58 protein-coding genes and 1 riboswitch (2 of these 59 only partly in view) are annotated in these 57,408 nt (G+C 45.8%); of the genes, 39 read left to right on the top strand and 19 right to left on the bottom strand.

Annotation, left to right across the window (positions count from 1 at the left end):
• The 6 genes from EEX84_RS12425 to EEX84_RS12400 form a co-directional block, all read left to right on the top strand.
• A protein-coding gene (locus EEX84_RS12425) for an enoyl-CoA hydratase/isomerase family protein (protein WP_123165974.1) crosses the window boundary here: on the top strand, positions 1–749 show its 3' portion. Its footprint begins 46 nt before the window's first position; only the last 749 of its 795 coding nucleotides appear in the window; its start codon lies beyond the left edge, outside the window; its stop codon occupies positions 747–749.
• Positions 750–779: 30 nt separating this feature from the next.
• Positions 780–1,946, top strand: a complete 1,167-nt coding sequence (locus EEX84_RS12420; RefSeq protein WP_123165973.1) for an acyl-CoA dehydrogenase family protein — start codon at positions 780–782, stop codon at positions 1,944–1,946.
• A 64-nt stretch (positions 1,947–2,010) separates the two neighbouring features.
• The gene (locus tag EEX84_RS12415) at positions 2,011–3,381 is read left to right on the top strand and encodes an MmgE/PrpD family protein (RefSeq protein WP_123165972.1); all 1,371 of its coding nucleotides are present in this window, start codon (positions 2,011–2,013) and stop codon (positions 3,379–3,381) included.
• A gap of 399 nt (positions 3,382–3,780) precedes the next feature.
• On the top strand, positions 3,781–4,767 hold the full coding sequence (locus EEX84_RS12410; RefSeq protein ID WP_123165971.1) for a TAXI family TRAP transporter solute-binding subunit: 987 nt from the start codon (positions 3,781–3,783) through the stop codon (positions 4,765–4,767).
• Between the two features lie 28 nt (positions 4,768–4,795).
• Positions 4,796–5,221: a DUF1850 domain-containing protein gene (locus tag EEX84_RS12405; protein ID WP_338048388.1), complete on the top strand. Its 426-nt coding sequence runs from the start codon at positions 4,796–4,798 to the stop codon at positions 5,219–5,221.
• Complete coding sequence (locus EEX84_RS12400; RefSeq protein ID WP_123165970.1) at positions 5,218–7,239, top strand: TRAP transporter permease; 2,022 nt, start codon at positions 5,218–5,220, stop codon at positions 7,237–7,239. Before EEX84_RS12405 ends, EEX84_RS12400 begins: the two co-directional genes overlap by 4 nt.
• Before the next feature lie 55 nt (positions 7,240–7,294).
• Here EEX84_RS12400 and EEX84_RS12395 read toward each other — a convergent pair whose 3' ends face one another.
• The 4 genes from EEX84_RS12395 to EEX84_RS12380 all read right to left on the bottom strand — a co-directional run bounded on the left by EEX84_RS12395 (position 7,295) and on the right by EEX84_RS12380 (position 11,679).
• Complete coding sequence (locus tag EEX84_RS12395; RefSeq protein WP_123165969.1) at positions 7,295–8,617, bottom strand: CitMHS family transporter; 1,323 nt, start codon at positions 8,615–8,617, stop codon at positions 7,295–7,297.
• Between the two features lie 187 nt (positions 8,618–8,804).
• Positions 8,805–9,536, bottom strand: a complete 732-nt coding sequence (locus tag EEX84_RS12390; protein WP_123165968.1) for a response regulator — start codon at positions 9,534–9,536, stop codon at positions 8,805–8,807.
• The gene (locus EEX84_RS12385) at positions 9,533–11,182 is read right to left on the bottom strand and encodes an ATP-binding protein (protein WP_123165967.1); all 1,650 of its coding nucleotides are present in this window, start codon (positions 11,180–11,182) and stop codon (positions 9,533–9,535) included. Before EEX84_RS12385 ends, EEX84_RS12390 begins: the two co-directional genes overlap by 4 nt.
• Before the next feature lie 170 nt (positions 11,183–11,352).
• Positions 11,353–11,679 (bottom strand): four-helix bundle copper-binding protein, encoded by a 327-nt coding sequence (locus EEX84_RS12380; RefSeq protein WP_123165966.1) that lies wholly within the window; start codon positions 11,677–11,679, stop codon positions 11,353–11,355.
• Between the two features lie 138 nt (positions 11,680–11,817).
• On the opposite strand from EEX84_RS12380, the gene EEX84_RS12375 reads away from it, so the two are divergent.
• Positions 11,818–12,360: a GNAT family N-acetyltransferase gene (locus tag EEX84_RS12375; protein ID WP_123165965.1), complete on the top strand. Its 543-nt coding sequence runs from the start codon at positions 11,818–11,820 to the stop codon at positions 12,358–12,360.
• Positions 12,361–12,384: 24 nt separating this feature from the next.
• Here EEX84_RS12375 and solA read toward each other — a convergent pair whose 3' ends face one another.
• Positions 12,385–13,524 carry an N-methyl-L-tryptophan oxidase gene (gene solA / locus EEX84_RS12370; protein WP_123165964.1) on the bottom strand — a complete coding sequence of 380 codons (1,140 nt, stop codon included), beginning with the start codon at positions 13,522–13,524 and terminating at the stop codon, positions 12,385–12,387.
• Between the two features lie 144 nt (positions 13,525–13,668).
• Between solA and EEX84_RS12365 the strand changes: the two genes are divergently transcribed.
• Together EEX84_RS12365 and EEX84_RS12360 are read left to right on the top strand one after the other, a co-directional pair.
• Entirely contained in the window at positions 13,669–13,959 is a 291-nt protein-coding gene (locus EEX84_RS12365) for a DUF5316 family protein (RefSeq protein WP_123165963.1), read from the top strand.
• Between the two features lie 104 nt (positions 13,960–14,063).
• Entirely contained in the window at positions 14,064–14,258 is a 195-nt protein-coding gene (locus EEX84_RS12360) for a hypothetical protein (RefSeq protein WP_123165962.1), read from the top strand.
• Positions 14,259–14,301: 43 nt separating this feature from the next.
• On the opposite strand, the gene EEX84_RS12355 is transcribed toward EEX84_RS12360, so the two are convergent.
• A complete protein-coding gene (locus EEX84_RS12355) occupies positions 14,302–14,715 on the bottom strand; it encodes a VOC family protein (protein WP_123165961.1) in 414 nt (137 codons plus the stop codon).
• A gap of 322 nt (positions 14,716–15,037) precedes the next feature.
• Between EEX84_RS12355 and EEX84_RS12350 the strand changes: the two genes are divergently transcribed.
• From EEX84_RS12350 to EEX84_RS12290, 13 genes are all read left to right on the top strand, one after another.
• Entirely contained in the window at positions 15,038–15,484 is a 447-nt protein-coding gene (locus EEX84_RS12350; protein ID WP_123165960.1) for a DUF4385 domain-containing protein, read from the top strand.
• Between the two features lie 199 nt (positions 15,485–15,683).
• The gene (gene mnmH, locus EEX84_RS12345) at positions 15,684–16,748 is read left to right on the top strand and encodes a tRNA 2-selenouridine(34) synthase MnmH (protein WP_123165959.1); all 1,065 of its coding nucleotides are present in this window, start codon (positions 15,684–15,686) and stop codon (positions 16,746–16,748) included.
• A 247-nt stretch (positions 16,749–16,995) separates the two neighbouring features.
• Positions 16,996–17,886 carry a TIGR01777 family oxidoreductase gene (locus EEX84_RS12340; protein WP_123165958.1) on the top strand — a complete coding sequence of 297 codons (891 nt, stop codon included), beginning with the start codon at positions 16,996–16,998 and terminating at the stop codon, positions 17,884–17,886.
• 278 nt (positions 17,887–18,164) lie between these two features.
• On the top strand, positions 18,165–20,177 hold the full coding sequence (locus EEX84_RS12335) for a penicillin-binding transpeptidase domain-containing protein (RefSeq protein WP_123165957.1): 2,013 nt from the start codon (positions 18,165–18,167) through the stop codon (positions 20,175–20,177).
• 132 nt (positions 20,178–20,309) lie between these two features.
• The gene (locus EEX84_RS12330; RefSeq protein ID WP_123165956.1) at positions 20,310–21,800 is read left to right on the top strand and encodes a BCCT family transporter; all 1,491 of its coding nucleotides are present in this window, start codon (positions 20,310–20,312) and stop codon (positions 21,798–21,800) included.
• A gap of 142 nt (positions 21,801–21,942) precedes the next feature.
• Positions 21,943–22,269 (top strand): YnfA family protein, encoded by a 327-nt coding sequence (locus EEX84_RS12325; protein ID WP_123165955.1) that lies wholly within the window; start codon positions 21,943–21,945, stop codon positions 22,267–22,269.
• Between the two features lie 155 nt (positions 22,270–22,424).
• Positions 22,425–24,455: a penicillin-binding transpeptidase domain-containing protein gene (locus tag EEX84_RS12320; RefSeq protein WP_123165954.1), complete on the top strand. Its 2,031-nt coding sequence runs from the start codon at positions 22,425–22,427 to the stop codon at positions 24,453–24,455.
• A gap of 297 nt (positions 24,456–24,752) precedes the next feature.
• Positions 24,753–24,856, top strand: a riboswitch (SAM riboswitch).
• 148 nt (positions 24,857–25,004) lie between these two features.
• A complete protein-coding gene (locus EEX84_RS12315) occupies positions 25,005–25,178 on the top strand; it encodes a YezD family protein (protein WP_123165953.1) in 174 nt (57 codons plus the stop codon).
• Between the two features lie 110 nt (positions 25,179–25,288).
• A complete protein-coding gene (locus EEX84_RS12310) occupies positions 25,289–26,314 on the top strand; it encodes a methionine ABC transporter ATP-binding protein (RefSeq protein WP_123165952.1) in 1,026 nt (341 codons plus the stop codon).
• On the top strand, positions 26,304–26,966 hold the full coding sequence (locus EEX84_RS12305) for a methionine ABC transporter permease (RefSeq protein ID WP_123165951.1): 663 nt from the start codon (positions 26,304–26,306) through the stop codon (positions 26,964–26,966). Before EEX84_RS12310 ends, EEX84_RS12305 begins: the two co-directional genes overlap by 11 nt.
• 30 nt (positions 26,967–26,996) lie before the next feature.
• Entirely contained in the window at positions 26,997–27,875 is an 879-nt protein-coding gene (locus EEX84_RS12300) for a MetQ/NlpA family ABC transporter substrate-binding protein (RefSeq protein WP_123165950.1), read from the top strand.
• 275 nt (positions 27,876–28,150) lie between these two features.
• Positions 28,151–29,542, top strand: coding sequence for an LLM class flavin-dependent oxidoreductase (locus EEX84_RS12295; RefSeq protein WP_123165949.1), 1,392 nt, complete (start codon positions 28,151–28,153; stop codon positions 29,540–29,542).
• Between the two features lie 18 nt (positions 29,543–29,560).
• A complete protein-coding gene (locus EEX84_RS12290; protein ID WP_123165948.1) occupies positions 29,561–30,544 on the top strand; it encodes an aldo/keto reductase in 984 nt (327 codons plus the stop codon).
• Between the two features lie 233 nt (positions 30,545–30,777).
• Here the strand turns inward: EEX84_RS12290 and EEX84_RS12285 are convergent, their stop codons facing one another.
• On the bottom strand, positions 30,778–31,599 hold the full coding sequence (locus EEX84_RS12285) for a CPBP family intramembrane glutamic endopeptidase (RefSeq protein WP_123165947.1): 822 nt from the start codon (positions 31,597–31,599) through the stop codon (positions 30,778–30,780).
• Between the two features lie 167 nt (positions 31,600–31,766).
• Here EEX84_RS12285 and EEX84_RS12280 point away from each other — a divergent pair, with 167 nt between their 5' ends.
• Positions 31,767–32,195, top strand: a complete 429-nt coding sequence (locus EEX84_RS12280; protein ID WP_123165946.1) for a hypothetical protein — start codon at positions 31,767–31,769, stop codon at positions 32,193–32,195.
• A 154-nt stretch (positions 32,196–32,349) separates the two neighbouring features.
• Here EEX84_RS12280 and EEX84_RS12275 read toward each other — a convergent pair whose 3' ends face one another.
• Together EEX84_RS12275 and EEX84_RS12265 are read right to left on the bottom strand one after the other, a co-directional pair.
• Positions 32,350–32,691, bottom strand: coding sequence for a hypothetical protein (locus tag EEX84_RS12275; protein ID WP_123165945.1), 342 nt, complete (start codon positions 32,689–32,691; stop codon positions 32,350–32,352).
• Positions 32,692–33,006: 315 nt separating this feature from the next.
• Entirely contained in the window at positions 33,007–33,393 is a 387-nt protein-coding gene (locus EEX84_RS12265; RefSeq protein ID WP_123165943.1) for a VOC family protein, read from the bottom strand.
• Positions 33,394–33,623: 230 nt separating this feature from the next.
• Here EEX84_RS12265 and EEX84_RS12260 point away from each other — a divergent pair, with 230 nt between their 5' ends.
• A complete protein-coding gene (locus EEX84_RS12260; protein ID WP_123165942.1) occupies positions 33,624–34,262 on the top strand; it encodes a hypothetical protein in 639 nt (212 codons plus the stop codon).
• 309 nt (positions 34,263–34,571) lie between these two features.
• The gene (locus tag EEX84_RS12255; RefSeq protein WP_123165941.1) at positions 34,572–34,973 is read left to right on the top strand and encodes a hypothetical protein; all 402 of its coding nucleotides are present in this window, start codon (positions 34,572–34,574) and stop codon (positions 34,971–34,973) included.
• Between the two features lie 127 nt (positions 34,974–35,100).
• Here EEX84_RS12255 and EEX84_RS16525 read toward each other — a convergent pair whose 3' ends face one another.
• Complete coding sequence (locus tag EEX84_RS16525; protein WP_158599123.1) at positions 35,101–35,259, bottom strand: hypothetical protein; 159 nt, start codon at positions 35,257–35,259, stop codon at positions 35,101–35,103.
• Positions 35,260–35,808: 549 nt separating this feature from the next.
• On the opposite strand from EEX84_RS16525, the gene EEX84_RS12250 reads away from it, so the two are divergent.
• Positions 35,809–36,084, top strand: a complete 276-nt coding sequence (locus tag EEX84_RS12250) for a type II toxin-antitoxin system Phd/YefM family antitoxin (RefSeq protein ID WP_123165940.1) — start codon at positions 35,809–35,811, stop codon at positions 36,082–36,084.
• The gene (locus EEX84_RS12245; RefSeq protein ID WP_123165939.1) at positions 36,077–36,331 is read left to right on the top strand and encodes a Txe/YoeB family addiction module toxin; all 255 of its coding nucleotides are present in this window, start codon (positions 36,077–36,079) and stop codon (positions 36,329–36,331) included. Before EEX84_RS12250 ends, EEX84_RS12245 begins: the two co-directional genes overlap by 8 nt.
• A 223-nt stretch (positions 36,332–36,554) precedes the next feature.
• On the opposite strand, the gene EEX84_RS12240 is transcribed toward EEX84_RS12245, so the two are convergent.
• The 4 genes from EEX84_RS12240 to EEX84_RS12225 form a co-directional block, all read right to left on the bottom strand.
• Positions 36,555–36,827, bottom strand: coding sequence for a hypothetical protein (locus EEX84_RS12240; RefSeq protein WP_123165938.1), 273 nt, complete (start codon positions 36,825–36,827; stop codon positions 36,555–36,557).
• A gap of 154 nt (positions 36,828–36,981) precedes the next feature.
• On the bottom strand, positions 36,982–37,347 hold the full coding sequence (locus tag EEX84_RS12235; protein WP_123165937.1) for a PH domain-containing protein: 366 nt from the start codon (positions 37,345–37,347) through the stop codon (positions 36,982–36,984).
• A 195-nt stretch (positions 37,348–37,542) separates the two neighbouring features.
• A complete protein-coding gene (locus EEX84_RS12230; RefSeq protein ID WP_123165936.1) occupies positions 37,543–38,151 on the bottom strand; it encodes a PIN domain-containing protein in 609 nt (202 codons plus the stop codon).
• 7 nt (positions 38,152–38,158) lie between these two features.
• Positions 38,159–38,602, bottom strand: coding sequence for a helix-turn-helix domain-containing protein (locus EEX84_RS12225; protein WP_123165935.1), 444 nt, complete (start codon positions 38,600–38,602; stop codon positions 38,159–38,161).
• 227 nt (positions 38,603–38,829) lie between these two features.
• On the opposite strand from EEX84_RS12225, the gene EEX84_RS12220 reads away from it, so the two are divergent.
• The 4 genes from EEX84_RS12220 (at position 38,830) to EEX84_RS12205 (ending at position 45,980) form a co-directional block, all read left to right on the top strand.
• A complete protein-coding gene (locus EEX84_RS12220; protein ID WP_123165934.1) occupies positions 38,830–41,589 on the top strand; it encodes a type I restriction endonuclease subunit R in 2,760 nt (919 codons plus the stop codon).
• A 245-nt stretch (positions 41,590–41,834) separates the two neighbouring features.
• Entirely contained in the window at positions 41,835–43,418 is a 1,584-nt protein-coding gene (locus EEX84_RS12215; protein ID WP_123165933.1) for a type I restriction-modification system subunit M, read from the top strand.
• Positions 43,393–44,625, top strand: a complete 1,233-nt coding sequence (locus EEX84_RS12210) for a restriction endonuclease subunit S (RefSeq protein WP_123165932.1) — start codon at positions 43,393–43,395, stop codon at positions 44,623–44,625. Before EEX84_RS12215 ends, EEX84_RS12210 begins: the two co-directional genes overlap by 26 nt.
• Positions 44,626–44,690: 65 nt before the next feature.
• Positions 44,691–45,980: a nucleotide-binding domain-containing protein gene (locus EEX84_RS12205; RefSeq protein ID WP_123165931.1), complete on the top strand. Its 1,290-nt coding sequence runs from the start codon at positions 44,691–44,693 to the stop codon at positions 45,978–45,980.
• A gap of 39 nt (positions 45,981–46,019) precedes the next feature.
• On the opposite strand, the gene EEX84_RS12200 is transcribed toward EEX84_RS12205, so the two are convergent.
• From EEX84_RS12200 to EEX84_RS16520, 4 genes are all read right to left on the bottom strand, one after another.
• On the bottom strand, positions 46,020–46,520 hold the full coding sequence (locus EEX84_RS12200; RefSeq protein ID WP_123165930.1) for a Pycsar system effector family protein: 501 nt from the start codon (positions 46,518–46,520) through the stop codon (positions 46,020–46,022).
• Positions 46,521–47,225: a hypothetical protein gene (locus tag EEX84_RS12195; RefSeq protein ID WP_123165929.1), complete on the bottom strand. Its 705-nt coding sequence runs from the start codon at positions 47,223–47,225 to the stop codon at positions 46,521–46,523. It lies immediately after the preceding gene.
• Between the two features lie 709 nt (positions 47,226–47,934).
• Positions 47,935–48,807: an Abi family protein gene (locus tag EEX84_RS12190; RefSeq protein WP_158599122.1), complete on the bottom strand. Its 873-nt coding sequence runs from the start codon at positions 48,805–48,807 to the stop codon at positions 47,935–47,937.
• A 252-nt stretch (positions 48,808–49,059) separates the two neighbouring features.
• Complete coding sequence (locus EEX84_RS16520; protein WP_158599121.1) at positions 49,060–49,203, bottom strand: hypothetical protein; 144 nt, start codon at positions 49,201–49,203, stop codon at positions 49,060–49,062.
• Positions 49,204–49,518: 315 nt separating this feature from the next.
• Here EEX84_RS16520 and EEX84_RS12185 point away from each other — a divergent pair, with 315 nt between their 5' ends.
• Together EEX84_RS12185 and EEX84_RS12180 are read left to right on the top strand one after the other, a co-directional pair.
• On the top strand, positions 49,519–49,974 hold the full coding sequence (locus EEX84_RS12185; protein ID WP_123165927.1) for a hypothetical protein: 456 nt from the start codon (positions 49,519–49,521) through the stop codon (positions 49,972–49,974).
• Between the two features lie 147 nt (positions 49,975–50,121).
• A complete protein-coding gene (locus EEX84_RS12180; protein ID WP_123165926.1) occupies positions 50,122–50,424 on the top strand; it encodes a hypothetical protein in 303 nt (100 codons plus the stop codon).
• Positions 50,425–50,469: 45 nt separating this feature from the next.
• On the opposite strand, the gene EEX84_RS12175 is transcribed toward EEX84_RS12180, so the two are convergent.
• The gene (locus EEX84_RS12175; protein ID WP_123165925.1) at positions 50,470–51,579 is read right to left on the bottom strand and encodes an RNA-guided endonuclease TnpB family protein; all 1,110 of its coding nucleotides are present in this window, start codon (positions 51,577–51,579) and stop codon (positions 50,470–50,472) included.
• Positions 51,580–52,081: 502 nt separating this feature from the next.
• Between EEX84_RS12175 and EEX84_RS12170 the strand changes: the two genes are divergently transcribed.
• The 6 genes from EEX84_RS12170 to EEX84_RS12145 form a co-directional block, all read left to right on the top strand.
• Positions 52,082–52,720 carry a YczE/YyaS/YitT family protein gene (locus EEX84_RS12170; protein ID WP_123165924.1) on the top strand — a complete coding sequence of 213 codons (639 nt, stop codon included), beginning with the start codon at positions 52,082–52,084 and terminating at the stop codon, positions 52,718–52,720.
• 468 nt (positions 52,721–53,188) lie between these two features.
• Positions 53,189–53,377, top strand: coding sequence for a hypothetical protein (locus EEX84_RS12165; RefSeq protein WP_123165923.1), 189 nt, complete (start codon positions 53,189–53,191; stop codon positions 53,375–53,377).
• A gap of 260 nt (positions 53,378–53,637) precedes the next feature.
• Positions 53,638–54,519, top strand: a complete 882-nt coding sequence (locus tag EEX84_RS12160) for a hypothetical protein (RefSeq protein ID WP_123165922.1) — start codon at positions 53,638–53,640, stop codon at positions 54,517–54,519.
• 47 nt (positions 54,520–54,566) lie between these two features.
• Positions 54,567–56,642: a phospholipase D family protein gene (locus tag EEX84_RS12155; RefSeq protein ID WP_123165921.1), complete on the top strand. Its 2,076-nt coding sequence runs from the start codon at positions 54,567–54,569 to the stop codon at positions 56,640–56,642.
• A 31-nt stretch (positions 56,643–56,673) separates the two neighbouring features.
• Entirely contained in the window at positions 56,674–56,889 is a 216-nt protein-coding gene (locus tag EEX84_RS12150) for a hypothetical protein (RefSeq protein ID WP_123165920.1), read from the top strand.
• 108 nt (positions 56,890–56,997) lie between these two features.
• On the top strand, positions 56,998–57,408 hold the 5' portion of the coding sequence (locus EEX84_RS12145; protein WP_123165919.1) for an endonuclease NucS domain-containing protein. 1,257 nt of this gene lie beyond the right edge of the window; the window shows 411 of its 1,668 coding nt (coding positions 1–411); its start codon is at positions 56,998–57,000; its stop codon lies off the right edge, out of view.

Below are 57,408 nucleotides of genomic sequence, written 5' to 3'. Positions count from 1 at the left end.
ATTTTGTATATATTCTTGAATTGGACCGTCCGGATGCGATGAACTCATTAAGTACACAGATGGCAGTCGAGCTGATCGAATGCCTGAAGGACCTGAAAGACCGGAAAGATATCCGCGTGCTGATTTTGACGGGTGCCGGGGAGAAAAGCTTTTGCACAGGCGCCGATCTGAAAGAACGGAAAACGATGAACAACGACCAATGGAAAAAGCAGCACGATATTTTTGAAGATGCTTATCAGATGATTCGTGAATTCCCGTATCCGGTCATTGTAGCAGTGAACGGTTATGCACTTGGCGGCGGCATGGAAATGATGCTGAGCTGTGATCTGCGCTATGTGGCCGATCATGCCAAAATGGGGCTGCCGGAAGTGACGCTGGGCATTATTCCGGGAGTAGGCGGTACTCAATTATTGCCGCGTGCCATCCCGGTGGCATTGGCGAAAGAATTCCTGCTGACAGGCAAGCACATTCCGGCTGAACGAGCGCTGGGAGCAGGCCTGATCAATGGCATATTTACCGGTGCGGAGCTGAGAGAGAAAACTTTGGAAGTGGCGAAAACCATCGCCAAAAATGCACCGTTGTCACTCCAATCCATTAAAAAATCAGTCGACAAAGGCCTCCAGACGGATTTGAACACCGCATTGTCGATCGAATTGGATCAATATTATAAATGTGCCAATTCCGAAGACCGGCAAGAAGGGGTTCTGGCTTTCAACGAAAAGCGGAAACCGAACTGGCAAGGCAAGTAAATACAATATACCAAGGAGGAAACGACAATTATGACAACACAAACAAGCTCATCCGAAGATTTGGAACTGATCAGAGAAAGCATCCGCAAACTATGCTCGAAATACCCGGAAGAATATTGGAGCGGTCTTGATAAAAACCATGAATACCCTGAAAAATTCATCAAGGAACTCACGTCCGAAGGCTGGCTTTCGGTTTTGATTCCGGAAGAATACGGCGGCGCCGGACTCGGAATGGCAGAAGCCTGTGTGATTTTGGAAGAAATCAACCGTTCAGGCGGCAACGCCGGGGCGGGCCATGCACAAATGTACACCATGGGCGCTTTGTTGAACCATGGAAGCGAAGAGCAGAAGCAGCGGTTTCTGCCAAAAATCGCATCAGGTGAATTGCGCCTTCAGGCATTCGGCGTGACAGAACCGACAGCGGGCAGTGATACGACCAATATCGATACGGTGGCAGTCCGAAAAGGCGATAAATACATCGTCAATGGACAGAAAATCTGGATTTCACGGACGCGTTATTCGGATATCATGCTGCTGTTGGCCCGTACGACACCGAAAGACCAAGTGAAAAAGAAAACCGATGGCCTGAGCATGTTCCTGCTCGACATGAACGATCAAAAAGACAATATCACCATTGTGGATATTGATACGATGATCAACCATGCGACAACGGAAGTTTTCTTTGAAAATGTGGAGATCCCGGTTGAAAACCTGATTGGGGAGGAAGGAAAAGGCTTCCATTACGTCTTGAGCGGAATGAACGCGGAGCGGATTCTGATTGCTTCGGAAAGCATCGGAGACGGCTATTATTTCGTAGACAAATCCGTTCAATATGCAAAAGAACGCGTCATTTTCAACCGTCCGATCGGCCAAAACCAGGGCATTCAATTCCCGATTGCCAAAGCTTATATGGATATCGAAGCGGCGAAGCTGATGCGGGACAAAGCGGCTGCGGCGTTTGACAACAAGCAAAAGCTTGGAGCAGAAGCCAATATGGCCAAGTATCTGGCTGCAGAGGCGGCATGGAAAGCAGGAAATGCGGCGATGGATACGTACGGCGGATATGGATTTGCCACAGAATACAATATTGAGCGCAAATTCCGGGAAGCCCGCCTATTCATGATTGCACCGATTTCCAATAACCTGGTGGTCAGCTATGTCGGCCAGCACGTTCTTGGATTGCCTCGCTCGTTTTAAGTTGCCGGCCCTTGTGTAAGAAGCAGGGGCCTTTATGTGTTTGATACAAAGGAGGAGAAGAAGGATGACATTAAGCCAAGCATTGGCCAATTACCAGACGAAACTGACGTATGAAGACCTGCCTGAAGAAGTGGTTTCATTCGCGAAGCTCTGTATTTTAGATTATTTCGGTTCGGCATTAGCCGGATCGACAAAAGAACCCATCCTGATGATTTCCGAAACGATCGAAGAAATGGGTGGAAACCCACAGGCGACTCTCGTGACAAAAGGAAAGACTTCGGCATTGAACGCGGCTTTGGTAAACGGTGCTTCCAGCCATATCGTCGAATTGGATGATATCCATAAAGGATCCATCATCCATGCGGCCACAGTCGTGGTGCCGGCAGCATTGGCTGTGGCGGAGTGGAAGCAATTGAGCGGCAAAGAGCTGATTGTGGCTGTCGTGGCTGGTTATGAAATCTGTTTCCGAATCGGCGAAGCAGTGTCACCGTCGCATTACTATTATTGGCACAACACCGCAACCTGCGGAACGTTCGGTGCGACTGCAGCTGCGGCGAAATTGCTGGAATTGACGGAAGAACAGACAGTACATGCCATCGGAAACGCGGGAACACAAGCGGCCGGCCTGTGGGAATTTATCGTAGACGGTGCCATGTCCAAACAACTTCATCCCGGAAAAGCGGCGATGAACGGCTTGCTGGCAGCTTTGCTTGCGGAAAAAGGATTTACGGGTGCCCAAAAGATCCTTGAAGGCGACCGTGGCTTTTTCAAAGCGATGAGCGAAGAATACGACGAAGGAAAAATTACCGTCAATCTGGGTGAGGAATTCAAAATTCTGGAGAACGCCTTTAAACTCCATGCTTCCTGCCGACACACCCATGCAGCCATTGATATCGCAGTGGACATCGTCAAAGAAAATGACTTTACTGCCGAAGATATTGAGCGCGTCGAAGTGGGTTGTTACAAACCGACGATGGACATCACGGACAATATCGATCCGCAAACACAATACGCCTCTAAATTCAGCGTCCAGTATTGCACAGCGCTGGCGCTGGTCAAAGGAAGTGCGAGTTTGGAAGACTTCAACGAAAAGGACTTATGGGATACGACGATCCGCGGCGTAATGGCAAAAGTGGATGCACAGCTTGACCCTGAAATCGCAGCAGCTTATCCGGAGCGCTGGGGATCCAAAGTCAAAGTTGTGCTGAAAAATGGCCAGGAAATTGAAAAGCAGGAAGACTACCCGAAAGGCGATGCTGAAAACCCGGTTTCTTCCGAAGAGCTGCAGGAAAAGTTCCTTCAATTGGCAACGGTTCTTCCGGAAGACAAACGTGTAGCTTTTTCAGAAAAAGTGCTGGACCTTGAGCAGCTGGAAAACATCGCTGACTTGATGGAGCTGGTTTATACGCCGGGAACGGAAACTGTGACCCGTTAAAAAAAGGGGCTGTCTCAAAAGGTCATGAAAAATGACTTTTAGGGGCAGTCCCTTTTTGCATCCAAAAGAAATGGCTGAGGTCCATTCCGACAGACGCTTTCCGCGGGCACAGCCTCAGCCGGATCTGAAATAAGTGTACAAAAATCGTCCGGTCCAGTAAATGAGAGTTACCACACAACCACTTTTTTATAAAGCGATATTAATATTTCAGAATAATTAAAACCATATCTAAAAGATGGAAAATTTTCATTTTTCTATTATTTTTTGTGTGAAAAAAGCAGCTGAAGAATGCATTTTTGAGAAAGGGATATCAAACAATATTATTTAAAAAATCAATAATTGTCTTTTGTTTGATAAAGTATTCAGCTATAATAGTAAAAAAAGCAAGGGGGTACAGATATGAAACAGAATAAGTTAAGCGTTTTCATGATGTCTGCAGCTGCGGCATTGGTTTTGGCAGCATGTGGAGGCGGAGAAGAAACATCTTCCGGTGACGGAGGCGGTGGAGACGGCGAAGGCCTGGAAAGCAACATCGTTACAATTGCAACCGGCGGAGCATCCGGTCCTTATAATATTATTGGAACAACGTTGGCTGAAACTTACAGCGATGCATACGGTGTCAACTCCAGAACACAAACGACGGGGGCTTCTGTAGAAAACGTCAACTTGATGAAAGAAGACAAAATCGAAATGGCATTTACGATGAGTGACGTTGTCAGCCAGGCGGTTGAAGGGGAGGAAAGCTTCTCGGAGCCGACAGACAAAGTCAACCAGATCGCTGCACTTTATCCAAACTATGTTCAAATCGTAACAACAGCTGACTCAGGTATTGAAACATTTGAAGATTTGCGCGGAAAACGGATTGCAGTAGGGGACCAGAACTCCGGTGTTGAAGTGAACGCCCGCACCCTGCTGGAAGGCCATGGCATCACTTATGATGATATTGAAGTCGATTACCTGGGGTATGCAGAAGCGGCGGATGGATTGCGTGCCGGCCAGATTGATGCAGCATTTTTAACAAGCGGCTTGCCGAATGCGTCGTTGCTTGAGCTTTCTGAAACATTGGATATTCGATTGGTAACAGTGAATCCGGAAGATGTGGAAGAAATCGCACAGGACAAATCGTATTTTGTGGCACTTGATATTCCTGCAGACACTTATGGCAACGAGGAAGCGATTCCAACAGCGGCCATCATGAACGCTTTGATCGTTCATTCGGATATGAGTGAAGACGATGTATACGAATTGACAAAGACGTTCTTTGAGAATCTCGATACACTTGAGAACTCTCACCAGGCCGCTTCCGATATCTCGCTTGAAGCTGCTCAAGAAGGGCTCGTAGCACCATTGCATCCGGGAGCAGAACGTTATTACAGTGAACAGTAAAGTCTTGGGAGGAGGAGCATGCTTATTGGTGCTCCTTTTTTTCCTGCTATGGAAACTGCCGGTGATCCAGTTTGTTCTTGGCGATGAGGTGTACTATTTGAAAGAATCGTCGTTTACGTTGAAATGGATTCATTCAGTGGAAAAAGAAGAATGGCGGGAACAGTACGAAAGGGATGGCGATAAACTGCTCCTGACGGAAACCATTTTCAAGACGTACGGTGCCGGAGTGCCTTCGGACGGCGAAATTATCCCTTCCGAAGATGGCTATGTCCATATGCGAATCAATCGACAGGTCCAGGAGATGAACTTGACCGTTTCAGAAAATGCACAAACAGCGATTGAAACCGACGACAAAGAGATTTTACTGTATGAGTTAACACCAGATTATGAGTTTGTCACAATATCGGTGAGGCATGTCCATCTTTGGGAATATGTAGGAGGTAAAACCTTATGACGAAAGATAACAGAGATTTGAATATAGAAAGCATATCTGAGCACGCTGAAGATAAAAGCAAAAGCCAGGAAGTGCTGGAGAAATACGATACGGACGCCAAAGTCCGCAAATTAAAAAACCGAAAACTGGTTTTTATCATCGCGGCGATTGCCATTGCCTATTCACTTTATCATTTGTATGTAACATTCAATCCGCTTCCGGCGCTGCAGGCACGGTCTATTCACGTGGCAGTGGGGATGGGACTGATTTTTCTTGTGTATCCGACATTCAAAAAGCAGGATCGTTCAAAAATTCCATTCTATGACTGGATTTTATTCCTTTTCAGTTTGGGTACCGCCGGTTATCTGATCTATGAGTACAATGACATTGTCACAACACGTGGCGGGATTCCGAATACAATGGATATTGTCTTTGCCATTTTGACAGTGGTCCTCGTCCTGGAAGCTGCCAGACGAGTGACCGGCCTCATCCTGCCGGTTTTGGCTTTGGTGTTCCTGGCTTATCCGTTTGTCAGCCATTTTCTGTGGATGCCGGATATGCTGATGACGCGGCCATTCGATTTGGGCGATATTTTCGGCCAATTGTATTTGAAGACGGAAGGTTTGTATTCGACAGCCATTTCGGCTTCGTTGCAGTTTATTTTCCTGTTTATCCTGTTTGGTGCATTCCTTGCGAAATCGGGAATGGGGCAATTGTTCAATGACCTGGCCATGGCGCTTGCAGGAAGCAAGCAGGGCGGGCCGGCAAAAGTGGCCGTCATTTCCAGTGGCTTTATGGGAAGCATCAACGGTTCCGCGATTGCCAACGTCGTGGGAACCGGTTCTTTCACCATTCCGCTGATGAAAAAAATCGGCTACCATAAAAACTTTTCCGGCGCAGTTGAAGCCAGTGCGTCGGTCGGCGGACAAATTCTGCCGCCGATCATGGGGGCCAGTGCCTTCATCATGGCGGAAACAACCGGCATCGCCTATGGAACGATTGCTTTGGCGGCATTGCTGCCGGCCGTTCTTTATTTCCTTGGTGTAATCATGCAAGTGCATTTCCGTGCCGGCAAAGAAAATCTGCGGGGAATCCCGAAAGCGGATTTGCCCCGCACTAAAGAAGTGCTGAAAGAAAAAGGCCACTTGCTGCTGCCGATTGTCGGTTTGGTGTTCATGCTTTACACCGGGCTGCCGATTGCCTATGCGGCGTTCTATACCATCGTTTTGACAGTGGTCGTGGCAGCGTTCAGAAAATCGACGCGCATGAATTTCAAAGATATTCTGGAAGCGCTGGAAGACGGCGCGAGACAATCGCTGTCCGTCATGATTGCCTGTGCGGTTGTCGGAATCATTATCGGGGTGGTCAGCCTGACAAGCTTCGGTACGGTGATGACATCCGCCATCACAAGCTTTGGTGCAGGATCGTTGTTCTTTACACTGTTCTTGACGATGATCGCTTCCATTGTTTTGGGAATGGGCTTGCCGTCGATTCCGGCGTACATTATTACGGCCACTATGACAGCACCGGCGCTGGCTGAGTTCGGTATCCCGGTACTGGTGGCGCATCTGTTTGTATTCTATTTCGGAATTTTCGCCAATATCACACCGCCGGTTGCACTGGCAGCTTTCGCTGGAGCGGGTGTTTCCGGAGGCGATCCGATGCGTACCGGTTTCAATGCCCTGCGCTTGTCAATTGCCGGATTTATCATCCCGTATCTGTTCGTTTATAACCCGGCGATGCTGATGATCGATACGACAGGTGTAGCTGTCAATGCGACGGAATTCGGCTTCCCGTCCGTGCTGGAAATCTTGCTGATCACGGTGACGGCTGTCATCGGCATCATCGGGCTAAGTGCGACGGCAGAAGGCTTTTTCAAGACAAACCTGAACATCTTCACCCGTTTCGTACTCGGCGCAGGCGCGTTGATGCTGATCATCCCTGAGAATTTGACCGATATCATTGGTTTGGTAATTGTGTTGGGAATTTTCGCGCTTAACTATGTGAAGAACCGAAAAGAAAGCACCGTAACAGCTTAAGCAATAAACAGAAACACCGTTTCGGCATGAGAGCCGAAACGGTGTTTTTTTTGTCTTAAATAACGCCGATGAAAATCGAAATCACTACCAGCACTATACTGAATCCCCACATGATCGGGAGAGAATAGCGGATGTGCCTGCCCATCTCGAGACCTGCCAAACCGAGTGCAAGCCACAAGGCAGGGGAGAACGGACTGACAAAAGTGCCGATGATGTTGCCAATGATCATCGCATAAGCGACCGATAAAGAAGAAACGCCGAAACCGGTGACAACTTGTTCCACAATCGGGAACAAAGCAAAATAGTAAGCATCGGTGCTGAGCAGCAAATCGAATGGCACACCGAAGAAACCGATAATGATGTGCAAATACGGAATGATGGCAGCGGGCAGAATCGTCACGAGGTCAGTGGCGATGGAATCGAGCATCAACGTGCCGTTCAGAATTCCGAGAAACGATCCTGCTGCCAGGATGATGGCAGCCATCAAAAGAGCATTGGGTGCGTGATCTTTAATGCGCTCCATCTGGTCTTTCATCTTCGGGTAGTTTAATGGCAAAGCCAAGCTGACGCCAATCATGAAGGCAAATCCAGCAGGGACGATTCCCCAAACCAGCACGCCGATGACAGCCACAGCCAGTAAGGCATTGGCCCAAAGAAGCTTGGGGCGGCGAAGGGAGGCAGCTTTTAAAGAAGCTTCGTCCTGCGCCCCTTCAACAGGAGCCTGCGCTTCTTTGTAAATTTCTTCATTCAATAATCCGCGTTTGGCAATAAGGCGCTTTTCACGGACGGCCAGAATGGCAGCCAGTCCCATCAGCAGCACCAAAGCGATCAGTTGGACTTTGATGAGAGGGCGCCACAATTCTGTGACGTCCATACCAAGTACAGCTGCTGTGCGGCCAAGCGGTCCAGCCCACGGCAGCATATTCATCACACTGGCCGATGTTCCGATCAATAACAGCAGCAAATAAGGATTCATCTTTAAGCGTTTGTACAAGGGCAGCAAAGCGGGAATCGTAATCAGGAAAGTTGAAGCCCCGGAACCATCCAATTGGGCAACAGCTGCGATTAATACGGTCCCGACAGCAACGGCAATAATGTTTCCTTTGGAGATGGCGATCATTTTGTTGATCAGGGGATCAAACAGCCCCACGTCCTGCATAATGCCGAAAAACAGAATGGCAAAGATGAACATGATGACGACGCTCATTACAGATTCAATTCCACTGTTGAAAAACCCGCCAATTTCCTCGAAGTTGAAGCCGGCAACAAAAGCACCGACAATCGGCACAAGGACAAGCGCGACAATCGGGGTGATTTTGTTGCTGATGAGCAATGCCACAATGACCAGAATAGTCAGCAAGCCAATAATACTTAACATATAACTTCCTCCTACTGTTTCTTTTGTGATGCGAAGAGGAAAAGAGCCTGATTGTAAACGCATACAAATTGCCTTTTGGTTATGGAATATTGCGACAATTACAGGCAAAATCCCTCTTCTTCCAAGTTGTATACCATACAACTTATCACAGAGGGACAGGCGGATTAAGCTTATTCAATTAAGGGAATTATTGATCGTTTTGGGAGTTTTGATCATTTTGTTCATGTCTGTAACGCCTCTCGGGACGACCGATTTCACCATAGACCAACTGCGCTTTTGCTTCGCCGAGAGAGACGAGATATTCCAGGTAGCGTCTGGCTGTCGAGCGGCTGACACCGACTGCTTTGCCGGTTTCCAATGCATTAATGCCAGCGCCGGCCACTTCCGTCAGGATTTCTCTCACTTTCTGCAATGTAATCTGGTCGATGCCTTTGGGAGAAGCGGCGGCAGAAGGGTTTTCAGAAGCAGGAGATTTCTGCAAACCGATGAGCCGGTCAATGTCTTCCTGTTCGAGCTCCTGTCTGGAAGACAAAATGGACTGTTGTTCAGCGTAATGCATTAACGTCTTTTCAAAGCGGCTGAAGTCCACCGGTTTGATGATGTAGTCAAAGATACCGCCGCGCAAAGCTTCTTCAACCGTTGCAGTTTCTTTTGCCGCCGACAGCATAATAATATCAATCTGATGGTAATTTCTGCGGATTTCCCAAAACAGACTGAGTCCTGTCCGATCGGGGATATAGACGTCCAGCAGGATCAGATGAGGGAGCGAAGGCTGGCTCTGCAGAAACTGAATCGCCTCTTCGCCTGTTTTCGCGATGCCGATGACCCGAAATCCTTTTACTTTTTCCACGAGCTGCCGGTTAATGTCCGCCACCCGGAAGTCATCTTCCACGATCAATACGTCAATGCTGCTCTTCATGTTGTCCTCTCCTCTTTCGGTAATGATATAACAAAACTTGCGCCGCCTAATTCACTGGTTTCCAAATGCAATTCACCGCCTGCATCATGGACAAGGCGATTGGTCAATGCCAGTCCATAGCCACGATCGGAACCCGGTTTTGAACTAAAGCCCGCTTCAAATATGTGCTGGACATCTTCTTCGGCTATGCCATGTCCCGAATCGTCGATTTCAAACAGAATATCGTCTGCGATGTCGGTGAAGTAAACAGCGATTTGCCGATGCTCTTTGGGTCTGTCCTGCACTGCATCGATGGCGTTGTCGATTAAATTGCCGATTGCGGTCTGGAGGGCCTTGCTTTTCTTTTCCGATAAGCGGGAAGTGAGTGTGGAATCCGGATCTATCGACAAATCAATCTGCAATTCACTGGCCTGGTTCATCTTGCCGAGCAGCATGCCACTGACAAGCGGATCACTTACCTTGTCGATCAGCAGGCTGATCCACTTTTGCTGTACATCGTTTTCCATGCGAATAAAATCCAGTACTTCTTCTTTCTTGTTCAATTGGACCATACCTGAAATGGCATATAATTTATTGGTGAACTCGTGAGTTTGCGCACGTAAAGCATTGGCGTATTGCTTGATGCGGGACAGCTCTTTGGTCAGCAGCTCAATCTCCGTCTTATTGCGGAACGTGGAGACGGCACCGATCATGGAGCCATCAGCATAAATCGGAACGGAATTGATATAGACAATATGGTTGCCGAAAATGTGCTCCGTATCGTTTCGGCTTTGGCCACTTGCCAGCACCGACGGAAGTTCGGATGCGGGCAATACCTGGTGGATTGGCTGCCCGATCAAGTCATTAGCAGAAACGCTGCTGTCGAACAATAAATGCAGCGCCGCTGCGTTTACCATGGTGATGGCGTTTTTGCTGTCAATTGCGACGATGCCTTCATGAGTGGATTGAAGAATCGTTTCTTTTTGGAACAGCAGGCGGGAAATTTCTTCCGGTTCCAAGCCATACAAAATGCGCTTTATATAGGAAGAGATCCAAATTGCCCCCAGCAGCGCCGCTGCTCCGATCAACCCCAGCACAAGCCACAGCTCCTGATTGTAATTGCCGATGATGGTCTGGACATCATCGGCCAAGAAACCGACAGAAACGACGCCGATTATTTCTCCTTCCTCAACCACTGGTACTTTCGCACGCAGGGAACTGCCAAGCGAGCCTGTCGCTCTGGAAATGTAGGATTCGCCTTTTAACAGCGCACGTTCATTGTCTTCGCCAACCATTTGTTGACCGATCTGTTCCGGATTGGGATGGGAATAGCGGATTTCATCCTGATTTCCGACAACGATGAATTCGGCGCCGGTTGCTTGCCGAACCGGTTCAACAACAGGCTGGATACTGGCGGCTGGATCTTCTTCACTGAACGCCTCAACAATCAGCGGATTGAGCGCCACGCTTTCAGCCACGCTCATCGCGCGTTCTCCCATCTGCATTTCCAGCGTATCCGTAACGAAATAATCGAGAAAGATTCCGATGACGATGACAATGGCGAAGATCAAGAATCCGATAAGCAGTATCATTTTCATTTTTAAACTGATGGCCGTGTCGGGTTTTGCGGAGCGGTTTTGTATATTTTCTTTCTTAAAGTGAATCATGCTGTAGAACTCCTTAGTGGCTTTCTGTGTTTTTGCCATAATACCATATAGAAGGAGAAAGACGGGTTTTTTATACAGAAAAAGTCCGCCTGCCGGGAGTTGGCGGGCGGACTTTTCAAAGTGGTATTCACAGCCAGTGGAAAATGCTGCCTGTTCTGCTGATTGACGTTTTATGCAATGTTTCTGCAAGCTTCTGCGCATTTAAAGCATGCTTTCGCACATTCCTGGCAGTGATCGTGGTCGTGTTTTTCGCATTCTTTTCCGCAAGCTTCACAGACTGCTGCGCAAACTTTTGCGAGTTCTGAAACGAATGGGGAGTTTCTGCTGATTGCCTGTTCCAAAAACGCGCATATATCCGCGCATTCACGGTCCAAACGGATGCACTCGGCCATCATTTTCACGTCTTCTTCCTGTAAACAAGCGTCAAAACAGTGGTTGCAGGTCGCCGTGCAATCGTGCAATGTCTGTAGAAGTTCCGCATGTTGTTGGTGTGCCATCATAAAACCTCCATTTGTATTTTTGTCTACAATGTTTCTAATTCCCGCTTTGTTTCAAAGTAAACGAATTTTACGAAAGGCATTTGGCAGTGAGAGTCGAATACTATGCAATAAGAAGATTTTTTAAAGGAGCACGTTATGTTTTTATACAAAGTGGATGAACAGCTGTCACTGAAATTAATGGAAGTGGACGATGCCGAGCAGCTTTTCGAATTGATCGAAAAATCCCATGATTATTTGAGGCAATGGCTGCCGTGGCTGGATTTGACGACGACGCTGGAAGACACCCGGTTATTCATTCAGGCGGCAAAAATGGACAGCGCCGAAGGGAAAAGTTTGAATGCTGCGATTGTCTGGAATGGCAAAATTGTCGGGATGGCCGGCTTCAGCTCCATCGATCAAATAAAGAGAATCGCCAAAATTGGCTACTGGCTGGCACCTGAATTTCAAGGGAGCGGTATGATGACAACCGTCGTCAAGGCGCTGACTGATTACGCCTTTGCCGGCATGTCGCTGGACAAAGTCGAAATCCGCGTGGCAACGGAAAATGCCAAAAGCCGTGCCATTCCGGTGCGTCTCGGCTATACCGAAGAAGCCACACTCCCGCATGCAGAGTGGCTGTATGATCATTACGTCGACCATGTCGTTTACACGATGCGTGCGGAAGAATGGAATCAATAATAAAACCTTTTCCTCAGCTTAGAGTCAGGAAAAAATTACCTGGAAACGGTCCAATGAAAAATGGGAGATGTCGAGTGATGACTGGCCTTCCGTTACCAACTCACTGAGGATTTCGCCAACGACGCTGCTGAACTTGAAACCGTGCCCGGAAAATCCGCAGGCGACGATGACGCTCGGGTGACCAGGGAGGCGGTCGATGACAAAGTCGCCATCCGGTGTGTTGGTGTACGTGCAGATTTTGCCGTCTTTGTGGACCAGTTTTTCTGACATGTGACGGTCAACAAACTGCGTGACCTCCTGTACGTCTTCAGGATAATCGCCAAATGAGGCGAGTTTATCTTCTGCTGAAACTGCAACTCCCCGGTCATGCCGTCCGATTTTCAGCCCTGCCTGTGCAATGCTTGGAAATCCGTAATACGTGCTTTCGCCGTTTTCAAATGACCAGGCTGGAAAGGCATCCGGCCCATAGACGGCTTCGGCAGCGTTAAACCAGGAAAACGTTTTCCGGACCGGCTGCAGCGGCAGGGAAGTTCCAAGCAGGGAGAGTACGGCGTTCGTCCCTTTTCCGGCGGTCACAATCAATTGTTTCGCTGTGAATTTTTTGTCGCCTGCGATTATGTGGATGGCTCCTTCCTGGTCCACCATCTGTTTCACGCGTGTATTTGTCATCAAATGAGCGCCCTGCACAACTGCCAGTTCGCGGTAGGCCCGGATGATTTCTTCACTCAGCAGAACGCCGGAATTCGGTTCAAAACAGCCCATCAAACTGTCCGGCAATTGAAATCCGCCCCAGCGGCTGTTGATATCCGATGCAGTCAGCCGTTCATGAGGCAATTGATGCGTTTCGGCAGACTCGATGACATTATGCAGAAACGAGGAGCTTTCCGTGCCGATATTCAATACACCGGTTTGATAAAACAGCTTTCGGCCGGCTGCTTGCTCCAATTCGAGCCATAATGTCTGTGCGCGCAGCGCCAGGGGAACGTAGTTGCCGCCTTCTCCGTATGCATGACGGATCAGCCGCGTTTCGCCGTGATGGGAACCTTCTGAATGGGGCGGATCGAAGGCGTCAATGACGGCCACCCTTTTACGGCGCTTCGTTAAATGGTAGGCGGCCGCCATTCCCATCGAACCGCCGCCAATGATGATTGCATCGAACTCCATGTCACATACCTCCCGAAATTGTCACTTGCTGTAACTTTTGAACAATTATATCCTATAATAAGAGACGCTGTCTGCAGACGATGTGCTTTCATCATGGGGCGAAAGCTGAGCAGTCACGGACATCATATACGAGGAGGAAACAGGATGAAATACTTTCTTACAGGGATCGGAGTTGCGATATTGAGCGCCGTCATCGCCTATCTGGCTGATAATTGGTCGTTGATGATTCTTATTGCCGGTGCGTTTGGACTTATTTGTCTTATTTATGCGGCGATCTTGTCAATTACTTCAGCGAAAGGTGGCAAAGACAAGCGGAATTTCGCTTCGGAAAGAAGACGGGAACAGCGGGAGCGATCCGCACGAATTGGCGGTGTTCTGCTGATGGCAGCGCCCAATCTGCTGCTCGCTGTCATCGGCTTTGTTTATCTCGGCTGAGCATCGAGTCGATATAAGTGATGGAATGAACAGTCCGGTCCATATTTTGGGCTGGGCTGTTTTTATGATTTGAAAAAGCGATGCATGGAATGGAGGGGAAAGCTTTGAAAAGCTGGTTTTCACGAAATTGGCATTGGTTGTTTTTCCTGCTGATCAGCGTCAGTTTTATGGCTGGCTTATGGAATTTTACATTGGAGGCCACGGCTGTAGTGGGGCTTGTTTTTGGCGGTATAGGAACAGTCAGCGTTGGGATCCTGGTGTATTACATAGAAAAGGAAAAGCGGCAGACAGGAGACTGAGTCTGCCGTTTTATTTTACCTGTACGAAGATGCTGTATGGAAGTCAGCTCCATTCCGGATTCCACACTGCTTCCCATAAATGGCCGTCGGGATCTTGAAAATAACCCGCGTAGCCGCCCCAAAATGTGTCATGTGCCGGCACTGTGATGGTGGCTCCTGCCTGTCTCGCTTGTTCCATGACTGCGTCGACTTCCTCCTTGTTTGCTACATTATGGCCAAGTGTCATATTGATGGGGGTGGATGGACTGAGCGGCAGGTTTGCGTCATGTGCAATATCCGAACGCTTCCATAACGCCAATTTCAAGCCGTCCTGTAAATCAAAAAAGGCAACTGCCCCATGCTCGAATTCAGCACCAACAATCCCGGATGATGCCCACCCCAAATCATCCCTGTAAAACTGAAGCGACTTTTCCAGGTTCTCTACGCCTAATGTGATGACTGAAATGTGTGGTTTCATTCCCATTCCTCCTAAGATTTTTGATTCAATCAAGACTGGCCGTGTTGCTGTTGATTTTATTATACCGGCTGAAGCAGGTGGGTGGTGGCTGTTTTCTGCAGGTGATCGTCGATTTGGACTCCAGTGATGGAATAAACAGTCGGGTCCCGGGGATGAACCGGCCTGTTTTATTTGCAGAAAAATCGCTTGAACGGACGAGTTGCAACTTTTCATTCAGAGGGACAAACGGGAGAGAGGGCGAAAAGAGACATGGCAAAAGCACTTGTTTCTTGAGAGTGTTTGCGCCAAAACCGGGTATAAATGAGGCAAGGAGTGGATGATGATGGCGTTTAACTATGAGCTGGATTACAAAAACCTGGACCTGCGGAAGCAGCCGGAATTGTACCGTGTCGGCAAAGGCGAGCAGGGGGTGCTGCTGGTGGAACCGTATAAAAGCGAGATTCTGCCGCACTGGCGCTTCAAGACGCCGGAGATTGCCCAGGAATCATGCGATAAAATCTATGAAATGTTCGAGGAATACAGGCGGCAGGATGATTTCGTCGGCATGGACATGGCGCGGAAGTATATCCAGATGGGCTATACGCGTGCGCGGCGCTATACGAATTACAAAGGCGGCCGCAAATATAATGAAGACGGCTCGATCAAAGAGCGCCAGATTGACCCGGTAAAAGAGGAAGCGGCGGCTATTTTCAAGAAGAAATGGGATGAGATAAGACAAGATGAGGACTACCTGCGCCGCAAAAAGCAGCACCAGAAAGAATATGGATGAACGGGTTAGAGACAATTCAGCCTCAAAGAAAACGGAATTTCCTGCGGGGCTTCCGTTTTTTTGAGGTTTGCTTTCATTGTTCGGAGAAGTCGGGTTTCAGCCGGACCGGAAAACAAACCGTTGAAAGCTTCAATTGGCGCGGGAAGGTGTATACTTAATATTGTAAGAAAAGCGGCATGTTCTTTTTGGAGGGAAAATGATGTACAGCAATATTAAAGTAAGTGACTTAATTCCAATGATTGAAGAAGAGAAAATGGTGCTGATTGATGTCAGGTCACCATCTGAATACAACGACTTTTCGATTACGGGAAGTGTCAATATCCCGTTTTTCAGCGATGCCGAACGGGCGGAAGTCGGCACGCTTTATAAGCAAGTGAGCGTGGAGGCGGCAAAAGAGCGCGGCCTTGAGATCATTTCAGCGAAGCTTCCGGAGTTTGTCCGGCAGTTTCAGCAGATCAAAGGAGAGAAAACGGTGTTTTGCTGGCGCGGCGGCATGCGCAGTAAAACGACGGCCACGCTGCTGGATTTGATGAATGTCCATGTGCACCGGCTGGAAGGTGGAATCCGCGAATACCGCAAATGGGTGATGGGTCAGCTCGACCGGCAGGAATCTCCGTTTCCGGTGTATTTTTTAAACGGCCTGACGGGCACGGGGAAAACGAGAATCTTAAAGCGGCTGCAGGAAGAAGGGTATCCGGTGATGGACCTGGAAGGGATGGCCAATCACAAAGGATCCATTTTCGGGCATATCGGCGCCGAGCCGCATAACCAAAAAACCTTTGATGCTTTATTTGTCCAGCAAATGCGGAAATTGCAAAACGCGCCGTATATGCTTGTGGAAGCGGAAAGCAACCGGATTGGAAAAGTGGTGGTGCCGCCATTCCTGAGCGATTTGAAGGACCACAGCGTGCAACTGATCATCGACATGCCGATGGAACAAAGAATCCAGGAGATTCTGGAAGATTACAATCCATGGGAGCATCAACAGCAATGCATGGAAGCCTTTCAGCGCATCAAGTCCCGGATCCACACGCCGGTCGCCAAGCAGATCGAAGAGGATCTGCAAACCGGACAGTTCGCTTCGGCGGTCCGATTGCTGCTGGAGAATTACTACGACTCCCGCTACGAGCATACCGGGCTTCAATACGATGAAACAAAGAAAAAAGTGCTGCATGTTGAGGACATCGACGAAGCGGTCCGGGTAATTAAAGAAACGATTTCTCAGGTCAATGAAAAAGAGCTGTTGGCAAATCAACGGTTTTAATGAAACAAAAGCGGTTCGCTGAGGCGGGCTGCTTTTATTTTTTTGGTTGGTTTTGCTTTGGTGGAGCGAATTCCGACCTTTTGCCGGTGAGTTCCGACGGCCAGCGCCCGAGTTCCGACGTTTTGACCGTGAATTCCGACCAATCCCGATTTTGGCGGATTTTATCTGATGACCGATAATTCACGCATCTTTTATTCGTCTCATGTCGTCCTGTAAGTATCAAACTGACAGGAAATGGGTGAAGAAGATGAAGAAAAAAGTGGTGTTGGCCGGCGGGACTGGTTTTATTGGACGATATTTGGAGCAGCAGTTTACGGATACCGGCTATGAGGTGCTTATCATTTCAAGGCAGCCGCAGCATATCAGTTGGGACGACAAAAACGGCATCATCGACGCATTGGAAGGGGCGGAGATGCTCATCAATTTGGCCGGCAAGTCGGTCAATTGCCGCTACACGGAAAAAAACAAACGGGAGATCTACAATTCGCGTACCATCACTACCGAAACGCTCGGTGAAGCGATACAGGCATGCTATAATCCGCCGCCTCTGTGGATCAATTCCAGCACGGCCACGATTTACCGTCATGCCGAAGACCGGCCGATGACAGAAGCGAACGGCGAATTGGGCAGGGGCTTTTCGGTCGATGTCGGGAAAGCATGGGAACAAACCTTGTTTTCTTTCCAGCTTCCGCGGACACGGCAAGTGGCGCTGCGGCTGGCGATCGTCCTTGGTCAAGGGGGCGGTGTCATGACGCCGTATGAAAATCTTGTGCGTTTCGGACTTGGTGGCAAACAGGCGTCCGGCAACCAGATGTTCAGCTGGATCCATATCGAAGACGTCTACCGGATCATCTTATTCCTGCAGGGGCGCGACGACTTGAGCGGTGTATTCAATTGTTCAGCGCCAAAACCGGTCACCAACCGGGAATTAATGAAGCAGGTGCGTCGTGCGATGGGACGCAAAATCGGGTTGCCGGCTCCTGCCTGGCTGCTTGAAATGGGGGCTGTCTTCATCCGGACCGAGACAGAGCTGATTTTCAAAAGCCGCTGGGTGTTCCCCGACCGGCTGCTGAAACAAGGATTCCGTTTTAAATACCCTGCCATCGATCAGGCATTGCGGCAAATCGTCAAGCAGTAGCCGTTTGGCAGATCAAAGTGAAGAGGGAGCGGTTCGCCAGAGGCGGACCGCTTTTTTGTGGGTGGGATATTGCTTGTTTGGTGCGAGTTCCGACGGCCCGTGCCCGAGTTCCGACGTTTTGACCGTGAGTTCCGACCGCCATCGATCCCGCCAGGCTAGTGGCCAAGTGAAGCCAAAGTGAAAACGTATGTCCCTTCAGCAGTGCCACATTGACTCTTTTCAGTTTTCTCTCCAGCGATTCACTGGTAAAATAAAGAAATGAAACGGAGGAGAAAGAGATGGACAAAAAATTATGGGGCGTTATTTCTCTTATCCTGCTCATGGTGCTGGCGGGCTGCCAGGACAGGCAGGCGACACCGGAAGAGCGGTTGGCAGATTACATAGAACACTGGAATGACGGCGATTTTGCTGAGATGTACCGTGATTATTTGAACGAAGGAACCAAACAGGCGTATGCGGCGGAAGACTTTGTCGAACGGCAGGAAAAACTGCACAACGATCTGGCCATCGAAAATCTGGAAGTAACATTCACGGAAGCACCGGAAGACACGGAGTGGGATCCGGAGCAGCCGGCGGATTTCCCGGTCCAGATTACGATGGATACGCTGGCGGGACCGGTCGAATTTGACAAGACGATGACGCTGCTCCACGAAACGCGCGAAGAGACGGAAGGCTGGTTTGTGGAATGGAATCCGTCGTTCATTCTGCCTCAATTGGAAAAAGGCGATGAAGTGCGGATTTCCTCAACTTCAGCGGCGCGCGGGGAAATCGTCGACCGCAACGAACGCGGCATTGCCATCAACGGCACGGGTTATGAAATCGGCATCGTGCCGGAGCGTTTCACGGACGATTCAAAAAAAGCCGAAGTGGCTGAACTGTTGGGCGTTTCGGAAGAGCATATCGACAATCAGCTGAATCAAAGCTGGGTGCAGCCGGAGCATTTTGTACCGCTGACAGTCGCTTCAAGTTCTGACCAGGAGCTGCTGAGTCAGGCAGTGCAAATACCGGGTGTCACCTATCAGGAAACGGAGATGCGTGAATATCCATACGGCGAAGCATTATCGCATCTGGTCGGATACATCGGACAGATTACCGGCGAACAGTTTGAGGAACTGAAAGAAGAAGGCTACACCGAAACCGATTTGATTGGCCGGCAGGGGCTGGAGCGGCATTTGGAAGACCGGCTGCGCGGCACGGACGGCTCGCTGATTTATATTCAGAAGCCGGAAATGGATCCCATCACAGTAGCGGAAACGCCGGCTGAAGACGGGGAGACCATCGCGCTGACCATTGATGCGGAATTACAGAACGCGACATATGAAGCGATGCGCGGAGAACCGGGGGCAAGTGCCGCGGTTGATCCGACTACCGGTGAAACGCTGGCGCTCGTCAGTTCGCCGGGGTTTGTGCCGAGCGAATTCATGCTGGGCATCAGTGGAGAAAAGTACACGGCGTTGACGGAAGATCCGCTGAACCCGCTGTATAATCGCTTTGCCGCTGCCTATGCACCGGGATCAACCATCAAACCGGTCACCGCAGCGATTGGCATGGAAGCGGGTACGCTCGATCCGTCAGCAGGTTTGACGATCAACGGACCGACGTGGCAAAAAGACGATTCCTGGGGCAATTACCGGGTGACGCGCCTTCATCCGGAAGCGCCGAACCCGATCGACTTGAACCGCGCGCTGGTCTATTCGGACAATATTTATTTTGCCCGGCAGGCATTGGAGATGGGACGCGAGACTCTGGTGAGCGGCTTGGAGAGTTTCGGCTTTGGAGAAGCGGTTCCGTTTGTTCTTGACTTGAGGTCTTCGCAAGTGTCGAATGACGGCACACTGTCATCCGAAGGACAGCTGGCGGATACGTCATTCGGGCAGGGGCAGATGCTCGCCAATATCCTGCATCTGGCGACTGTGTACCAGCCGATTTTGACGGACGGCATCATGTATGAGCCGACTTTGCTGCTGGAAGAAGAAGATGCGCAGGTGTGGAAGGAAAATCTGCTGAGTGCGGAAAACGCCGAAGTGCTGCGCGGCAACCTGCGCAATGTGGTGGTCGACGGCTTCGCGCAGGCGGCCAATCTGCCGGATATTCCGCTTGCGGGCAAGACCGGTACGGCTGAAACAAAAGCGTCAGCAGAAGACACCGGACAGGACAACGGCTTCTTCATCGCTTATAACTCCGAGAATCCGGACTTTATCATCGCGATGATGATTGAAGATGTCGCGGATAATGACGGCAGTGGATACGTCGCCGAACTGGTGGCGGATGTCTACACTGATGAAAGATAAATGGACAGAACGGGCAGGCGGCTGACAGAACGCCTGCCCATTTTTTGTCAATAGACATACGCTGAGAATATGGTAGTATAGACAAAGTTAAATAGAAATTAAACTCGAACTAATCCATATGAGAGGTGTAATATGAACAAAGCCACACAAGTATTTTGGTATGCAATTGCGATTTCAATCATTGTCGTTCTATGGGGCGCGATTGCTCCGGAAAATCTGGAATCCTTTACATCGACCGTTACAGGCAACCTCACAGCCAGGTTTGGCTGGTTTTATCTGCTGCTGGTCATTGCGATTCTGGTTTTCTGTGTGTACATGATGTTCTCCCGCTTCGGCAATGTGAAACTGGGGAAAAAAGACGACGTTCCCGAGTTCAGCCGGCTGTCATGGTTTGCCATGCTGTTCAGTGCTGGAATGGGGATGGGACTGGTTTTCTGGACGACCGCAGAACCAATTTCCCACGCCTTCACCAGCAGTCCGTTGGCTGAAGAAGGAAGCAATCAGGCAGTGCAGGATGCGCTGAAGTATTCTTTTTTCCATTGGGGAATCCATGCCTGGGCGATTTACGGCATCGTCGGACTGGTGTTGGCTTATTTTAAATTCCACCGTGGCACGCCGGGTCTTATCAGTGCCACATTGACGCCGTTGTTCGGCCACAAACTCATGAAAGGTCCGCTTGGCAAAGCAATCGACGTGCTGGCGGTATTTGCCACAGTGGTCGGCGTCGCGGCGACGCTCGGCTTCGGTTCCGCACAAATTACCGGCGGACTGTCATTCCTGTTTGGTACGCCGAATAATTTTATGGTCCAGTTGATTGTGCTGACCGTTGCCACAGCATTATTCATCTGGTCGGCCTGGTCCGGAATCGGGAGGGGCATCAAATATCTGAGTAACATTAACATGGGGTTGGCCGCTGTATTATTGATCCTGTTGTTTATCGTCGGGCCGACGATGTATATCGTCAATATGTTCACGCACACACTCGGTGTTTATATCACGGACTTTTTCCGGATGAGTCTGCGGCTGGCGCCGATGAATGAAGACAACCGGAGCTGGATCAACGCCTGGACCATTTTCTACTGGGCCTGGTGGATTTCCTGGGCACCGTTTGTCGGCATCTTCATCGCCCGCGTTTCCAAAGGGCGGACCGTGAAAGAATTCATGTTCAGCGTGCTGCTGCTGCCGTCACTCGTCTGCTTCATCTTTTTCTCGGTGTTCGGCGTCTCGGCACTGCAGCTCGAACAGCTCGGTACAGCCACAATTTCCACCTTTACACTGGAAACATCGACGTTCGGCGTATTGGCGGAATATCCGCTCGGCACATTCATGTCGATTCTGACCATTTTCGTTATCGCCATTTTCTTTATCACATCAGCCGACTCGGCGACGTTCGTGCTCGGCATGCTGAGTACAAATGGCACATTGAACCCGTCCAACTCCGTGAAAATCACGTGGGGACTGATTCAGTCATCGGTCGCTGCCGTTGTCGTTTATTTCGGCGGGACGCAAGGGTTGCAGAACATGCTGATCATCGCAGCGCTGCCTTTTGCCCTCGTCATTATTCTGATGGGCATATCGTTTCTGAAAGACATCCAGACGGAAATGCCTGTGCGGCGAAAATAATAAAATCAGTGGCAAGCATCGTTTCCCGGAACTGGGAAGCGGTGCTTTTTTCGGTTAGCGTCCGAACATCAACGGTTCCTGTTACACTGGATGATGGAAGGTTACATATTAAAATGAGAGATTTTCTGAAGAGGTGGTTTCCATGCTGTATGCAATCAGTTTATTCGTCATCGCAGGCTTGGCAGAAATCGGCGGCGGTTACCTGATCTGGCTGTGGCTCCGCGAAAGCAAACCGTATTACTGGGGACTGGTCGGAGGTGTCATGCTGGCGCTGTACGGCGTCATCGCCACACTGCAGCTGTTTCCGTCGTTTGGCAGGGTCTATGCCGCGTACGGCGGTGTTTTTATCATCCTTTCCGTCCTCTGGGGATGGGGAATTGACCGCAAAACCCCTGATTTCTACGACTGGCTCGGAGCCGGGATCTGCCTGCTCGGTGTTGCGGTAATGCTTTTTATGCCGAGAAATTAAAGAAAGAAGCCGGTCCTGGCAACGGGAAAGGCTTCTTTCTTTGCTGGCGGTTGTAACTCAGCAGAAAAGCCGTAACTCTTGCGCCCGGTTTTGTTAAATAAATGATATCTTAATATTCTGTGCAATGATAAAATGAGAGAAAAGGAGGACGTGGGATGGAGAAAAAAATGACAGGAATAATTTTTCTTTTATTAATTTTCCTCCTGACGGGCTGCCAGGAAGAACCAGAGCAAGTGGCGCCGGAAGAGCAGGTTCTCGAACAATACGAGACGCCGGAACACCGCCTGGAGGAATTCATCAGCCTGTGGAACGCTTCGGATTTTTCCGCCATGTTCGAGGGCTACTTGGATGAGCGGTCGAAAGACGCGTATGGCACGGAAACGTTCATCGACTGGCAAAACCAGTTGCATGACCAGCTGGAAGTGAAAAACGTCGAAGTCAGCTATACGGCTCCTGAGGAGGACGCCGTCTGGGATTCAGAATTGGCCGACTTTCCCGTACAAATCCAAATGGATACGGTCATCGGGACGATTGAATTCGACAAGACTTTGACGCTGCTTCATGAAACGCAGGGAGAGAGTGAAGACTGGTTCGTGGCCTGGGATCCATCGTTCATCGTGCCGGAACTTCAAAAAGGCGACACGGTCCATGTCACAACGACCGATCCGCTGCGCGGTGAAATCGTCGACCGCAACGAACGTCCGATTGCCGTCAATGGCACAGGCTATGAAATCGGCGTCGTACCGGCGAACTTCACGAAAACAGAAGAACTGGCACTGCTTCTCGGCGTATCACCGGAATTCATTGACGATAAGCTTAACCAAAGCTGGGTGCGGCCGGGGCATTACGTGCCGATCGAGCGGATCACGGGCAATGACCCGGAGCAGCTCGAACGGATTTTTGCCATTCCCGGTACCGTGCAGAAAGAAGTGACGATGCGCGAATACCCGTATGGGGCGTCACTGTCTCATATTTCCGGCTTTATCGGGCCGATCACAGCGGAACAACTGGAAAACCGCGAAGGCCAGGGGTATGGCCCCGATGATCTGATTGGCCGGGAAGGCTTGGAAGAAATGCTGGAAGACCAGCTGCGCGGCAAGCAGGGCGGCCGTATTGAAATCGAAAAAGCAAGGCAAGGCGGCGAACGGATCACGTCTGTGGAAAATGAAGCGGCCCAGGGTGAAACCATCGCGTTGACCATCGATGCCGATCTGCAGAAATCAACGTATGACGCCATGCGATATGACGCGGGAACCGCTGCGGCAGTCGACCCGGAAACCGGCGAGACGCTGGTCCTCATCAGCAAGCCGGGCTATGACCCGAACGAATTTGTCATGGGCGTCAGTGGCAGCCGCTTCCGGGAATTGGCGAACAATCCGATGGAGCCGATGTTCAACCGCTTTGCGGCAAACTATGAGCCCGGTTCGACCATCAATCCGATCACAGCGGCCATCGGTTTGGAAGCGGGAACGCTCGATCCGGCAGAAGGCTTGACCATCAACGGCAAAACCTGGCAGCGCCATTCATCATGGGCCGGCTACCGCGTAACGCGCCAGCATGACGACGTGCCGAACCCCATCGATTTAAATAAAGCACTCGTCTACACGGACAATATCTACTTTGCCCAGCAAGCGATGGAAATCGGGCGTGAAGGGTTGGTGGAAGGATTGACGCAATTTGGCTTCGGCGAAGAAATCCCGTTCACACTCGAACTGACCCCGTCCCAAATTTCCGGCAACGGTGTGCTCGGTTCGGAAGGGCAGCTGGCAGACACGTCATTCGGCCAAGGGCAGATGAAAACGAACATCCTGCACCTGGCGTCCATGTATGAACCGCTTTTGACGGACGGCGTCATGTACAAGCCGACCTTATTCCTTGATGAAGAAGACCAGCAAGTGTGGAAAGAAAATCTGATCAGCGCGGACAACGCCGAAACTATCCGCAACGGCCTGCGCGATGCCATCGTCCACGGCCATACCCAGTCGGCGAACCTGAACAATATCCCGATTGCCGGCACATCGGGCATGGCCCTGGAACGCGGCCAGAACAACGGCTATTTCGTCGCCTATCACGCCGAAAACCAGAACTTCATCCTGGCAATGATGATCGAAGACCTGCAGGACGGCCAAAACAGCGATTACGTAGCAGCGGCCGCGGCAAAAGTCTTTCAGGCAGCTGAGCAGTAGGAACAGTGAGAATAGAGGAGAGGCAGTTCGCTCCGGCGGACTGCTTTTTTATTGGCGACGACGGCGGCGAGGGACCTGTTTTGCCGAGGTCGGAACTCGAGGGGAGAAGGTCGGAATTCAAGCGAGAAAGGTCGGAACTCGACGCAAATTGGTCGGAACTCATGCGTCCACATGACAGCAGAAGTGATAACATTTATCCATCACCTCCATAAAAAAGAATATAAAAATAATTCAAAATAATATTGACAGTACAGGAAAAAGCATGTAAATTGTAAATTACAACTTAACAGCAAAACATTCTTATCAAGAGAAGCGGAGGGACTGGCCCTTTGAAGCTTCGGCAACAGACTCATGGAGTACTGTGCCAAATCCAGCAAGCGCATGCGCTTGAAAGATAAGAAGAGCAAATGACATATGTTCATGCCCCTCTTCTTATGGAAGAGGGGCATTTTATTTGGCCAAACGGAATGTCCGGAAGCTGATTGGATGACCAAAAGCTGCCGGTGAAAGTTGTGAAGTTGACTACATTAAGGGAAAGGAGAAGCTAGGATGGGAAAAATAGAAGCTTCGCAAATAGATCATATTGTCTCGACATTGGAAAACCTGCAGTACGGATCGGTGGTGATCAGCGTACATAATGGTGAAATTATGCAAATTGATGCAACGGAGAAAAGACGGTTTGCGCCGTCCAAGCGTTCCGCCTCTCCGCGTGATACCAAGTGAAGAAAACACCAAAACCAAATACCATGCCGATTAGACAACTAAAGGCATCTTTATTCTGAACCATACAGAATAGGGATGCCTTTTCGTTTGCAAAAAAGGAGAGAAGCGCCGTGATTAAATTTGAAGAAGTCAGCAAAGTTTTTGGAACAGGAGACAAGACGGTCCAAGCCGTTCAAAATGTTTCGTTAACCGTCAATAAAGGAGAGATTTTCGGCATTGTCGGTTTCAGTGGGGCCGGGAAAAGCACATTGATCCGATTGGTCAACCTGTTGGAACGGCCCAGCTCAGGAAAAGTCATCGTCAACGATTTCGAAATCTCTTCCATTTCCAAAGATGAACTCAGAAAACTGAGAAGAAGAATCGGAATGATTTTTCAATCGTTTAATTTATTTAATTCCCGTACGGTTTCCGGCAATATCGCCTATCCGCTGAAACTGACCAGAACAAATAAGCAGGAAATCGACCGCCGTGTGAAAGAACTGCTGCAGTTCGTCGGACTCGAAGACAAAGCCGATAAATATCCCGAGCAGTTGTCAGGCGGGCAGCGGCAGCGGGTGGGCATCGCCAGGGCGCTGGCCACATCGCCGGATATCCTGATATGCGACGAAGCCACTTCCGCATTGGATCCCGAGACAACCGGTGAAATCCTGAATCTGCTGAAAAAAATCAATAAAGAATACAATATTACGATTTTGCTCATTACACACGAAATGCACGTCATCCGAACCATTTGTGACCGGATGGCGGTCATGGAGAACGGAGAAGTGATCGAGGAAGGAAACGTGTACGACATCTTTTCCAACCCGCAATCGAAAACCACGCAGAGTTTCATCAGCTCGGTGCTGAATGACAAATTATCTCCGCGGCTCTTGGCAAAGCTGCACGAAAAGCCCGCTGCCCGGCTTTACCGGGTCGTCTTCACAGGAGAGGCTTCCAGCGAACCGCTTTTGTCCCGCGTGACAAGAAAGCATCAAATCGACTTCAATATCATCTATGGCAGCATCAATGAACTGCAGGACCAATTGTTCGGCAGTCTGGTTGTGGAATTTTATGGAGAGAAAAGTGAGGTAGATAACGTGGTAAAAGAACTCAGTGAAATTGTTGAAGTAAGAGAGGTGGCACACCATGGGAGTTGAGTGGAGTACATTTTGGCCGAGAATCGTGGAAGCGACCGGCGAAACGATCATGATGGTCATTCTGACACTGATCTTTTCGAGTATATTCGGTATTTTGATGGGCCTGCTCTTTTTTGTGACACGTGAAGGAAACATTCTGGAGAACAAACTGATTTTCAACATCTTGAATTTATTCGTCAATATTGTCCGTCCCATCCCTTTCATCATTTTGCTCGTCGCCATCACACCGATGACGCGGGAAGTTGTTGGGACGACAATCGGCACGATGGCCGCTGTTTTCCCGATGACGATCGCTGCGTCGTTTGCCATCGCACGAATTGTCGAGAACAACCTGGTATCAGTGGAACCAGGGATCATTGAAGCGGCGCAGGCGATGGGCGCGAGACCGGTACAGATCATTTTCGGTGTCCTGATACCCGAAGCACTGGGACCGCTGATCATGGGCTTAACATTCATCACGGTCGGCTTGATCGACTTTTCCGCAATGGCGGGAACAGTTGGCGGAGGCGGTTTGGGAGATTTGGCGATGTCCTACGGCTACCAGCGTTTTGATACATCGGTGATGGTTGTCACGGTCGTTATCCTGATCCTGCTCGTCCAAGTCGCACAATTTACAGGGAACTTTTTGTCAAAAGCAGTTTTAAGAAGGTAATCAAAAACATCTAACAAAGGAGCAATTAAAATGAAAAAAACAATTTTATCATTCGTAACACTACTTTCTGCATTGATCCTCCTTTCCGCCTGCAACAGCACATCAGGAGAAGAGCTGGAAACAGTGACAATCGGCGTGACAGGAGCGGACGGCCCCATATGGGAGGTTATGAAAGAAAAAGCGGAAGCGGAAGGCATCAACATTGAACTGGTGGAGTTCTCGGACTATATTCAACCGAATAATGCTTTGGTCAATAAAGAAATCGATATGAACAATTTTCAGCATTTGGCTTTCCTGGCACCTTTTATGGTGGAAAACAACATTAGTGGAATTGTTCCCATCGGTTCCACTTCTACTAATCCAACTGCTCTTTACTCGGATAAATATCAAGATATTTCCGAACTTCCTAATGGCTCGCTGATCGGTGTGTCTGATGATCCAGCAAATTTGGGACGCGGATTAAAACTGCTGGAAACGGAAGGGTTGATTGAAATAGATGAAGCTGCCGGCATCTACCCTACGCCAGACGATATCATCAGCAATCCGAAAGAATTGGAATTCCACACGATGGTGTCACAGCAAACCGCACGCGTCTTGCCTGATGTTGCAGCTTCTCTGGTTAATGGAGGAATAGCAGGACAAGCTGGATTGACGGTGGAAGAAGCTCTTATCTATGATGATCCGAACAGCGAAGCGGCACGGCCATATATTAGCGTGTTCGCCGTGCGTACTGAAGACAAAGACAAGGAAGCGTTCAAAAAAATCACCGAGCTCTACCATGAGCAAGATGTCTACGAAGCGGTGAAAGAAGACTCGAATGGAGTCACAACAGCCGTAAAAGTAGCTGCAGAAGATTTACAGAAAACGCTTGATGAACTGATGGGAAATATCAAGTCGCAATCAAATTGATCTGAAACCTAATTAATTATATTTAAAGAGATGGAGCAAAACAGCGGAGACTCCCNATATTTAAAGAGATGGAGCAAAACAGCGGAGACTCCCGCGGGAGCAGTAAACGTGTTGGGCCACCAACACGTTTGCGATGAAGTGCCGAAATCCACTCGGGCGGTTAGCCCGAGTTAGTTCGGCGCAAGCCCGCGGGAAAGCGGAGCTGTTTTGCGGAATATCGACAGGTAGGGAGTCAGATCATTAGTTCATCTTATTTATAGAAAGGGAGCTCAAAAATGACCAGACAAATCCACTTGAACGCTTTTGATATGACGAGCGCGATGCACAATTCCCATGGCCTTTGGAAACACCCGAACAGCAAGCGGCATCTCCATTACAAAGACCTGGATTACTGGGTCGAGCTGGCGAAACTTCTGGAAAGAGGAAAATTCGATGCCGTCTTTTTTGCCGATGTACTCGGCATATATGATGTCTACGAAGACAGTATGGACCCTGCGATACGGGACGGCGTGCAAGTGCCGTTGAACGATCCGGCTTTTGTCGTGCCGGCGATGGCTGCAGTGACGGAGCATTTATCGTTTGCCGTCACGGTAAGCACGACCTATGAGCAGCCGTTTGGCAATGCGCGCAGGTTTTCCACATTGGACCATTTGACGAAAGGCCGAATCGCCTGGAACGTCGTGACTTCTTATTTGCCGAATGCGGCCCGCAATTTCGGCTTGTCCGATATGATCAAGCACGACAAACGGTACCAACTGGCAGATGAGTTTCTGGATGTGTCGTACAAATTATGGGAAGGCAGTTGGGAAGACGGAGCAGTGACAGCAGATGTGGCAAATGAACAATTGGTGGATCCGGCAAAAGTCCATACCATCGACCATGAAGGGTATTATTTCCAGGTGCAGGGCCCTCATTTGAGCGAACCCTCGCTGCAGCGGACACCGGTCATCTACCAGGCAGGAACATCCGAAAAAGGCCGGGAGTTTGCGGCGAAACATGCGGAATGCGTCTTTGTCGGAGGGGAAACGCCGGAGAAGATCAAGTTTTATATCGAGGATATCCGTGGGCGGGCTGAGCGGTATGGCCGAAATTCAGCTGACGTCAAAGCCTTCACTTTTCTCAATGTGGTCGTCGCGGAAACGACCGAACAGGCAGAAGCGAAATACCGGGAGCTGGCACGCTATTGGAGTCCAGAAGCGGCCAAAGCCCAGTATGGCGGTTCGAGCGGCTACGATTTATCCCAGTATAAAGAGCTGGACAGCCCATTTGAATACAAACACACGGAACATGGGCAGTCCCGCGCAGCATCGCTGACAAAAGACGCGCCCCAAAAATTGACGGTAAGGGAAGTGCTGGGACGGTTCGAGACGTTGAACCGAAACAACATCCTGGTAGGAAACCCGTCTGAAGTGGCAGACGCCATCCAGTTCCAATTCGAAGCATCAGGCGTTGACGGCTTTAACCTTGCACATCTGGTGACTCCTGAAAGTTTGCAGGATTTTGTCGATTTGGTGGTTCCCGAGCTGCAAAAACGCGGCATCTATAAGAAAGAATACGAACAGGGCACATTCCGTGAAAAACTGTTCAAAGACAGCACAGGGGTATTGCCGGAAAGCCATCCAGGGAGCAGGTATCGAATCAGCGCGCGTATTGAAGTGAATCAATAACAGAGGAGTAGATGAAAAATGGAATACCGGACAATCGGGAAAACAGGCATACACGTTTCTTCGCTGTGTTTTGGCACCATGTCTTTTGGCGGGAATGCCGATGAACAGACGTCCAAAGCAATGTTCAATCGCTGCCGTGAAGAAGGGATCAACTTTTTTGACTCCGCTGACGTCTACAATGGAGGCAGAGCAGAAGAAATATTGGGGGAGTGCATAGCCGACTGCAGAGATGAAATCGTTCTGACGTCCAAAGCCGGCTTGCCGGCAGGAGACGGCATCAACCAAAAAGGGGCTTCCAGAAGGCATCTGTTCCTGTCGGTCGAAAAAAGCTTGAAAAGGCTGAACACAGACAGAATCGACTTTTACTTTATCCACCGGTTCGATGACAGCACCGATATAGAAGAAACCTTAAAGGCGCTGGATGACCTGCAAAAGCAGGGGAAAATCCTGTATCCGGCCGTCAGCAACTGGGCTGCCTGGCAGATCGCCAAAGCGCTGGGCATATCCGAGCGGAAAAGCCTGGCAAGCTTCGCCTTGATACAGCCCATGTACAATTTGGTGAAACGCCAAGCGGAAGTGGAATTGCTGCCGCTCGCCGAAGCGGAAAACCTGGGCGTGATTTCGTACAGTCCGCTCGGAGGCGGCCTTCTGACTGGAAAATACGGAATCGATAAGAAGCCGGACAGCGGGCGGCTTGTGGACCAGGCAAATTACACAGCCCGTTACCAAAACGCTTCTTATTACGAAACGGCGAGCGCTTTTCAAGAGTATGCCAGAGAACTGGGCGTATCGCCAGCGTCCCTGGCAGTGGCATGGGTCGCAAAAAACAAAGCCATTACGGCTCCCATCATCGGCGCCAGAAACCTCCTGCAACTCGAAGATTCGCTCGCGTCTCTCACAATTTCGCTGGATGACGAGCAATGGAATAAACTATCCTCACTGACAGCTGAACCGCCCCTCGCAACGGACCACAGCAAAAGCGAGTGGCTGGTGAGAAGTTAAGACAGCAAAAGCAGTTCGCTTTGGCGGACTGCTTTTTTCATTGGCGCAATGGCGTCGGCGAGGATGAGGGACCCATTTCACCGGAGGTCGGAACTCGAGGCGAGAAGGTCGGAATTCATCACGAGAAGGTCGGAATTCAAGCGAGAAAGGTCGGAACTCGCCAAAACCCATCTCCAAAAAACAAAAAACCGTTCGCCCCAGCAAACGGCTTTCATCTCAACGATCAACAAACGTCAAACCACCACATCTTCCTGCTCTTTCTTGTCTTCTTGAAACCCTCTCACCAGACGCGTAACGACCCACGCCATTCCCAGCGAACTGACCAACAGGATCAGCCCAAACGGCAGGGCGTTGGCGTAAATGTCCGAGCTGTCCGTGAGCGCGAGCCACTGAGGCTGATCGGGCGGCACGAACATCAGCAGCACGGCAATCGTATTGTTGAACACGTGAAGCAAAATCGGCAGCAACAGATTGCCGGTGCGCAAGTACAGAAGCGAAGCGATGACGCCAAACAGGAAAGCGCCGACGATGTCTGCATGCAAAATGCCGAATAGGATACTCGAAATCAGCACGCCGCCCCACATCGACGTCTTTCGGATCAGGCGTTTCAGCAGCAGGCCGCGGAAAATGAACTCTTCAGCGATCGGCCCGATGACGGACAAAATGAGGGCGGTCAATACGAGGTAAAGCGTATTGTCCGGCAACGGAACCGGCTCCAGGATCAGGTCGACCAGCCAAGGCGCCACCTGCAGCAGCGCCAGCATCTGCAGCCACATCATGCCGGTGGAAAATAAAATCAGCAAAACGACCACACCGAGCATCGGCGCAATCCAGGATTTGACACCTTTCGCAAAGACGACGCGGCTGAGCGGCACCTGCTGTTTCTGGAAATGATAGGCGAAAAACCAGCCCGGTACAACGATGTACATGATCACCTGGACGATCAAGTCACCCGTGTACGCATCCATCGGCAGCTGCAAAAACCAGACGATTGCTACGACAAACCCAACAAAGCACCAGATTAAAAAATGACGGATCTTCATTTCTTCGAACATGCACGTCACCTCTCTTTTGTTATTCTACGGAAGGTAGAGGAAATGGTTTCGTTTCGATGTCGACAGGAAAGTGAAGAGTTTTACAGTAGCTTCCATCAAATTATTTACAAAAACAACTGTGTTAAAATGAAGAAAAAATGAAGAAGAAAAAAGGAGGGCAGTTGCCGATGGAAGAAGAATTTCACACACAGCCTTTGAAATTGCCGAACATCAGCATGCTCATCTCATTTTCCATTGTCTTGCTCATCAGCTTGTCGATGAGCGGCGCGCTTTACACATGGCTGGCTGTCGTGAGTGCAGCGCTGGTTATTTACTGCATAATCCAGCTGAATACAAAGTACAAACTGATGGTTGGGAATGAACGGCTGGTTTGGACAACATCCCGTTTCGGGAAAAATCTTTCCACCAGAAAAGCGGCTGCGCCAGACATCAAAGCTGTGACATTCAAGCGGTTCAGCTTTTACCGGATTGTGCGCATCCACTTGAAGCAAGGTTTTCGTTGGAAGCTGGTCAAGTCCAAGCCGGACAAGTTGGATGAAAGTTTACAGCGGTTTGCGGAAAAGCATTCCATAGAAGTGCTGGACGAAAATCAGTAATTATTCTGCCCATCGGAAGAAATCCGCGGTTGCCTCGGCAGCCGTTTTTTGAGGAAGCGGAAAAGATCCGGCAGACATGTCACCTGCCGGGAGCCACAGGGATTGAAGGTTTTATTTCGTAAACACTCCGTGGAAAATTCCAGTGTCACACCTTTTATACCGCCGATTCCACTTCCGGCGCACCGAGCTTGTCGGTCAGGGTGTTGTAGATATCATCAAAATGCTCGCCTTCGTACCACATTTCATTATAGGAAGCCGAACGGATAATCGCTTCCTTATCCACTTTCACCACTTCAATCTGAACCGTATCGCTCTTGCCGGTCTCATCGATCTCACGCTGTTTTTCCTTCATGAACATCTGGGTATCCGCCGCTTCGTATTTTTTGAACGCCTCAATGACTTCATTGAAAACCGTCATGGTATTTTCCTCGCTTCTGAACAGCCAGAAATAATCCTTTTGTTCACTGGACAGATGCAGGTTGAGTTGGTAATGCATCGATTTGCCTCCTTTGGGAATAAAAGATACTGGATTGAGTATGCTGTTCTATACCCGAATTGGAGGAAGGGAAATCTTGAAGGAACATTTTTGAGGGCAGCCGCAGAGAGGAACGTAACCGGCAGGCTAGCTATTCGGTTTCAGGAACAAACCAGCGACGAAGGAAAGTACAAATAACCTTGGGATTTTTAGATATTTTATTAATTATGTTGCTCCCTGGGAAGCAAAAAAAGCATAAAGAATACTAAGGGAAGGTGAATAGGGAACAGCGGAATGCAAAACGCCCGGACGGAAAAATCGTCCAGGCATTTTTTGTTATTTCTCCAATTTCTCCATCACCGCAAAGTAATTGTCTTCATCGTCTGCGAAATTAAAAACTCTGCCGGTGGGCATATTGACGAGCTCGCCGACCGTTACGCCTTTTTCCTTGAAGTCAGCGTACAGTTTTTCAAGTTCATTTGTGTAAAACATCAAAGAAGGGGTATCCAGATTCAAATCAGGTGACATTTTGGAAACAACTTCCCTGTCGTGCAGCACGATAGTGGTATCGGGGTCTTTTGATGGAGCAATTTCAATCCATCTCATTCCTTTGTCCTCGCCTACATTGGTAATTACACTGAATCCCACTTTTTGGGTCCAGAATTTCACAGCCTTGTCCTGATCATCCACGTACACCATGACTTGCCCTAATTTGCTGATCAACTTGATCACTCCCTTGAGGATTTTGTTTGGTTCATCCCTATTATACTGGGTGATTTGGAATTGGGTGCGTGCCAGGCACCAGATGAAATACAGGATTTTGGTTATATATTATGTTCGGAAAATTGTGATAAATTAAAGATGAATAACGAGAAAAATGTTTTCCAACTCAGGGGGGTGAATGCATACGAATCAATCAGTTCAGTATTCGGGAAGAAAGGAAAGGTGGGCGCATGAATACAGTCGTAAAGGTCATTTGTTTTAGTGCAGTTTTCCTGCTGTTAACGGGTTGCGTCGGCAATAACAATGAAGAAGCCACCACGGATGCTTCAGAAGAGATTTCTGCTACGGAGTCAGCAGAAGAGCCATCAATCGGTGAAGGAGATGAAGCAAATATGAACAAGGAAAATGAAGTTTCGTCAGAAGAATCGGCTTTGGTTGAACCGGACGGCAGCACCTCCAACACAAGTGATCAGAAAAACGAAGAATCCTTATCCCAGTATCCCAGCGAGCACATCGAATACGCCAGAGTGTGGCTGCAGCTCGGGGCGAACCAGGATATAGACGGCTTGTACGTCAATAAAATTCCGGCCGGCACGCTGCTCAATCCGGATGACGAAACCAGTGGCGTCTACCCGGAAGATGTGATTCAATTAGCCGGCTCGCGTTTGATTGACGGGTCGGTCACATACAGCGGCAACGGAGACGGCACGATTAATGTGTACCCGGTTCCGCTGCGCTGGGACGGGGAGTATCCGGCGGGTGAAGAGTTTTACGAAGAGATGATCAGTAATACGGAGCTGGTATCTGTGGACGTGGGGGAGGACGAGGAAGTTATAAGGCTTATTGAACTGCTGGAAATCCAGGAATGACCAGTTGACGACAGGATAGTCCATTCAGATACTATTAAAAATATCAATTATCACTTGAATTCGACAGATTTTCGAACCTGCGAACTCAGGTGTTTTTCTGTCGGAATATAAACGAACATTTGGCTTTCTGCCGCATCCATCATTGTGTCAATCACCTTGTGGAAGGCATCTGTAACGGTCGAAATCTGAACAGCAAGTTCGCATAGAAAGCATCCTTCAGGGTGTTTCTTTTGCTTACTAAAGGAGTTTGATTATTCACCTAACGGGTAATTGGGTGTAAGTAGACTTTTCAAACGAGGGGGAGTTAATATGGAAAAAAATAATCGTGATGAATCTGTCCGGAAAGAATGGGAAGACGAACGTCAAAAAAGAGGCAGTTCAGACACCAACAACGATAGTTCGAACGAGCCTTACCTTGCAGATGGCGACACCACAATCAGAAAAAAAGACCCAAATCATTCACCGGACTGGCGGGAAGATGTTGCACCTAATCCGAGCAATGAAACAAGCGGGTGGCAGCGTAGTAATGAAGATGATGACGCGATTCGGGAACCAGAGGGAACCTTTACAACGGGGGAACGCGGAAACGTAATAAACAGCGCAACTTGGGATCCGGAGAATCATACAAGTGAAGAAGACGTGGAGCACGTAGATGTGAACGATTACGACAAAACCGCTTCGCCTAGAAACCATAAGGATAAGGATAAGTAAATGTAGGAATGCACGTGGTGGAGGAAATTGTGTGCGTGCCAGGCACCAGATACCGATCGTAAGAAAAAACGCTTGGGCAGAAGAAAATGCTGTCCAAGCGTTTTTTCAGTTCAGCGGCATCCTATAACTATCGCCGCCGCAGTTCTTCAGCGATTTCCTTCAGATAAGCGTTGCGCTCTTTCGACAGCTTTACCCACATGACGATGACGAATACAGCTATCGCAATGGGAATCAAAGAAAATAAAATCGATAAGATTGGCAAAAACGTAAAGTAAGCATCAGACATAGTCAAACTCCCCCTTAGTTCTAATACGGAGAAAAGGAGAAAGAGTTTCAAATGAGTGAGTGCGTTATTGAAGAAAAATTATGTGTGCCTGGCACGTATCAGTCACATGCCAGACGCTTTTTCCTTATTGCACTTTTTCAACAGGCGAAAAACCCTGTGTCTTCCTAAACTTCATCTGATGCTCGAAATAATTGTGTGCGTGCCAGGCACCAGATACCTATTCTGAAAATGGATCAGCGCGAAGCAGTGCAGGTGATACGTGAAAACCGTGGAGCAGATTTTCAATTAGCAGTGCTCGGTGGCAAAAACCTGAATGCTGTTACAAGAGTGTATGGTGAATATGCGCCTTACCACGCTGTCTCCTCTCTTGATGAATTGCTTTCTTACGTGAAGAAAAAGCCTCTCTACAATTAAACCAAATAAGGAACAATGGATTCAAATGGGTCCGCCTTTTCTCCGCCGCAAAATCATGGGATGACAGATACCCTATAACCGCCTTTACTATTTAAGTGATGTACGTTATAATGTACATAATAGGAGGCGATGAAGATGTCAGCAATTACTGCAACAACACCAACTAATCTTAGGAAGAATTTATTTAATATTCTTGAGGATGTTACAGAAGCCAACACTGAAGTTATCATTACGCTAAAGTCAGGAAAAAACGCCGTATTAATTTCTGAAGACGAATTGAATGCCTATCGTGAAACTGCTTATTTGATGTCTACTAAAGCGAACAGAGACAGGCTTAATGAAGCAATTACGCAGTTAGAGAATGGTGAGGGAAAAGTTCGGGATTTAATTGAGGACGGGGAAGATGCTTAAAGTATGGGCTGATCAGGCATGGGAAAATTACCTTCACTGGCAAGATACCGATAAAAAGATTGTGAAAAAAATAAACAGATTAATCAAGGAAATTGAACGTCATCCGTTTACAGGTCTTGGCAAGCTAGAACCACTGAAACATGACTGGACTGGATATTGGTCAAGACAGATTACTCATGAACACCGACTTGTTTATAAAGTTGAGAAGGATGCAATAAAAATTGCACAAGCAAGATTTCATTATTAGGGACGCAGTAATACACGCTTCAAGCTATAGACAAACTATAAAATTCGAGTATTATTCTGAAGTGGATCTAAACGGGTCCGCTTTTTCTTTGTAATAAAACCTTATCAATTACCGGGATTTTACAGAAGTAAGAAAGGATAGTACGATATAAAATGACCAAGCCCATGCTCCTTACGAGGACTGGGCTATTTTATATTGAGAGGAAATCTCCACCACTTCCCCATCAGCAAATCGTCGCCTCACCCATTTCAATATCGCCACTTTGCCCATCGACATAATCGATGCCCCATTCGCAATTTCCTTCGTTTTCCCATTCAACTACATAGTGCCCGTTTTCATAGCTGGTTGAAATGATTTCGACCATTCCAAACGAATTCGCATGGCGCTGCTCGACCATCGCTTCTGCCTCCGGTTCCGTGATAACCGGCTCCGCGTTGGAGCACCCGCTGAAGATGAGAAGGAATGCGATTAAAATGCTCAAACTGATTTTTTTCATGTTATTCACCTCTGAATAGGTAGACGGGCAGGGGGAATTAAGGTTACAGAAGGGAGTTGGACCAAAAAAAATTCAGGAAATGATGATTGCGGAGAATTAAAAACAACAGCCTCTTTCTTCAAGGTACATCGAAGAAGAGGCTGTCGCGTTATCCTTACAAAATAGCTTCCGCAATCAACTTATCCAGTTTGCGGATATCCACTTTTTTGTTCAAGTTCAGTTTGAATTTCCCGGCCCGTGTCCACAGTTCCAGCTCGGTGTTCAGGTCGAATGTCCCGCCATTTTCGGTGGAATACATATCAACCGATTTGAAAGGAATCGTGTAGACCTCCACTTTCTTTCCTGTCAATCCCTGCTTGTCCGAAATGATAATCCGTTTGTTCGTCACCACTGCCACGTCGCGAATGGTCTTATAAGCGATGTGCGCTTCTTCCCCTGTCACAAGCAAGTCATTGATCGAATCCGGTATATCTATTTCCTGCGTGAATGTCCATGCCATCATTTGATTCAGTTCTGCCATCTTGCATTCCTCCTTGTGGTTTCTTCTTCCATTGTGTCATGACTTGGAAGGCGGGAAAAGGGAGGGTATAAGACCCAATCTCCGCATCTTCCACTTTGACAGTCAAGTTGTTTTTTGAATACGAAAACAAAATGAAAATGGCCAGAAGAGGTAGCTGTTCACTTCAGGCCATGATTAGTTGATGAATATATAGGATTAATCTTCGTAGTCTTCCAAGGCTAACTCCAAATCATTTAATTCCTGGAATAGCTTTTCAAACGTTCCATCTCTCCAAACTTTTTCATATACAGCCTCTGGAATTTGAATAAACTTGTTTTCTTTTAAATTGTATAAGCGTTCTTCATCTGCTGCAAAAAGGAAAGGATAAAGAAGAAAATCTTTGATATTAGCTGTGACAAGAATGCTGTCTTCATAATAAGCGCTAAATAAAATACGGGCATCAGATACTCCACCGTATTCCATCTGAGGAAAGCCTATGTCATTCTTGTATTTTGAACGCAGATACGCTGACATCTTTCTTATATGATGCTCTATCTCGATTGATACAGGAGGAGCAATTTCAAGACAGTGAGTCAATAAACTCTGAATCTTACTGTTCTCACTCACTTTCAAAGTATGGGACTGTACTTGCAGTTCCCGGACAACTTCCGCAGGAACCAGAATGACTGCCTCGCCTTTTTCAACTTTTTCTTGTATGGTCTGCCAAAATATCCTTGCGGCTTTCTTTAACTCTTGCTTACCCGTTTTATTGGTGTCATGTCTAATTACGTTCGTATCGATTGTATATTGCTTAAAGTCTCTCATTTCTCAGTTACTCTTCATCCTGAAAGCTTTGGATTACCTCATCAGCAAGCCCAAGTGACTGTGTTTTAATCCTGGCCCGCTTCTCGATAAAACGATCCCAATTCGGTTGGCTCATCAATTGCTTCGCTTCGATGCGCCATTTTCCGCTGCCTTCAAACGTCTGTTGCGCCGCCAGTTTTCCTTCAGCGCAATGTCTGCGGACCATTTGAGGACTGATACCCATGATGTCTGCCGCGTCACGTACGGTCACATATGGAGGAAGATTGTATTCCAGGCTCAATGCCTCGAAGGCTTCCTGCTTTTCATCATCTTGTAACTCGCGGGCTCTCTTTTTGATTTCCCTTTCCACTTCTTCAGCAATTCTCATAAGCTGTACATATTCTTTTACACGTTCATTTTTAATCGATTCATCGGAAGGGCGGGGTTTGACATTATCGAGTAGATTCACCATCGTAATCACTCCTCATTATCTTTCTTTTTATTATACAATTTCTGAAGAAGAAACTAAAGAAATAAACGAAACTTTCGAAACTAATAAAACCTAGCTTAAATTGTGTGCGTGCCAGGCACCAGCTACTTTGTGAGAAAACTCAACAAATTATGGTCAAGCAGCATAATTAACCCTATTTTGTGGTAAAATTATCTAAATGATAGTGGATAATTGAAAGGGGCCGGACCATGGTTTATCAATCCCGGACACAGTCCGAAGCGCAGCTGGAAAACGAGATGATGGAACAGCTGGTTCAGCTGGGGTACGAAAAAGTCTCGATTCCATCCATCAAAAATTTACAACAAAACTTCCGCATCCAAATCGATCGATTAAACAAAGAAAACCTCAATGGCACACCGCTGTCCGATAAAGAATTCGAGCGCCTGCTGTTGACGATTGAAGGGAAAAGCGTCTATGAATCGGCGAAGCTGCTGCGCGACAAGCAGACGATTGCGCGCGATGATGACAGCATCCTGTACCTTCAATTGATGGATACGAAAAACTACGAAAACAATCGTCTCCAGGTCACCCACCAGACGACCGTCGTCGGGCGCTACACCAATCGCTACGATGTGACGCTGCTAGTCAACGGCTTGCCGCTCGTGCAAATCGAACTGAAAAAAAGAGGGCTCCATTTTGTTGAGAGTTTCAACCAGATCATGCGCTACCGTAAAGATTCCTACGGTGGTTTATTTAACTTTCTGCAGGTTTTTGTCGTGTCAAACGGCGTCGATACCAAGTACTTCGCGAATTCCGACCGCGAGCCGCTGAAAAGTTTGATGTTTTTCTGGTCGGATGAAGCCAATAAACGCATTACGAAGCTGGATGCGTTCACGGATTCCTTTTTCCAGCCACAGAGGCTGCAGGACCTCATCACGAAATACATGATCATCAACGACACCGACAAGCATTTGATGGTCATGCGCCCGTATCAGATCTATGCCGTCGAGCGGATTTTGAAACAGACGATTGAAAAAGAGCAGAACGGTTATGTCTGGCATACGACGGGGAGCGGCAAGACGCTGACTTCCTTCAAAGCGAGCGAGCTGCTGGCGCAGGAACCGGACATCAAGAAAGTGATTTTCCTCGTGGACCGAAAAGACCTGGATTCCCAGACCATGGAGGAGTTCAATAAATTCGAAAAAGACTCTGTCGACCGTACGACGAAAACCGGCGTCCTCGTGAAACAGCTGAAAGACCCGCAGCGCAAACGCATCATTACGACGATCCAGAAAATGGCGCATGCGGTGAAAACGGAGAAATACAAAGAGGTCATGAAGCTGTATGAAAACGAAAAAGTCGTCTTCGTCATCGATGAATGCCACCGTTCCCAGTTCGGCGAAATGAGCCTGCTCATCAAACGCCATTTCAAGAAAGCGCAGTATATCGGCTTTACCGGCACGCCGCGCTTTGTCGAGAACCGAAGCCAGGATGGCCGCACGACATCCGACTTGTTCCAGGACTGCCTGCATACCTACCTGATCAAAGACGCCATCCATGACGGCAATGTCCTCGGCTTTTCCGTCGAATACATCCGCACGATCAAAGAAAAAGAAGGCATCGACGACGTCACCAAAGTGCCCGGCATCGACCAGGACGAACTATGGATGGCAGATACGCGGATTGACATGGTCGCGGCACATATCGCAAACGTCCATGACAATAAAACCCACAACAAGCAGTACACCGGGATGCTGACGGCTGACAGCATCCCAGCAGCGATCAAATACTACGATGCTTTCAAGAAACTCGATACCGATTTGAAAATCACCACCATCTTCAGTTACGGAACAAACGAAGAAAGCATTGAGAATCAGGAACATACACGCCATTCGCTGGAACGTGTCATGGGTGATTTCAATAAAGAATTCGGCACCAATCACAAGACCGACAACTTTGCGGCTTATTTTGCGGATGTCTCGAAAAAAGTGAAGTCGGCGCAAATCGATTTGCTTATTGTAGTCGATATGTTTTTGACCGGATTCGACGCCAAAACCTTGAGTACGCTGTATGTCGATCGGCCGTTGAAGCACCACGGACTCATCCAGGCATATTCGCGGACAAACCGCGTCGAAGGGCCGAAAAAGATGTACGGCAACATCGTCTGTTACCGCAACTTGAAAGACGAAACCGACGCAGCCGTCCGCTTGTTTTCACAGACGGGCGAGACAGACACGGTGCTGATGAAAGAGTATAATGAGTATTTGGCGGATTTCAAAGACCAGCTGGATGTGCTGCTGGATATCGCCATCACACCGGAAGCCGTCGATGAACTTGAAGGCGAAACGAAAGAAAAGGAATTCGTCGTCGCATTCCGTGACCTGACCCGCATTTTGACGAAACTGAAAACCTTCGTCGAGTTCGACTTCAATCCGGAAGACATGGGAATCAGCGAGCAGACCTACAAGGATTTCCGAAGCAAATTCCTGCATCTCTATGAAAAGAATCAAAACGACAAAGAAAAAGTCTCCGTCATCAACGACGTCGACTTTGAAATCGAATTAATGCAGACCGATCGCATCAATGTCGATTATATATTGGAACTGCTGCGCAACATCAATTATGAAAACAAAAACGAACGCGACACCGCTGTGCGCCGGGCCATCAAGGAAGTCAACGAAGCATCGAGCGATGAAATGCGCTTGAAGCGCGATCTGCTGTTGGAATTCCTGCAAGGTGTCGCACCGACGATGACCAATAATGATTCGGTCGATCAGAAATTCCGAGACTTTGAAAGCGAGCGGCGCAAACGGGAAATCCAGGCGATGTCGCAGCAAGTGCATGTGGCAGAAGACAGACTGGAATATTTCATGAGAGAATACGAGTTTACGGGCGTGTCGCCGGACCAGGAGATCAATGATGCAGTTAAAGCACCTTTCAAGGAAAAACGAAAACGTGTGCAGGCACTGAAGGACTTCATCTATACGAATGTGCGGAAGTATTCCTAAAAAGCATCTGCTTCTAAAACCGCTTCGGCGCTTAGGGGATGCCTCTCGCAAGAAGCCAGGCAAAGAACGCCTGTCTTCTTGCTTCGGCTACCCCATAGGCGCACCGGCGCTCTTGGTTTGTGTTAAAACTCAAATACTACCGTGCCCCGGTGTCATACACAATTGTTCCTCAAATTGGGCGTGACGCGGGGGCGCAATTCGAGAAACGTTGAAAAATATACAGCATGACAAAGGAGAAAACACACATGACAACTTCAGAAAAACAGCGCCAGCAACAGGCTGAGTTGCATAAAAAGCTATGGACGATGGCCAATGACTTGCGTGGCCAGATGGAAGCGTATGATTTCAAGAACTATATCCTCGGGCTGATTTTTTACCGGTACTTGTCCGAGAAGACGGAAGCGCGCATTGCGAAGTTATTGGAAGAAGACAATATTTCGTATGCAGACGCGTGGCAGGACGAGGAATACCGCGAAGGTCTGATTGATGCTTTGCTGGAGGAAATCGGCTTCGTCATCGAACCGGAATTTTTGTTTTCGTCAATGATTGAAGAAATCCCAAAAGGCGAGCTGGGAAATTTCGACGTGGAACTATTGCATAAAGCAATCAAAGCCGTTGAAGAGTCGACACTCGGTACGGACAGCCAACAGGACTTTGAGCATTTGTTCGACGATATGGATTTGACGTCGACCAAACTCGGGAGAGATGTGAAATCCCGTTCGAAACTGATTGCGAAAATCATGCTGAGCATCAACGATATTCCGTTTCTTCATGACGATGTTGATATCGATGTACTCGGCGATGCCTATGAATACTTAATTTCGCAATTCGCTGCCAATGCAGGGAAAAAAGCGGGTGAATTCTACACGCCTCAGCAAGTCTCCAAAATCCTGGCGAAAATCGTCACACACGAAAAGCCGAATTTGAAGAATGTTTATGACCCGACTTGTGGTTCGGGTTCTTTGATGCTGCGCGTTGCCAAAGAATCCAATGTCCGCCTGTTCTACGGACAAGAACTCACGACAACTACTTTCAACTTGGCGCGCATGAACATGCTGCTGCATGACCTGCGCTATACGGATTTCGATATCCAGAACGACAATACACTCGAAAACCCGAAACACATCGATCTGCGTTTTGAAGCGGTCGTAGCCAATCCACCATATTCCGCAAACTGGAGTGCAGATGCTAAATACCTGGATGATGAACGCTTTAGTGATTACGGCAAACTGGCACCGAAATCGAAAGCCGATTTCGCATTTGTCCAGCACATGATCCATCAACTGGATGATAACGGGACGATGGCTGTCGTCTTGCCGCATGGTGTTTTATTCCGTGGAGCGGCCGAAGGGGTTATCCGTAAATTCCTGATCGAAGAAAAGAATTATCTGGATGCAGTCATCGGCTTGCCGGCCAACGTCTTTTTCGGCACGTCAATTCCGACATGCGTACTGGTCTTCAAGAAGACCCGCAAAGCAGATGACAATGTGATTTTCATCGATGCGTCGAACGAGTTCGAAAAAGGCAAGAACCAGAACAACCTGACAGACGAAAACGTCGACAAAATCGTCGATACGTATAAATCACGCGAAACGATCGATAAGTATTCCTATGCTGCGACGCTGGAAGAAATCAAAGAAAACGATTATAACCTAAACATTCCGCGCTATGTCGATACGTTTGTCGAAGAAGAACCGGTGGATCTGGAGGCGGTGCAGGTGCGGCTGAAGGAGATCGACCAGGAGATCGAGGAGATTGACCGGGAGCTTGAGGAGTATTTTAAGGAATTGGGGGTTGGTTTAGGTGAACGTACCTCAGTTGAGATTTAGTGAGTTTGATGGGGAGTGGAGAAATATTAGCCTTGGTGAAGTATTAAAAGAGAGTAAAGAAGTAAAGAGTGGGAAAAGCAATTTACCCATCGCAACTTCATCTCGTAAAGGGTTGTTTCTTCAAAGTGATTACTTCAATGGGAAAAGATCTTACGATACAGACGAAATAAACTTTAAAGTTGTTCCTAGAGGTTATGTAACTTATAGACATATGAGTGATGATTCAACATTTCACTTTAATATAAATCAGTTAGCTGATGAAATTCTTGTGAGTCCCGAATATCCAGTATTTACCACAAGTAAAGGAGCAGATATTCAGTTTATTTTATACCATTTAAATTCCCACGGTAACTTCAAGAATTTCTGTATTATGCAGAAGTTAGGGGGAACAAGAACAAGGCTATATTTCAAGAAACTACAGAATTACAAGTTATTTATACCGAGTATTGAGGAACAACAAAAAATTTCTACTTTCTTGCAATTGCTTAACAAAAGAATTGAAAAGCAAGAAGAGAAAATTGAGAAGCTGGAGCAGTATAAAAAAGGTATGATGCAGAAGATTTTCTCGCAGGAGTTGCGGTTTAAGGATGAGGATGGTGGGGAGTTTCCGGAGTGGCATGAGAAGCCATTGCCTGAAATAATAGAAGTAATTGATGGGGATAGAGGTAAAAATTACCCTAGTAAGAGTGATTTTTTAGAGGAAGGTTATTGCTTATTCCTTAACACTAAAAATGTAACAAAAAATGGTTTTAACTTTATAAATAAATCTTTTATAACTAAAGAAAAACATGAGTCAATGAGAAAAGGTACGTTAAAGAGGAATGATATTGTTATGACTTCTAGAGGAAGTATAGGTAATGTAGTTTTATATGATCATACTATTCCTTTTGAAGTTGTAAGAATAAATTCTGCGATGCTAATTATTAGACTGAAAGACGAAGATTTGAATATAGCTTTTTTTGAGCAGCTACTAAAATCACGAGTGATAAAAAACTTTGTTGATACATCAAGCGTTGGAAGCGCTCAACCACACATTACTGTAAAAGACTTAAATAGAGTAAGGGTAAGCATACCTTCCAATGTAACTGAGCAAAAAAAAATTGCTAATATTTCAAAGAGATTTGAACTTAAAATTGAAAAAGAAAAAGAAAAGCTAATGGTTTTGGAGGAGCAGAAGAGAGGGTTTATGCAGGGGATGTTTGTTTAAAACTGTAATTTTATTATGAGTTATTTTGCCACTCAATAAAATTGAGTGATAGTTAGGAGATGCTTATGGAAAAGTTGAAACCTCTTTTCGACCAATTGTTTGCTCAGAAAGTTCCGGATCAAGTACTAAAAAAGTCGAATTACAATGTTTTTGAGAGAATTGCAGAAACGAGAGATCTAACTACTGTACTCCTGATTAAAGAACAATTAAGAGAAATGTTTGGTAAAAAAGGAAAACCATATTCAGAAACTATTGGTATTCATCCTGACTTTATAGATTTAGAAGAAGGTGAAAGCAGGAATCAATATATATGCTCTTTGTTTTTAGATATCTCTGGATCAACCAAGCTGGGATTAAAATTTCCTTTGCCAACTGTTAAATTTTATAAAAATGCTATATTGCAGTCTGCTATAGAAATATTTCAGGTGTTTGACGGGCATATTCATAGACTTCAAGGTGACGCAGTTTTTGCTTATTTTGGTCACAAAGGAATGAAGAAATCAGACGCAATTATTAATGCTCTAAATGCTGCATCACTTATGCAAGCTTATAATAAATATACTCTTTCAGAGTTTTTTATAGAAAACGACTTAGATCCTCTAAAAATTAGAGTAGGTATAGATATCGGAGATGAACACCAAGTTTTATGGTCAGCATATGGATTAGGTCAAATTAGCGAAGTTACTTCGACAAGCATTCATACGGATTTAGCTGCGAAATTACAAGGACAAGCTCCTAGAAACCAGATTCTTGTAGGAGAAAACTTATATTCTTATTTAGATCTACCGGAGGAATTTTTAAAAGTTAAAACATATACAGAAAATGGAGAAAAAAAAGAAGCAAAACATATTCTTTATGATAGTAATTTAAAAGTCTATTATGGAATGCGGTTATTTGATTGGGAAATGTACTTAAAATCTTTTGCCTTTTTACCAAAAGAGCAAAGCGCCATCTACAAATCTCCTGAAGACTTTGAAATCATATGTCAGGTTGCAGAGGAATCGAATAATATAATCCAATACAAAAGCAACAGCCGGATACTTGAAAAAGGCGTTGCTTTAGGTTTTAAAATTTCTTTTAAAAAGAACCTGGCACTCTTAAAGCCCTCTAGCATTAAATGGACGGTCATAAACAGCGGGATGGAAGCAAGCGAAGGAGAAGATACTTTAATATTTGAAATGGAAGAATATAAAGACAAGAATATCTGTGTACAATATACTGCCTATAATGGACATCATTATATGGAATGTTCGTTTTATGATTCACAAAATAGATTAATGGGAAAAGACAAATTCGGTTTATATGTTAATGATGAGAAACTTCCGATGAAAGATATAGGTGTTTACGATACTTAAATACAAAAGCCCCAGCTCATTATGAATTGGGGCTTTTGTTTATGAGAAAACCCAGCTTAGTAAAGAAATAATGATGCCTATCATAAAAATTATAAGACCGGTTCTTAAATACTTATATTTCTTTACACATATGTTAGCTAAAGCTCGATTTTGTTTAGCCATTCCCTCTAGAAATTCTTCATTTGTTTGATTATGAATTAATGTCGTATACTCTTCATCGTTTTCAAAAGCGGTAATTCCAGCCCATGACATGCAATATTCTTTGTTTATAGAATAGCGTGGCCATACGACGATTCCAAAGAAAAAAGACGCCAAAGCCAAAAAAAGAACACCTATTATTAAAAAAAATTCTGAGAGAGAAGTTTCTGTATAGTTATTCTCTCTGACAATATTACCGAAAAAACCTAGCAAAATTAAATTAGCACTTATAGCAACACCAGCTTTGGTATCAGCAAATTTAATGTAATCTCCAATATATACTAGGTTGTGTTTATGATAATCATATAAGCGTTCAATTTTCTCTGGGCTTGAAGAATCCATTCAGTATCTCACTCCCCACCAAGATTCATCATTAGTATCTTCTCTTCGTAAATCAGTAGGCATCATATTAAACTCGAATGATTCTTTAGCACCTTCTTTTTCAATAATGTATTTGCAAAGATGATCCATTCCAATGTAATAACCTCCATCTTTAACTAGTTTTTCTAATTTGTGAGCAACATTGACTGCATGACCTATTGAAATTAACTCAGTATGCCGCTCATTTCCGAATTTTGTAACAATTGTATCTTTACCGTAAGTTAAAGTAAAACGATATTGACTTTTGAGCATTCCTTTTTTATCTTGGAGATAATGATCCATTGTCTTAATTGCATCATAGGCTCTCAGGACAGCTTTGTTCATACTCATACTTACTGCAGGAAAATGCATGCTAATTCCATCACCTGGGAATTTCTCGATGATACCATTGCTACCATATATAATATTGCTCAAAGATCTAAATAAATCTTGAGAGTCGGCAGCATATTCTTTAGCACCGTTTTTTCGGATACTTAAACTAGAATCTGCTAAATCAAAAACGACAGTAGCTGCCGGTAATTCGGCTGCGACTCCTATCATGCCTTCCGGAAGGTCAGTAATAGAAAAATGTTTTATTAAATCAGAGGCTAAAAGACTGTGCAATATCATAGTTTCTGTTACTGTCTTACCGCCAGAATTAAGCTTAACAATTTTTAATTGATTCAAATTTTTCTCTCCCCTCCTTTAATAAAATACGACTATTCAAAAAGTATATTTTTAATGTATTTATCTGTCAATTATCTCATGAAATTAAATCGCGTCTCACTGTCAGAATCAATTCAGATTATTATTTAGAAGATGCCGTATCCAATAACCTAAACAGTTAACGGTTACGGTTTTCATATTTTTATCTGGGAAGTTAAAAATTCATAATTGCTATTGCTCATTACACAGGGAACACCTGGGGATAGCTGGTAAATCAATTTTACTGATTTGTCCTGGCCATTTCCTTCATTATCATATCGATTGATTGATGGATACCTAGAATCGCTTCCCAGAGAAACGGAAGAAATTTTCAACTTATAAAATTATTCATAAAGTGACCTAACTAACCTTCTACATTGGCAATTAATTTATAGAGTAATACATGAAACTTCAACAAATCCTTTTTTAAAAAGCCTCCCTGTGTCAAACACAATTCAACTTATACAACAAACTTGCATAAGAAATCCGCCCTATTCAACTATAGAGCGGATTTCTTTTACATGAAAATCGAAAAAGCAAAGTAGTCATAATTGTTTCGCACACAGGGAGCATTTGGGGAATTCTGGAAGTAGAGGCGGAATCTTAATATCGCTTGCCAAGGAAAGAAACAATTTTACATGATTGCGGCAATACCCTGCACTTGGAAAAATTAAACAAACCTTTTAATAGTTTATAACCAATTTTCCCAATCGCTTGGAAACCCTATATGTCTCGTATCAACATAATCACGGTATTCTTCTATCAGTAATGCCAGTGAATCTATGAAAACTGCACGTTCCTTAGCATTTAGTAACTTACATGCTATAAGGATGGCAGCAAATACTTCGTCATTTTGGATTTTCTCTTGCATATCATCAAATAGCTTCGGCCGTATCGTTAATTTCTTCCCGTAAAGTCTGCCATGATGCGCACATGTATTTCGAATTGTCGTTAAGGTATGTAGCCAGCTTTGCATATAGACAAAAGGGACATTATAATATTCTTTAGAGATAACCGACTTGTCTTTGTTTTTAAGGTTTTTAAAAAGCATGGATAAAGTTGAAAAGGATAATACTTCAACTGCAACCCAAATAGGGAAAACACCTTGATATTTCGACTGGTGATGTGCGACAAATAGCTCTGTCTTATTGTCTTTAAAAAAGCGATCTAAGTTTGTTAAGAACTTTTCATGATATACCGGGCTATTGAAGTGTTTCGCTTCTTTATATCCAAGAGGGCCGTATGTATGGGCGTGATGATAGGCTATGTGGGTTCGAAATGCGATTTCAATACTCTCGATTACACCGATTAATAACTGGCGAAGTTTCTTGTCAAACTCATACAGCGCAACCAATTGATTAAAAGTAGTGTCTGGCCGGTACTGATCTTGTTGTCCGTCCTTCAGAGTTAATCCATATGCGGTAAGTCGATAGTAATTGATTCTTTTCAGGCTAGCTATTGCTTCTTGAGAATCAGTCACTTCTATCCCTCTATTTTTAAGAATATCGAGCTGCTGTTCGTATGTCTTTGCTTGCTTAATACGAATTGGTTCCGAAGCACCCATGGCCAAAACCTCCATATACAAAAAACGACCCACCGTGGTCCGCATTGTTAAGAGGCGTGGTGGGTTCTGTCAATTTTATTATAGAGTTTATCATTGAGAATGTCTGCTGAGAGAAACTATTTGACGGAATTAGAAAACTTTTAGACGCTTGCGCAGTGCCGCGCCACTGCTTTCTTTTGGGTGTCTGTTGAGTTGAAAATTAAAGTAATGCTCATTAAAAGAAATCTTGGCGTGATTGCCTGTTGTAGCGCTTCAAGGAACAGCTTTGTTTTCGTGATGGACGAATTGATTATAGGCTGGATCCATTGCACTTAGAATTTCTTTTCCAGCATCGCACGTCATCCCATCGCTTTCATATGGCGGCCGATGGTCCGTTCGTAGACTGTGAGCTGCCATAGAAAATCGCTTCCCATGTAAGAAACAATTCTAATCGATTTTGAAAATACACTACAATTTATACTCCATACATTGCTACACTTGCTGTATTAACCTTTCGGATGTGGTTTTTTCTTTTTAATCACCCGTATAAATTGTTTGGGAATTGTGTCGTTCCCTTGGAAGCTAAAGATACAATATGGAGCAAACAAGGCGACGTGATAGAATATAAGTTAACGGAACAGTAAATCTTCTTATAGAAGCCGTATCATCTTGCCCAGAAGGAATCGCAACATACATGAATGATAGATGAATTGAAAGGAATGGGATAGCAAAGTGGACAAAACCGTAGAACAAAAAATGAACGAGATGCTCGAAGTGTTCAACCGTCTTCCGAATTGCAGGATTGAACCGAATGAGGGCGATCGGCTTCTGATCGCCAGCCATAAACCGGTTCCCTGGAGTGACGCGCTTGAAAAGAAGGACGTGGAATCGTCGCATAAAATCGGGTACATTACGCCCCATAAAGCGGCGCTGGGTCTCTATATTGATTTCCCGCATAATTATTTGGATATTGACAGGGTGGAGGAAATCATCGATCCCGAAATCACATTGACTTATTACGCGCCAGGCACCAAGATGTCAAATGTGAAAAGCTGGTGGAGGTTCCGGTCAGACGAAAAGTTCGACAGCATCCACCTGGTTCTGAGAAAAACAGAGCTGGCGCTGTATGATTTCAAGAGAGAAGAATGGGTTGGGTTGATGGAAGAAATAACTGACGTTCATAAATGATTGGTAACATACCGGGATAAAATCGCTCTCTGTGTCAAACCCAATTCAGTTTATAAACCGTATGTACAGGTAAAAAATAGCCGTATCCAGTGCCCTTAAGGCTTACCGGATGCGGCTTTCGTCTTTTATCGGGGAGCTGCTGGATTATTGCCGGACCATGTCTCTGCCACCGAACACCTGTATCCGCACCTGCTGGCCGATTATCCACATGAAGTGAATGAAATTTATACGGCCTATATTTACCGCCTGATCGACCGGGCTTCCAACCGCAAGGCACATGTCTGGCATTGCTTAGTTGTTGCGTTTCAGGAAGATTCTACTGGAAGGAACGATTTTCAGGACTGCTTTCTCGGAAAAGAAACAAAAAAACGCTTCGTGAACTACCCCCACTTAAATCTTTCAGATTTTGAAGTGGGGGCTTCTCGACTTATCGCCACTTCTGCTAGCTGACGAAAACGGACCGAGCTACCCCTCGTGTTCCACGAGTTCTTGTTTTCAGGACAACTCCAGCATCAACCGTCCTTCGTTCTTGATGTTGATGGCGGCGTTCCAGTCCCTGTCGGAGACGAATCCGCACGCACAAGAGAAAGTGCGTTCCGACAATGGCATGTCTCTTCTATGACCACAACTCGAACAGGTCTTTGTCGAAGGGAACCACTTGTTGATTTTGACCAGTTTCTTCCCTTGTTCGCCTAATTTATAGTGGAGGAAAGCCGTGAACATTCCCCATCCATTATCGCCCACGCTCTTGCCGAACCGGAGGGTTTGCGCCATTCCCTGCATCTGCAAGTCTTCAATGACCACACAATCATAGTGCGTCACCAATCGTCTTGCTGTTTTGTGCAGAAAGTCCTTCCGCTGATTCGCCACGTGTTCGTGCAGGCGGGCGACTTTGATCCGCTGCTTTTCGTAGCGGGAAGACCCTTTTGTTCTGCGCGACAAGATCCGCTGTTCTTTTGCCAGTTGTTGTTGGGCCTGCCGGTAGAAACGAGGGTAATTGGCTATCTCACCCTGCTCACTTTCGACATACAGCCCGTTCATCGCAAAGTCGAGTCCGATGATTTTCTTGATCTCTTTTTTAATAGGAGTACATTCAAATTCCGTCAGAATGGAAATGTGGTATTTTCCCGTTGCAGAACGGGAAATGGTGCAAGACTTAATCAGGTGGCAAGAAGGAATTTCCCGATGCAGTTTCAATCTGACGAGTCCAAGTTTCGGTAATTTGATCTGGCTCGCCAAAAGCAGTATATTCCCGTTCACCCGATTCGTCGTATAGGACTGCTTCGTTTTGCGGCTCTTGAACTTCGGAAACTTTGCCCGTCCTGCGAAGAAGTTGGTGTATGCTTTTTGCAGGTTCAGCTGGGCATTGGCGAGTGCCAGGCTGTCCACTTCTTTGAGCCACTCAAAATCTGTCTTGTACTTGGCGGGAGTCGGGAATTTCTGCTTCTTCAGCAGTTCCTTATCGTCTTTGAATTGCTCATAGATTTCCTTGCGTTCAGCAAGCATTTTGTTATAGACAAAACGAACACAGCCGAACGTTTTCAGCAGTAGCTGTTCCTGTTCGTTTGTTGGGTACAGACGGAACTTATACGCTTTGTTCGCCATATCAAATCACCTCGCTTTCTTACTTTGATTATACCCAGAAAGGAAAAGAAAGACCATTTTGGCTGCGCCAATCGAAATTCATCTCCCCCTTACCGCTGGGCTTCGCCCGTTACACACTTGAAGAGGGAGACTTCTTTCGGGAAACGTTAAAAACTAAGAACCAGTTTTGTCATATTTCTGGTGGGGGATTCTCCTCTGATTTTTCCCGGGCTGGAAGAGGCTAATCGGGTAATTTACTCGCTGTAAAAATAATCATCCTTCCATTAAACTGAAACCCGCTGTCTTGTGTTCCCGCTTTTTTGTAAAAAATATGGTATCATGGAGATAAAATTTTTAGTTGGAGACATCACTTTATTGCTAAAAACAAGACTTTTTGAAAATGTGTACTTAAACTGACGTGGCAGTTAATTTAGCGATACTATTTTCTTAAAAAAGTTGAGAGTTATGAATACAATAGTCTGCTACTGATTATAGAAACGAGAATGTATACGAGGAAAAGGGGATGTATGTGCGAAAAATCGGTAAATCATTTTTAGTCTACTTTATTGGGATTCTCATATTAGCATTAGGAATTTCTCTCATGATTCAATCTCAATTAGGCGCTTCGCCATACGATGCATTACTCGTTGGTTTATATCGTACATTTGGATTAACCATAGGTAGTTGGGAAATTATAGTGGGGTCTGCTGTGGTTTTGCTTAATGCAGTAGCTTCAAAATCAAGACCCGAACTATTAGCTTTGTTGACCTCCCTTGTAACAGGAATTGGTATTGATACATGGCTTTGGTTGTTAGGAGAATGGTTAATACCAGATCATTTATTGGAACGAGCTTTATTAGTAATACTAGGCATTCTTTTTACTGGAATAGGTATTGCGATTTACTTGGAATCAAGCTTTGCACCGAATCCTATGGATCGTTCGATGGTTATTTTAACAGATAAAACAGGGTGGTCTTTTAGTAGGTCACGGGCGATCATTAGTATTGTATTTGTGGTTATCGCTTTTTTTTTCAATGGAGATATTGGTATTGGAACGTTGCTAAACGCATTAATCACAGGGTTTATTATCCAGTGGATTCGCCCATATGTGTTGGTCATTCTTTATAAACATCCTGTCCCAAAGGCGAATGCCAGTCAATAGTTCCATAATCTATACATTTTTTTAATCGCGCCCAGAAACAATTACCGTTATACAAAAATAGTGCATGAGGAATTCTGGAAATCCAGAGGTGGAGGGATTCTTCATGCATTTCATATCTTGGCGTAAATAGCCGTAATTGAGCCGTACACAGTGGTTGCCCTATAGAAAAACACCTCCCTGTGTCAAACACAATTTAAGTTATACAATAAACCTGCATAAGAAATCCGCTCTGTTCAACGATAGAGCGGATTTCTTTTCGATAATATTGGGAAGCTAAATATTCATAAGTGTTTGTAGCACACGGGCAACCTGGGAACTACTGGAAACGGAAAGGTGGAAAAAGCAGTGAATGACACTTTAAAAGAACGCTTGTCAATAAACTTTTCTCTTTCTTACTTTTATGATTGAGAAGTTAAAAAAGATCCTCATAGACGCTCAAGGGCAGAAGAAGATAAAGAAAAGTTATTGATGACAGAGTTGCCGGATGGGAAACTGTCGATTGCGATGTCGCAGCTCTTTAAAGCGGACCAAAAAGCACGTAGCGACAATCAGATCAACGTAACGAAAGAAGTGCGTTATAACGACTACAAACAACCGACAATTTATATTCCATACATTGACACACCCGCTGCATCAGCATTTGGGTGTGTTTTTTAATTCAACTATATACACACCCATGCAGTTCAGGTTCTTCGTGCAGAGATAATCAACAGAGTCTATAGTGGCCACGTCGTTAAAATCTTTATTGGTATAAGGAAAAATTCAAAAGAACGATTAGTCAGAAGAAATCCGATGGAAGTTTTAAAAAGTAGACAGAAATATATAAAAATTCAACTGGTAATATGTTACTGTTAAAGGGTAATTATAACTATGCTCATGCTTTTGAATATGAATAAAGAAATGCGGAGGTATATTCTATGGCAACAATATATAATGCTATTTACAGAAGTAATAACAGAGAAGAAATAATTGATATATTTGCTATTAACCCAAAAAACTACTCTGAAAAATACAGGAACAAATTATTCTGCAGTGAACCGAATTGTTTCGCTAAGTTGTGTTATGTTGTCATGCCGGGGAATAGTAAACGCAGCTATTTGAGGAAATGGAGAAATAGTCCTCATAACGAAAACTGTTTTCATTATACAGAAGAAGTGAAAAACGGGGTTAGAAAGCACAGTAGTAGAACAAAAACTGTAATGGCATCAGAAGAGCAAATCAGCAGGTCGTTAAAACGTGCTTTAGAATTAGAGTTGATGTCCGAAGAAGAAAGAGAAAAAAGAAGAGAGGAAGACAGAAGAAAGAGGGAGAATGGAATTCGGCGTAATAGCGGTAATAATAGTTCAGAACAACTTTCAATGGAATTAGTAACAAATCCGGAAGAGTTGGCAGCTGCTTCAGATGAAACAAAAGGCAGCAGATTATTGACCAGAAACATTGATGCTTTAAAAAACGGAGACGTAGGGAAAACGCGGACCGTTATAGGTTCATTTTTAGAGTTAGAGCATACAAAAGAAAGAATGATTGTAAGAGTTGTGAGAAATAGTAGTTTCTTGGATATTAAATTTGAAGAAGCATTCTTTGTAGCCGCTCCTGAATATAGCGATATATTTCATTTAATCGAGAGGTTTGCAAAAGAAAACAAGCAAACGATCATTTTAGCAACTGGAGAAGTAAGAAGAAGCGAAGATAAGAACGAATTCAGTGTAAGTGTTTTTGATAAAGCCGGGTTATCGGTGCATGGTAAAAGGTTAGTGGATTTGGCAAGAGAATATTCTTTAGGTCACTTTAATTTTTGACGTAGTTTCAGCTTTTTGAAATTTCTCTTTAATAGGAGGTAAAAAAGATGAGTGATCAAAACCAATTAAATTTATTCGAAGAAGAAAAGGTAAAGTCGGAGAAAACTACTTATTTGCAAGTCATTCTGAATGGCGAAGTTAGAACGATGTCGTTGGAAGAGCTCTTTGATGCAGAAAATTATACCGAGCTAAAAGCTGTTTCTTTTGTAGCTTCACATCATTTCTTCTTCAAGACTACCAAGCGTTTTCAATCCGTTCAATTAATCTTAGGCATTGAAGATGGCCATGTGGCAGGAAACTTTACCGAAGGACTCCAAGGTTTATTAGACATTGAAAAACGCATTAGCTACTTTCAATCCTTGCCAAAAGATGTGCAACGGGAAATCCAAAACAATCGGTTTCAAATCCGGTATTCGAAAAAAGGAACTCCCATCCATTCGAAAATTTATTTACTAAGTGGAACTCACAGTAATCGTGTAATAATTGGGTCGGCAAATTTTACTGAAGCAGCTTTAGGGAACCAAAAGCAATATGAAGAATTGTTAGTATTCGATAACCATAATTTATTTGGTATTTATCAAAAACGATTTGAGTATATTTATCAAGAAACGGTTGATTTTATTCCGGAGAAGGTTAAATCAAAAATCATGTTAGAACCAGTCAATATAGCTGATCCCGAAGTTTTAATGGATATTCTTTTTGACGAAGCAGAGAAGAAACGGATAATGGTTGAACTGACAGAAGCACAAGTTGAAGAATTCCATCAGGCGGCTGACAAGGTCGAGAAACAGAAAGAAGAAGTAACTCAGTTCAATCAAGTAATTGAAGTAATCACTAAAGTTAGCCGGAAATCAGGAAAGCGAGAATTATTGCCGATAAAGACTTTAAGAACGAAAGCCGTCACGATAAAAAGCAAGATATCAAAGATGAACAAAAAATCAGCAGAAGCAGACCACCGTCAACAACTCATCTACCACACTGCCTCCGAGAGTCTCTATGCGCCAGCTCCTTATACTGAAGGAGAAGAAGAGAGCCCGCTTATTCAATTCACTCAAAAGATTAAAAATGTTGAATCCCTGAAACAGCAACTCGAGCTTATCAATAAGTTTATCGATTCCTATCATTTGTTTACAGTCCAAAACGACCCGAAAGTTCAATCAAGAATTGCCGAAGCTATATTGTATGCATTTGTTTCCGCGCATATTTGGAGAATGAGAGATCATTATGCTAACGAGGAAGGACGTGAAAATGTCCGCAGACATGTACCGCCTTTTTTGATAATCGCTGGGCGATCAATGTCGGGTAAAACATCGGCGTTAGAATTTATCAGTATGTTGCTTGGGAATACCAATCCATATATGTCTTATGAACAAGTAAGTGCAAGAAATATGTTAAATGACTTTTTTCATTCTTCAAATGTAAGTCCTTTATTAATAGATGAAATCGATGCAAAATTTTTCCGCAGTACAGCAGCAGACAAAGGGGAGCGCTTAATAAAAGACATTACCAATAATCTTACTGGCCCTCATCCTGTATTGATGGGGACAACGAACGCTAGTGGATTTGATGCGAACGCTCAATCCTCGTCCCGCATTTACTATCTGCAAATCAATAACACTTTTCAAAATCAAAAATTAATAGAATCCAGTACTTACCTCAGCAATTTAATGAATGAAACGAATCCAACTCTTTATAAAGATTTCACTTATCGCATGGGAGAGAAGATTAAACACGGTGAAGAGTTTTATTCTACAGAAGACTTTTTGAGTGGAGCTAGAGAGATTTTTAAAGAATATTACAAAGAATGTGATATGCCATTGCCAGTCTGGTTTCCAAAATCAAAATTTAACGATTACCAAGAAAGAGGACAACGCCTGTGGCGAGAATTATATAAAAGTCATTCGGATTCGTTTGATTTCCGAAAAGAGAATACCGTTCTTGTCCACATTGATAACTTCTCAAGTCAAAATCGACGGGATCGTGATACGCTTGTAAACTATCTTCCTCCAGAGTGCATCAATGAAGACAGTTCTGTGTTATTGCTGAATCAGAAATTGTTTAAAGAGTACATCGAATATGATAAGTACTTTAAGAAAAGTATATTTAGACGGATATTTAAATAAAAAAATGGCTTATACAAAGGGAGAGAAATAAATGGCGACTTACAAAGATATTCAAATTTATATTAAAAGTGAAAATGGATATGTAGCAAAAACGTGTTGGATCGCTCATATGAAAGAGCTACATGGGTTGAAGCCAAGAATTTCAGCAAGAAGAATATCGCCTGATAAACGGATGCATCCCTGTCCAGAAAATAAGAAAGCAGATATTCTGGCTGCATTTAAACATTTTGGGATGGTATCAAGTTAAATAGGAAGAATAGACAGAAAGAAATTTTGAAGAGAAGACATTTGAAAATGCCTTTCAACCAAATCATTGTATATTCATAAATAATATAGAAGGATAGGGGGAAGTAACTTGGTTAATTATCTAATACCTTATGTGGACCCTAAGCAAAACGATGGTGAAGAAGATCCAATGTTCCAGGAGTTTACTTATGGAGACAAAGGGAGAAGAGGGCTTAAGTTGCTCACTACAGTAAAAAAAGGCGATTATTTGTTTTTTCATACGAGTAAAAATCAGAAGCGGTATATCATGGCATTTTATAAAATTGAAAAAGTTATGCCTATCGATGATGCGCGGAATGATTTATTGATTAACCAAAAATATCAGAATCCGCATCTACTGAGTAGGCTTACGCGGGAAAATGAGGTGATTGTTTTTGGACATCCGATTGATTCTTTTGAGTTAGTAAACCCCCTAGAAATGAATGAAGAACTTCTTGATTATTTAGGAATTGCCTTTGATCCTTATACAAATGTTACTGTA

Source organism: Planococcus salinus (assembly GCF_003719725.1).
Taxonomy (GTDB): domain Bacteria; phylum Bacillota; class Bacilli; order Bacillales_A; family Planococcaceae; genus Planococcus; species Planococcus salinus.
The sequence above is the reverse complement of the archived record's forward strand: the minus strand, read 5'-3'. Positions and strand labels throughout refer to the sequence as shown.

Excerpts from the sequence above, each read along its gene's own strand:
- EEX84_RS12320 (WP_123165954.1), top strand. The coding sequence starts at position 22,425 with ATGGAGAAAAAAATGACAGGAATAATTTTTCTTTTATTAATTTTCCTC.
- EEX84_RS12260 (WP_123165942.1), top strand. The coding sequence starts at position 33,624 with ATGAATACAGTCGTAAAGGTCATTTGTTTTAGTGCAGTTTTCCTGCTG.
- EEX84_RS12250 (WP_123165940.1), top strand. The coding sequence starts at position 35,809 with ATGTCAGCAATTACTGCAACAACACCAACTAATCTTAGGAAGAATTTA.
- EEX84_RS12240 (WP_123165938.1), bottom strand. The coding sequence starts at position 36,827 with ATGAAAAAAATCAGTTTGAGCATTTTAATCGCATTCCTTCTCATCTTC.
- EEX84_RS12350 (WP_123165960.1), top strand. The coding sequence starts at position 15,038 with ATGGCGTTTAACTATGAGCTGGATTACAAAAACCTGGACCTGCGGAAG.
- EEX84_RS12220 (WP_123165934.1), top strand. The coding sequence starts at position 38,830 with ATGGTTTATCAATCCCGGACACAGTCCGAAGCGCAGCTGGAAAACGAG.
- EEX84_RS12385 (WP_123165967.1), bottom strand. The coding sequence starts at position 11,182 with ATGATTCACTTTAAGAAAGAAAATATACAAAACCGCTCCGCAAAACCC.
- EEX84_RS12340 (WP_123165958.1), top strand. The coding sequence starts at position 16,996 with ATGAAGAAAAAAGTGGTGTTGGCCGGCGGGACTGGTTTTATTGGACGA.
- EEX84_RS12335 (WP_123165957.1), top strand. The coding sequence starts at position 18,165 with ATGGACAAAAAATTATGGGGCGTTATTTCTCTTATCCTGCTCATGGTG.
- EEX84_RS12275 (WP_123165945.1), bottom strand. The coding sequence starts at position 32,691 with ATGCATTACCAACTCAACCTGCATCTGTCCAGTGAACAAAAGGATTAT.
- EEX84_RS12150 (WP_123165920.1), top strand. The coding sequence starts at position 56,674 with ATGGCGACTTACAAAGATATTCAAATTTATATTAAAAGTGAAAATGGA.
- EEX84_RS12205 (WP_123165931.1), top strand. The coding sequence starts at position 44,691 with ATGGAAAAGTTGAAACCTCTTTTCGACCAATTGTTTGCTCAGAAAGTT.
- EEX84_RS12235 (WP_123165937.1), bottom strand. The coding sequence starts at position 37,347 with ATGGCAGAACTGAATCAAATGATGGCATGGACATTCACGCAGGAAATA.
- EEX84_RS12395 (WP_123165969.1), bottom strand. The coding sequence starts at position 8,617 with ATGTTAAGTATTATTGGCTTGCTGACTATTCTGGTCATTGTGGCATTG.
- EEX84_RS12255 (WP_123165941.1), top strand. The coding sequence starts at position 34,572 with ATGGAAAAAAATAATCGTGATGAATCTGTCCGGAAAGAATGGGAAGAC.
- EEX84_RS12315 (WP_123165953.1), top strand. The coding sequence starts at position 25,005 with ATGGGAAAAATAGAAGCTTCGCAAATAGATCATATTGTCTCGACATTG.
- EEX84_RS12375 (WP_123165965.1), top strand. The coding sequence starts at position 11,818 with ATGTTTTTATACAAAGTGGATGAACAGCTGTCACTGAAATTAATGGAA.
- EEX84_RS12290 (WP_123165948.1), top strand. The coding sequence starts at position 29,561 with ATGGAATACCGGACAATCGGGAAAACAGGCATACACGTTTCTTCGCTG.
- EEX84_RS12170 (WP_123165924.1), top strand. The coding sequence starts at position 52,082 with ATGTATGTGCGAAAAATCGGTAAATCATTTTTAGTCTACTTTATTGGG.
- EEX84_RS12305 (WP_123165951.1), top strand. The coding sequence starts at position 26,304 with ATGGGAGTTGAGTGGAGTACATTTTGGCCGAGAATCGTGGAAGCGACC.
- EEX84_RS12230 (WP_123165936.1), bottom strand. The coding sequence starts at position 38,151 with ATGAGAGACTTTAAGCAATATACAATCGATACGAACGTAATTAGACAT.
- EEX84_RS12420 (WP_123165973.1), top strand. The coding sequence starts at position 780 with ATGACAACACAAACAAGCTCATCCGAAGATTTGGAACTGATCAGAGAA.
- EEX84_RS12295 (WP_123165949.1), top strand. The coding sequence starts at position 28,151 with ATGACCAGACAAATCCACTTGAACGCTTTTGATATGACGAGCGCGATG.
- EEX84_RS12245 (WP_123165939.1), top strand. The coding sequence starts at position 36,077 with ATGCTTAAAGTATGGGCTGATCAGGCATGGGAAAATTACCTTCACTGG.
- solA (WP_123165964.1), bottom strand. The coding sequence starts at position 13,524 with ATGGAGTTCGATGCAATCATCATTGGCGGCGGTTCGATGGGAATGGCG.
- EEX84_RS12215 (WP_123165933.1), top strand. The coding sequence starts at position 41,835 with ATGACAACTTCAGAAAAACAGCGCCAGCAACAGGCTGAGTTGCATAAA.
- EEX84_RS12330 (WP_123165956.1), top strand. The coding sequence starts at position 20,310 with ATGAACAAAGCCACACAAGTATTTTGGTATGCAATTGCGATTTCAATC.
- EEX84_RS12190 (WP_158599122.1), bottom strand. The coding sequence starts at position 48,807 with ATGGGTGCTTCGGAACCAATTCGTATTAAGCAAGCAAAGACATACGAA.
- EEX84_RS12415 (WP_123165972.1), top strand. The coding sequence starts at position 2,011 with ATGACATTAAGCCAAGCATTGGCCAATTACCAGACGAAACTGACGTAT.
- EEX84_RS12300 (WP_123165950.1), top strand. The coding sequence starts at position 26,997 with ATGAAAAAAACAATTTTATCATTCGTAACACTACTTTCTGCATTGATC.
- EEX84_RS12390 (WP_123165968.1), bottom strand. The coding sequence starts at position 9,536 with ATGAAGAGCAGCATTGACGTATTGATCGTGGAAGATGACTTCCGGGTG.
- EEX84_RS12285 (WP_123165947.1), bottom strand. The coding sequence starts at position 31,599 with ATGTTCGAAGAAATGAAGATCCGTCATTTTTTAATCTGGTGCTTTGTT.
- EEX84_RS12400 (WP_123165970.1), top strand. The coding sequence starts at position 5,218 with ATGACGAAAGATAACAGAGATTTGAATATAGAAAGCATATCTGAGCAC.
- EEX84_RS12225 (WP_123165935.1), bottom strand. The coding sequence starts at position 38,602 with ATGGTGAATCTACTCGATAATGTCAAACCCCGCCCTTCCGATGAATCG.
- EEX84_RS12165 (WP_123165923.1), top strand. The coding sequence starts at position 53,189 with ATGACAGAGTTGCCGGATGGGAAACTGTCGATTGCGATGTCGCAGCTC.
- EEX84_RS12155 (WP_123165921.1), top strand. The coding sequence starts at position 54,567 with ATGAGTGATCAAAACCAATTAAATTTATTCGAAGAAGAAAAGGTAAAG.
- EEX84_RS16525 (WP_158599123.1), bottom strand. The coding sequence starts at position 35,259 with ATGTCTGATGCTTACTTTACGTTTTTGCCAATCTTATCGATTTTATTT.
- EEX84_RS12355 (WP_123165961.1), bottom strand. The coding sequence starts at position 14,715 with ATGAAACCACACATTTCAGTCATCACATTAGGCGTAGAGAACCTGGAA.
- EEX84_RS12280 (WP_123165946.1), top strand. The coding sequence starts at position 31,767 with ATGGAAGAAGAATTTCACACACAGCCTTTGAAATTGCCGAACATCAGC.
- mnmH (WP_123165959.1), top strand. The coding sequence starts at position 15,684 with ATGTACAGCAATATTAAAGTAAGTGACTTAATTCCAATGATTGAAGAA.
- EEX84_RS12200 (WP_123165930.1), bottom strand. The coding sequence starts at position 46,520 with ATGGATTCTTCAAGCCCAGAGAAAATTGAACGCTTATATGATTATCAT.
- EEX84_RS12380 (WP_123165966.1), bottom strand. The coding sequence starts at position 11,679 with ATGGCACACCAACAACATGCGGAACTTCTACAGACATTGCACGATTGC.
- EEX84_RS12160 (WP_123165922.1), top strand. The coding sequence starts at position 53,638 with ATGGCAACAATATATAATGCTATTTACAGAAGTAATAACAGAGAAGAA.
- EEX84_RS12410 (WP_123165971.1), top strand. The coding sequence starts at position 3,781 with ATGAAACAGAATAAGTTAAGCGTTTTCATGATGTCTGCAGCTGCGGCA.
- EEX84_RS12325 (WP_123165955.1), top strand. The coding sequence starts at position 21,943 with ATGCTGTATGCAATCAGTTTATTCGTCATCGCAGGCTTGGCAGAAATC.
- EEX84_RS12365 (WP_123165963.1), top strand. The coding sequence starts at position 13,669 with ATGAAATACTTTCTTACAGGGATCGGAGTTGCGATATTGAGCGCCGTC.
- EEX84_RS16520 (WP_158599121.1), bottom strand. The coding sequence starts at position 49,203 with ATGGCAGCTCACAGTCTACGAACGGACCATCGGCCGCCATATGAAAGC.
- EEX84_RS12175 (WP_123165925.1), bottom strand. The coding sequence starts at position 51,579 with ATGGCGAACAAAGCGTATAAGTTCCGTCTGTACCCAACAAACGAACAG.